Origin of the sequence: Serratia sp. OS31, assembly GCF_014164835.1 — a bacterium.
GTDB classification, from domain to species: domain Bacteria; phylum Pseudomonadota; class Gammaproteobacteria; order Enterobacterales; family Enterobacteriaceae; genus Serratia; species Serratia liquefaciens_A.
Genome location: NZ_JACJFQ010000003.1, coordinates 114220 through 171890, shown reverse-complemented (window position 1 = coordinate 171890; position 57671 = coordinate 114220). Strand labels below are relative to the sequence as shown.

Annotated in this window: 47 protein-coding genes (2 of these 47 only partly in view); 32 read left to right on the top strand and 15 right to left on the bottom strand. The window is 55.2% G+C overall.

The window, feature by feature from the left end:
* On the bottom strand, positions 1 to 161 hold the 5' portion of the coding sequence (locus H5P17_RS04630; RefSeq protein ID WP_182821533.1) for a VirK/YbjX family protein. The gene continues 808 nt to the left of window position 1, outside the view; the window shows 161 of its 969 coding nt (coding positions 1-161); it begins with the start codon at positions 159 to 161; its stop codon lies beyond the left edge, outside the window.
* 192 nt (positions 162 to 353) lie between these two features.
* Here H5P17_RS04630 and macA point away from each other — a divergent pair, with 192 nt between their 5' ends.
* Together macA and macB are read left to right on the top strand one after the other, a co-directional pair.
* On the top strand, positions 354 to 1469 hold the full coding sequence (macA, locus tag H5P17_RS04625; RefSeq protein ID WP_255477859.1) for a macrolide transporter subunit MacA: 1116 nt from the start codon (positions 354 to 356) through the stop codon (positions 1467 to 1469).
* A complete protein-coding gene (gene macB / locus H5P17_RS04620) occupies positions 1469 to 3415 on the top strand; it encodes a macrolide ABC transporter ATP-binding protein/permease MacB (protein WP_182821529.1) in 1947 nt (648 codons plus the stop codon). Before macA ends, macB begins: the two co-directional genes overlap by 1 nt.
* Before the next feature lie 79 nt (positions 3416 to 3494).
* Here the strand turns inward: macB and cspD are convergent, their stop codons facing one another.
* On the bottom strand, positions 3495 to 3716 hold the full coding sequence (gene cspD / locus H5P17_RS04615) for a cold shock-like protein CspD (RefSeq protein WP_004942590.1): 222 nt from the start codon (positions 3714 to 3716) through the stop codon (positions 3495 to 3497).
* A 359-nt stretch (positions 3717 to 4075) separates the two neighbouring features.
* Here cspD and clpS point away from each other — a divergent pair, with 359 nt between their 5' ends.
* Together clpS and clpA are read left to right on the top strand one after the other, a co-directional pair.
* Positions 4076 to 4396 (top strand): ATP-dependent Clp protease adapter ClpS, encoded by a 321-nt coding sequence (gene clpS, locus H5P17_RS04610; RefSeq protein WP_020826105.1) that lies wholly within the window; start codon positions 4076 to 4078, stop codon positions 4394 to 4396.
* Between the two features lie 27 nt (positions 4397 to 4423).
* Positions 4424 to 6703, top strand: a complete 2280-nt coding sequence (gene clpA, locus H5P17_RS04605) for an ATP-dependent Clp protease ATP-binding subunit ClpA (RefSeq protein ID WP_020826106.1) — start codon at positions 4424 to 4426, stop codon at positions 6701 to 6703.
* A gap of 202 nt (positions 6704 to 6905) precedes the next feature.
* Here the strand turns inward: clpA and infA are convergent, their stop codons facing one another.
* The 7 genes from infA to trxB form a co-directional block, all read right to left on the bottom strand.
* Positions 6906 to 7124 carry a translation initiation factor IF-1 gene (infA, locus tag H5P17_RS04600; RefSeq protein WP_002211347.1) on the bottom strand — a complete coding sequence of 73 codons (219 nt, stop codon included), beginning with the start codon at positions 7122 to 7124 and terminating at the stop codon, positions 6906 to 6908.
* 106 nt (positions 7125 to 7230) lie between these two features.
* On the bottom strand, positions 7231 to 7956 hold the full coding sequence (gene aat, locus H5P17_RS04595) for a leucyl/phenylalanyl-tRNA--protein transferase (protein WP_182821527.1): 726 nt from the start codon (positions 7954 to 7956) through the stop codon (positions 7231 to 7233).
* Between the two features lie 30 nt (positions 7957 to 7986).
* Entirely contained in the window at positions 7987 to 9723 is a 1737-nt protein-coding gene (gene cydC, locus H5P17_RS04590; protein ID WP_182821526.1) for a cysteine/glutathione ABC transporter ATP-binding protein/permease CydC, read from the bottom strand.
* Positions 9724 to 9725: 2 nt separating this feature from the next.
* Positions 9726 to 11492: a cysteine/glutathione ABC transporter permease/ATP-binding protein CydD gene (gene cydD / locus H5P17_RS04585; protein WP_182821524.1), complete on the bottom strand. Its 1767-nt coding sequence runs from the start codon at positions 11490 to 11492 to the stop codon at positions 9726 to 9728.
* A gap of 176 nt (positions 11493 to 11668) precedes the next feature.
* Positions 11669 to 12286 (bottom strand): glutathione transferase GstA, encoded by a 618-nt coding sequence (gene gstA, locus H5P17_RS04580; protein WP_182821523.1) that lies wholly within the window; start codon positions 12284 to 12286, stop codon positions 11669 to 11671.
* Positions 12287 to 12384: 98 nt separating this feature from the next.
* Positions 12385 to 13272, bottom strand: a complete 888-nt coding sequence (locus H5P17_RS04575; protein ID WP_182821521.1) for a LysR family transcriptional regulator — start codon at positions 13270 to 13272, stop codon at positions 12385 to 12387.
* Positions 13273 to 13350: 78 nt separating this feature from the next.
* Positions 13351 to 14322 carry a thioredoxin-disulfide reductase gene (gene trxB / locus H5P17_RS04570; protein WP_044549490.1) on the bottom strand — a complete coding sequence of 324 codons (972 nt, stop codon included), beginning with the start codon at positions 14320 to 14322 and terminating at the stop codon, positions 13351 to 13353.
* Positions 14323 to 14982: 660 nt separating this feature from the next.
* On the opposite strand from trxB, the gene lrp reads away from it, so the two are divergent.
* From lrp to H5P17_RS04520, 10 genes are all read left to right on the top strand, one after another.
* Positions 14983 to 15477: a leucine-responsive transcriptional regulator Lrp gene (gene lrp / locus H5P17_RS04565; RefSeq protein WP_004928318.1), complete on the top strand. Its 495-nt coding sequence runs from the start codon at positions 14983 to 14985 to the stop codon at positions 15475 to 15477.
* Between the two features lie 120 nt (positions 15478 to 15597).
* Positions 15598 to 19182, top strand: a complete 3585-nt coding sequence (locus H5P17_RS04560; protein WP_182821519.1) for a DNA translocase FtsK 4TM domain-containing protein — start codon at positions 15598 to 15600, stop codon at positions 19180 to 19182.
* Positions 19183 to 19504: 322 nt separating this feature from the next.
* Entirely contained in the window at positions 19505 to 20116 is a 612-nt protein-coding gene (gene lolA, locus H5P17_RS04555; RefSeq protein WP_044549499.1) for an outer membrane lipoprotein chaperone LolA, read from the top strand.
* Between the two features lie 7 nt (positions 20117 to 20123).
* Positions 20124 to 21467 (top strand): replication-associated recombination protein A, encoded by a 1344-nt coding sequence (locus tag H5P17_RS04550; protein ID WP_182821518.1) that lies wholly within the window; start codon positions 20124 to 20126, stop codon positions 21465 to 21467.
* 109 nt (positions 21468 to 21576) lie between these two features.
* Positions 21577 to 22869: a serine--tRNA ligase gene (serS, locus tag H5P17_RS04545; RefSeq protein ID WP_044549504.1), complete on the top strand. Its 1293-nt coding sequence runs from the start codon at positions 21577 to 21579 to the stop codon at positions 22867 to 22869.
* A 270-nt stretch (positions 22870 to 23139) separates the two neighbouring features.
* Positions 23140 to 25593, top strand: a complete 2454-nt coding sequence (ynfE, locus tag H5P17_RS04540; protein ID WP_182821516.1) for a selenate/tellurate reductase subunit YnfE — start codon at positions 23140 to 23142, stop codon at positions 25591 to 25593.
* A 10-nt stretch (positions 25594 to 25603) separates the two neighbouring features.
* Entirely contained in the window at positions 25604 to 26221 is a 618-nt protein-coding gene (locus H5P17_RS04535; RefSeq protein ID WP_182821514.1) for a DMSO/selenate family reductase complex B subunit, read from the top strand.
* A gap of 1 nt (position 26222) precedes the next feature.
* Positions 26223 to 27083 carry a dimethyl sulfoxide reductase anchor subunit family protein gene (locus tag H5P17_RS04530; protein WP_182821512.1) on the top strand — a complete coding sequence of 287 codons (861 nt, stop codon included), beginning with the start codon at positions 26223 to 26225 and terminating at the stop codon, positions 27081 to 27083.
* Between the two features lie 52 nt (positions 27084 to 27135).
* On the top strand, positions 27136 to 27753 hold the full coding sequence (gene dmsD, locus H5P17_RS04525) for a Tat proofreading chaperone DmsD (RefSeq protein WP_044549517.1): 618 nt from the start codon (positions 27136 to 27138) through the stop codon (positions 27751 to 27753).
* A 172-nt stretch (positions 27754 to 27925) separates the two neighbouring features.
* Positions 27926 to 29071 carry an MFS transporter gene (locus tag H5P17_RS04520; RefSeq protein ID WP_041414385.1) on the top strand — a complete coding sequence of 382 codons (1146 nt, stop codon included), beginning with the start codon at positions 27926 to 27928 and terminating at the stop codon, positions 29069 to 29071.
* A 52-nt stretch (positions 29072 to 29123) separates the two neighbouring features.
* On the opposite strand, the gene pflA is transcribed toward H5P17_RS04520, so the two are convergent.
* The 4 genes from pflA to ycaO all read right to left on the bottom strand — a co-directional run bounded on the left by pflA (position 29124) and on the right by ycaO (position 35586).
* Complete coding sequence (gene pflA, locus H5P17_RS04515; RefSeq protein WP_044549519.1) at positions 29124 to 29864, bottom strand: pyruvate formate lyase 1-activating protein; 741 nt, start codon at positions 29862 to 29864, stop codon at positions 29124 to 29126.
* A gap of 304 nt (positions 29865 to 30168) precedes the next feature.
* Positions 30169 to 32451: a formate C-acetyltransferase gene (pflB, locus tag H5P17_RS04510; protein WP_182821511.1), complete on the bottom strand. Its 2283-nt coding sequence runs from the start codon at positions 32449 to 32451 to the stop codon at positions 30169 to 30171.
* Positions 32452 to 32505: 54 nt separating this feature from the next.
* Complete coding sequence (gene focA, locus H5P17_RS04505; RefSeq protein ID WP_020826123.1) at positions 32506 to 33366, bottom strand: formate transporter FocA; 861 nt, start codon at positions 33364 to 33366, stop codon at positions 32506 to 32508.
* Positions 33367 to 33822: 456 nt separating this feature from the next.
* Positions 33823 to 35586 (bottom strand): 30S ribosomal protein S12 methylthiotransferase accessory factor YcaO, encoded by a 1764-nt coding sequence (gene ycaO, locus H5P17_RS04500; protein WP_182821509.1) that lies wholly within the window; start codon positions 35584 to 35586, stop codon positions 33823 to 33825.
* A gap of 148 nt (positions 35587 to 35734) precedes the next feature.
* On the opposite strand from ycaO, the gene ansB reads away from it, so the two are divergent.
* The 9 genes from ansB (at position 35735) to lpxK (ending at position 48039) form a co-directional block, all read left to right on the top strand.
* Complete coding sequence (gene ansB, locus H5P17_RS04495) at positions 35735 to 36781, top strand: L-asparaginase 2 (protein ID WP_182821507.1); 1047 nt, start codon at positions 35735 to 35737, stop codon at positions 36779 to 36781.
* Between the two features lie 283 nt (positions 36782 to 37064).
* On the top strand, positions 37065 to 38150 hold the full coding sequence (gene serC, locus H5P17_RS04490) for a 3-phosphoserine/phosphohydroxythreonine transaminase (protein ID WP_020826127.1): 1086 nt from the start codon (positions 37065 to 37067) through the stop codon (positions 38148 to 38150).
* Between the two features lie 114 nt (positions 38151 to 38264).
* On the top strand, positions 38265 to 39551 hold the full coding sequence (aroA, locus tag H5P17_RS04485) for a 3-phosphoshikimate 1-carboxyvinyltransferase (protein ID WP_182821505.1): 1287 nt from the start codon (positions 38265 to 38267) through the stop codon (positions 39549 to 39551).
* 277 nt (positions 39552 to 39828) lie between these two features.
* The gene (gene cmk / locus H5P17_RS04480) at positions 39829 to 40518 is read left to right on the top strand and encodes a (d)CMP kinase (RefSeq protein WP_020826129.1); all 690 of its coding nucleotides are present in this window, start codon (positions 39829 to 39831) and stop codon (positions 40516 to 40518) included.
* A gap of 181 nt (positions 40519 to 40699) precedes the next feature.
* A complete protein-coding gene (gene rpsA, locus H5P17_RS04475; RefSeq protein WP_182821503.1) occupies positions 40700 to 42376 on the top strand; it encodes a 30S ribosomal protein S1 in 1677 nt (558 codons plus the stop codon).
* Positions 42377 to 42439: 63 nt separating this feature from the next.
* On the top strand, positions 42440 to 42724 hold the full coding sequence (ihfB, locus tag H5P17_RS04470; protein ID WP_004942652.1) for an integration host factor subunit beta: 285 nt from the start codon (positions 42440 to 42442) through the stop codon (positions 42722 to 42724).
* A 250-nt stretch (positions 42725 to 42974) separates the two neighbouring features.
* On the top strand, positions 42975 to 45275 hold the full coding sequence (locus H5P17_RS04465; RefSeq protein WP_370570026.1) for a ComEC family protein: 2301 nt from the start codon (positions 42975 to 42977) through the stop codon (positions 45273 to 45275).
* A gap of 35 nt (positions 45276 to 45310) precedes the next feature.
* Complete coding sequence (msbA, locus tag H5P17_RS04460) at positions 45311 to 47059, top strand: lipid A ABC transporter ATP-binding protein/permease MsbA (RefSeq protein WP_182821501.1); 1749 nt, start codon at positions 45311 to 45313, stop codon at positions 47057 to 47059.
* Complete coding sequence (lpxK, locus tag H5P17_RS04455; protein ID WP_182821500.1) at positions 47059 to 48039, top strand: tetraacyldisaccharide 4'-kinase; 981 nt, start codon at positions 47059 to 47061, stop codon at positions 48037 to 48039. The genes msbA and lpxK overlap by 1 nt, the downstream gene beginning before the upstream one ends.
* Position 48040: 1 nt before the next feature.
* On the opposite strand, the gene H5P17_RS04450 is transcribed toward lpxK, so the two are convergent.
* Complete coding sequence (locus tag H5P17_RS04450) at positions 48041 to 49447, bottom strand: VOC family protein (RefSeq protein ID WP_182821498.1); 1407 nt, start codon at positions 49445 to 49447, stop codon at positions 48041 to 48043.
* A gap of 527 nt (positions 49448 to 49974) precedes the next feature.
* Here H5P17_RS04450 and H5P17_RS04445 point away from each other — a divergent pair.
* The 6 genes from H5P17_RS04445 (at position 49975) to H5P17_RS04420 (ending at position 54225) form a co-directional block, all read left to right on the top strand.
* Entirely contained in the window at positions 49975 to 50184 is a 210-nt protein-coding gene (locus H5P17_RS04445; protein ID WP_020826136.1) for a cold-shock protein, read from the top strand.
* 220 nt (positions 50185 to 50404) lie between these two features.
* Positions 50405 to 50626, top strand: a complete 222-nt coding sequence (locus tag H5P17_RS04440; RefSeq protein WP_006320799.1) for a cold-shock protein — start codon at positions 50405 to 50407, stop codon at positions 50624 to 50626.
* A 109-nt stretch (positions 50627 to 50735) separates the two neighbouring features.
* A complete protein-coding gene (locus tag H5P17_RS04435) occupies positions 50736 to 51962 on the top strand; it encodes a winged helix-turn-helix domain-containing protein (RefSeq protein WP_182821496.1) in 1227 nt (408 codons plus the stop codon).
* A 288-nt stretch (positions 51963 to 52250) separates the two neighbouring features.
* Positions 52251 to 52433, top strand: coding sequence for a Trm112 family protein (locus tag H5P17_RS04430; RefSeq protein ID WP_006320791.1), 183 nt, complete (start codon positions 52251 to 52253; stop codon positions 52431 to 52433).
* Positions 52430 to 53179: a 3-deoxy-manno-octulosonate cytidylyltransferase gene (kdsB, locus tag H5P17_RS04425; RefSeq protein WP_020826139.1), complete on the top strand. Its 750-nt coding sequence runs from the start codon at positions 52430 to 52432 to the stop codon at positions 53177 to 53179. The genes H5P17_RS04430 and kdsB overlap by 4 nt, the downstream gene beginning before the upstream one ends.
* A 149-nt stretch (positions 53180 to 53328) precedes the next feature.
* Positions 53329 to 54225, top strand: coding sequence for a YcbJ family phosphotransferase (locus tag H5P17_RS04420; protein ID WP_182821495.1), 897 nt, complete (start codon positions 53329 to 53331; stop codon positions 54223 to 54225).
* 6 nt (positions 54226 to 54231) lie between these two features.
* Here the strand turns inward: H5P17_RS04420 and elyC are convergent, their stop codons facing one another.
* Entirely contained in the window at positions 54232 to 55005 is a 774-nt protein-coding gene (gene elyC / locus H5P17_RS04415) for an envelope biogenesis factor ElyC (protein WP_044549551.1), read from the bottom strand.
* Between the two features lie 151 nt (positions 55006 to 55156).
* Between elyC and cmoM the strand changes: the two genes are divergently transcribed.
* The 3 genes in view from cmoM to mukE are tightly spaced (each overlapping or abutting the next) and all read left to right on the top strand, a layout consistent with a single transcriptional unit that may run on beyond the window.
* Positions 55157 to 55942 carry a tRNA uridine 5-oxyacetic acid(34) methyltransferase CmoM gene (gene cmoM / locus H5P17_RS04410; protein ID WP_044549554.1) on the top strand — a complete coding sequence of 262 codons (786 nt, stop codon included), beginning with the start codon at positions 55157 to 55159 and terminating at the stop codon, positions 55940 to 55942.
* Positions 55939 to 57261 (top strand): chromosome partition protein MukF, encoded by a 1323-nt coding sequence (gene mukF / locus H5P17_RS04405; protein ID WP_020826143.1) that lies wholly within the window; start codon positions 55939 to 55941, stop codon positions 57259 to 57261. Before cmoM ends, mukF begins: the two co-directional genes overlap by 4 nt.
* A protein-coding gene (mukE, locus tag H5P17_RS04400; RefSeq protein ID WP_044549558.1) for a chromosome partition protein MukE crosses the window boundary here: on the top strand, positions 57242 to 57671 show its 5' portion. The gene runs 299 nt beyond the window's last position; 430 of the gene's 729 nt are visible here — the first part of the coding sequence; its start codon is at positions 57242 to 57244; the stop codon falls past the right edge of the window. The genes mukF and mukE overlap by 20 nt, the downstream gene beginning before the upstream one ends.

Below are 57671 nucleotides of genomic sequence, written 5' to 3'. Positions count from 1 at the left end.
GTGGTTCGCCAGCAAAATAACGAACGACCGATAAATTTCAAACGGAATGACGTTTTCTTCCAGGCTTTACTCGGCGTCTTTTCGCCATTGATCAGCGCCGTCATCAGTTGCCAGCCGTTTAGCGGGCGTGCAGATACGAGTGGATAGCTGAGCTGTGACATGATGAAATCCTTGACTGTATTGAATGGTGCTATTTCATCAAGGCTTCACTAAACGAGAGGTCAATGCCCAACTGTAACCAAGCGTGTCTCCACATTGTGTTGAGCTAAGGTTTAGTTATTCCGCACCGTGCGTGATAATTTAGCCCCGCTGCCGCTATTGGCAGTATGAATTGCAACAGGCAGGAACCTATTTTGACGTGGTTTAAAGGACACAAGCGACGCTGGATAATGGCGCTGATCGTAGCGGCGGTAATCGCTGTGCCGGCGGCCTGGCACTTCGGTCACCCGACGCCAACTCAGTTTAAAACGGTGAAGGTCGTCAAGGGCGATCTGCAGCAAAACGTCCTGGCGACCGGTCAGCTAGATGCGGTTCGCAAGGTGGATGTGGGTGCACAGGTCAGCGGTCAGTTGGAAAGCCTGTACGTCGAGATTGGTGATCGGGTTAAAAAAGGCCAATTGCTCGGTGTGATTGATCCGCAACAGGCGCAAAACAGCATCCGCGAGGGTGAGGCGACGCTGCGCGAACTGCATGCCCAACTGCAGCAGGCCCAGGCGGAACAACAGCTGGCGGCGGTGACGCTGCAGCGTAATCAGGCGCTGGCCAAGCTGCAGGCGGTTTCACGGCAGGATCTGGATCAGGCGGCCACGCAACTGGCGGTGAAAAAGGCGCAGGTGGGGACCATCCATGCGCAAATCGCCAAAAATCAAGCCAGCCTGGACACGGCAAAAATCAATCTGGCGTTTACCCGTATTGAAGCGCCGATGGACGGTGACGTGGTGCAAATCACCACGCTGCAAGGCCAGACGGTGATTGCGGCGCAACAGGCGCCGAACATTTTGACGCTGGCAGATCTCAGCACCATGCTGGTGAAAGCCCAGGTGTCGGAAGCGGACGTCATCAGCCTGAAGCCGGGGCAGAAAGCCTGGTTCACCGTGCTCGGCGATCCAAATCGGCGCTTTGACGGCGTGCTGAAAGACATTCAACCGACGCCGGAAAAGGTCAATAACGCCATCTTCTATTACGCCCGCTTCGAAGTGCCAAACCCCGAAGGGTTACTGCGTCTGCAAATGACGGCGCAGGTGCATATTCAACTGGCGGGGGTCAATCAGGCGCAAATTATCCCTTTGGCGGCCTTGGGCGATCAAATCGCGGATAATCGCTATCAGGTTTCGATCCTCAAGCAGGGCAAGGAGGAAAAGCGCGAAGTGGCGATCGGCCTGCGTAATAATATTGACGTGCAAATCCTCAGCGGGCTGAATATCGGCGATGAAGTGATCGTCAGCCGCGGCGGCGCGGAGCCTCTCTGATGGCCGCGTTGTTGGAACTGAGTGGCATCAGCCGTAGCTATCAGTCGGGCGATCAGACGGTGGCGGTGCTGAAGAACGTGAGCCTGAGCATCGAGGCCGGTGAAATGGTGGCCATTATGGGCGCCTCCGGCTCCGGTAAATCGACGCTGATGAATATTCTCGGCTGCCTGGATAAGCCCAGCGCCGGCGTGTATCGGGTGGCCGGGCAGGACGTGGCGACGCTCGATAGCGACGCGTTGGCTCGGCTTCGGCGTGAACATTTCGGCTTTATTTTCCAACGGTATCATTTGTTGCCGCATTTGAGCGCGGCGCATAACGTAGAAGTGCCTGCGGTGTATGCCGGTCTGGGCAAGGCGGCACGACGTGAGCGTGCGGTGGCGTTGTTGCAGCGCCTGGGGCTAAGCGAGCGCGTCGGCTACCGGCCGAGTCAGCTTTCCGGTGGCCAGCAACAGCGCGTCAGTATTGCTCGTGCGCTGATGAATGGCGGTCAGGTGATCCTGGCGGATGAACCGACAGGCGCCCTCGACAGCCATTCCGGTGAAGAGGTGATGACCATCCTCAAGCAGCTGCGCGAGCAGGGGCATACGGTGATTATCGTGACCCACGATCCTGCGGTAGCCCAGCAGGCCGAGCGGATCATTGAAATTCGTGACGGCGAAATCATTGCCGATTCACGCCCGGCCGGGCAGAGCAACCCGAACGCCAAACCGCTGGAGATGGTTACGCCGGCGCCGACCTGGCAGCAGACTATCGGGCGTTTCCGTGAAGCTTTGGTGATGGCCTGGCGGGCAATGGCAGCAAGTAAAATGCGCACCGCGTTGACCATGCTCGGCATTATTATCGGCATCGCTTCGGTGGTTTCGATCCTGGTGATTGGCGACGCAGCTAAACAGATGGTGCTGGCAGATATCAAATCCATCGGCACCAACACGGTAGATATCTATCCCGGCAAGGACTTTGGTGACGACGATCCGACTTTCCGCCAGGCATTGAAGTACGACGATCTTGCCGCGTTGCTCGAGCAGCCTTACGTCAGCGCATTGTCACCCAGCATCGCCAGCAGTATGCGGCTGCGTTTGGGTAACGTCGATGTTGCTGCCAACGTTAACGGGGTCAGCGAACAGTTTTTCCGCGTGTACGGCATGACCTTTACTGAGGGCGTCGGCATTGATCAACTGCAGGTGCAATCGCAGTCGCAGACGGTGGTGATTGACGCCAACACCCAGCGCCGCCTGTTTCCGAATCAGAAAGAGGTGGTAGGCCGGGTGATCCTGGTGGGCAATATGCCGGCGACGGTAGTAGGGGTGGCGAAGGAAAAGCAATCTATGTTCGGCAGCAGCAAGACGCTGAACGTCTGGGTGCCCTACAGCACCATGGCCAATCGGCTGATGGGGAACGCCTATTTTGATTCGATTACCGTGCGTATTCGTGATGGTTATAATAGCCAGGAGGCGGAGCAACAGTTGACGCGTTTGCTGACGCTGCGCCACGGCAAGAAAGACGTCTTCACCTATAACATGGACAGCCTGGTGCAGACCGCAGAAAAAACCACGCGTACGCTGCAGCTGTTTTTGACGCTGGTGGCGGTGATTTCACTGGTGGTCGGCGGTATCGGTGTGATGAACATCATGCTGGTGTCGGTGACGGAGCGCACGCGTGAGATCGGTATCCGCATGGCGGTAGGGGCACGCTCCGGCGACGTATTGCAGCAGTTTTTGATTGAAGCGGTGTTGGTGTGTCTGGTCGGTGGTGCCTTGGGGATTACGCTGTCCTTTGCCATCGGCCTGTTGGTGCAGGTGGTGTTGCCGGGTTGGCAAATCAGCTTCCCTCCTGCGGCCTTGTTGAGCGCGTTTGTGTGTTCTACCGCTATCGGCGTGGTATTCGGTTATCTCCCGGCCCGCAGCGCGGCGAGGCTTAACCCGATCGACGCGCTGGCACGCGAATAATCAGCGAATAAAAAATGCCAGTCACACGGCGGCTGGCATTTTTTAGCGGGGTGTTTCAAACTGACTCGGTGGAAGGGCGTTAGGCCAGGGCCTCGCTTTCCAGTGGCACAATAAGACTCGCATGGTTCCCTTTTGGCCCTTGGTGCACATCAAAACTGACCTGCTGGCCAGCCTTTAGCGTCCGGTACCCATCCATCTTAATCGTAGAATAATGGGCGAAGATGTCTTCGCCGCCGCCTTCAGGACAGATAAACCCAAACCCTTTGGCATTGTTGAACCATTTAACAGTACCCGTCTCCATGCTTTTACATCCCTCGCAACGCTATTTTTAGGTGAGATGAATAACTGAATTCGCACCCGCCAGAAGCAGGTAGCAGATGAGCCTGAAAGTGGTTAAAACACCACCAGCTCACGAATTTACACTCTAGAGCAAATGATCATCACGTCAAGGGATCGGCTTTTGTCGGCAGGGAGCAGTTCATCAAAGTTTGAAGCAGGTAACGATCTTGACATTGTTTGGTAACAATTCGTCAGAGATTTTTGCGCACGTTCCAGTGCGGCGGGATGATGGCGAAGATGATAAAATAGTAATGATACCCCACTTTGAATAACCGGAACCTGTCCCCATATTAAAGGACAGAGCAGAGAAGATGAGCAGCGATGGGCAATAACAACGGTTGGCTAAATTTCGAACATTTGGCCGAGGAAAAACAAATCGATGCGGTAAAACCGCCGTCTATGTATAAAGTTATACTTAACAACGACGATTACACACCGATGGAATTTGTGATTGACGTTCTGCAAAAGTTCTTTTCTTATGATATTGAACGCGCAACGCAACTGATGCTCACGGTCCACTATCAAGGCAAGGCGATCTGCGGTGTTTTTACCGCCGAGGTGGCGGAAACCAAAGTCGTCCATGTGAACCGTTATGCGAGGGAGAACGAGCATCCGTTGCTTTGTACGCTAGAAAAAGCCTAGATTTAGGCAACTATTGGGGAGGTGCTTATGCTCAATCAAGAACTGGAACTCAGTCTCAACATGGCTTTCGCCAGAGCGCGTGAGCACAGACACGAGTTTATGACCGTGGAGCACCTGTTGCTGGCGTTACTCAGCAACCCTGCCGCGCGAGAAGCGCTAGAGGCATGTACGGTGGATCTGGCTGCGTTACGCCAGGAGCTGGAAGCCTTTATTGAACAAACCACGCCGACGCTGCCCGCCAGCGAAGAAGAGCGCGATACTCAGCCGACGCTCAGCTTCCAGCGCGTACTGCAGCGTGCGGTATTCCATGTGCAATCTTCCGGCCGCAGCGAAGTCAGCGGCGCCAACGTGCTGGTGGCGATTTTCAGCGAGCAGGAGTCGCAGGCGGCTTACCTGCTGCGCAAACACGACGTCAGCCGTCTCGACGTAGTGAACTTCATTTCACATGGCACACGTAAAGACGAGCCGGGCCAAGCGCCGAATGCGGAAAACCCGGTGAATGAAGAGCAGTCCGGAGGGGAAGACCGTATGGAAAACTTCACCACCAACCTCAACCAGTTGGCACGGGTAGGCGGCATCGATCCTTTGATTGGCCGTGACCCTGAGCTGGAGCGTGCCATTCAGGTGCTGTGCCGTCGTCGCAAAAACAACCCGCTGCTGGTGGGGGAATCCGGCGTGGGAAAAACGGCGATCGCCGAAGGCCTGGCCTGGCGCATTGTGCAGGGCGACGTTCCGGAAGTGATGGCGGACTGCACGCTGTATTCATTGGATATAGGTTCATTGCTGGCCGGTACCAAATACCGTGGCGACTTCGAAAAACGTTTTAAAGCGCTGCTGAAACAGTTGGAACAGGATAAGAACAGTATTCTGTTTATCGATGAGATCCACACCATCATCGGCGCCGGTGCGGCTTCCGGTGGGCAGGTAGACGCCGCCAACCTGATCAAACCGCTGCTCTCCAGCGGCAAGATCCGGGTTATCGGTTCGACCACCTACCAGGAATTCAGCAACATTTTTGAAAAAGACCGCGCATTGGCCCGTCGTTTCCAGAAAATCGACATCACCGAGCCGACGCCGGAAGAGACCATTCAGATCATCAATGGCCTGAAGACCAAGTACGAAGCGCACCATGACGTGCGTTATACCGCCAAAGCGGTGCGCGCGGCGGTCGAGCTGTCGGTGAAATACATCAACGACCGTCATTTGCCGGACAAGGCTATCGACGTGATTGACGAGGCGGGCGCCCGCAGCCGGTTAATGCCGGTAAGCAAGCGCAAGAAAACCGTCAACGTTGCCGACATCGAATCCGTGGTGGCGCGTATTGCGCGTATCCCGGAGAAAACCGTGTCGGCGAGCGATCGCGACGTGCTGAGAAGTCTGGGCGATCGTCTGAAAATGCTGGTATTCGGGCAGGATCAGGCCATTGAAGCGCTGACTGAGGCGATCAAGATGAGCCGTGCCGGGCTGGGCCACGATCGCAAGCCGGTCGGTTCCTTCCTGTTTGCCGGGCCAACCGGCGTCGGGAAAACCGAGGTGACGGTGCAGCTGGCGAAGGCGATGGATATTCAGCTGCTGCGTTTTGATATGTCCGAGTATATGGAACGTCATACCGTCAGCCGTCTGATTGGCGCGCCTCCGGGCTACGTCGGTTACGATCAGGGCGGTCTGCTGACCGACGCGGTGCTCAAGCATCCGCACTCGGTGGTGCTGTTGGATGAAATCGAGAAGGCGCATCCGGACGTGTTCAACCTGTTGTTGCAGGTTATGGACAACGGCACCCTGACCGATAACAACGGCCGCAAGGCGGACTTCCGCAACGTGATCCTGGTGATGACCACCAACGCCGGGGTACGTGAAACCGAACGTAAATCGATCGGTCTGGTGCAGCAGGACAACAGCACCGATGCGATGGAAGAGATCAAGAAAGTGTTCACGCCGGAATTCCGTAACCGTCTGGACAACATTCTTTGGTTCAACCATCTGTCGACCGAGGTGATCCAGCAGGTTGTCGATAAGTTTATCGTCGAACTGCAGGCACAGCTGGACGCGAAGGGCGTGTCGTTGGAAGTGAGCGATGAAGCGCGTGACTGGCTGTCGGTGAAAGGCTATGACCGTGCAATGGGCGCTCGCCCGATGGCGCGTGTGATGCAGGAAAACCTGAAAAAACCGCTGGCCAACGAGTTGCTGTTTGGTTCACTGGTTGACGGTGGTTCGGTGAAAGTCGAGCTGGACAAGGACAATCAGAAACTGACTTACCACTTCCTCAGCGCGTCGATGCGTAAAGCGGATGAAGGTGCGGTGCACTAAGGCCGGGTCAGATAAAGAAAAAGCGATGCTTCGGCATCGCTTTTTTTATGGGTGAATTTCACCACAACAGAAATGATTGAGCCCTCTCAGTTTACCTGCGCTCTCGCAACTCGATGTTGAACGTTGCTACGGGGGTAAACGGAAAGGGCTCCGGAGGCATTACATCCTCGGTGCCGCCATCGGCTGGCGACGAGTGAGCCGATTAACGGCTACGGAAGACAATGCGGCCTTTGCTCAGGTCGTACGGGGTCAGCTCTACAGTGACTTTGTCGCCCGTCAGGATGCGGATGTAGTTCTTACGCATTTTACCGGAGATATGTGCGGTTACCACGTGCCCGTTTTCCAATTCAACGCGGAACATGGTGTTCGGCAGCGTATCAAGAACGGTGCCCTGCATTTCAATATTGTCTTCTTTGGCCATCGAATCCTCTAGGTCTAACTACCTTAGTTTTTAACCGGCAAGATAATGCCGAAAAACCCACATTATGTAAAGAAGTGTCGGCGAACATTGCACCGTTTCCGCAAAATTAGTTTGTTGGGGAGGGTGGTTCAACCTGCTGTGGGGGTAACACTTGCGGTGCCCAACACTCTGGCGCTAATGGCTTGCGCTGAAGTTGGCTGAGCTGCTGCAAAAATTGTCTTCGGGGGATCTCTTTCGCTCCCAGCGTGGCAGTGTGAGCGTTAAGCACCTGACAGTCAATCAATTCTCCGCCATAAGCGGCAAAATGACGGCAAAAAGCCATCAAAGCGCATTTGGATGCGTTGGGGGTACGGCTAAACATCGATTCGCCGCAGAACAGGGCGCCCTGAGCCACGCCGTACATGCCCCCCACCAGCTTGTCATCCTGCCACACCTCTATCGAATGGGCGAAACCGAGGCGGTGCAGATGCAGATAAGCGCGCTGCACCTCCGGGCCAATCCAGGTGCCTTCGTCCGGCCGATCGGCACAGGCGGCGATCACGGCCGCAAAGTCGTGGTTTAGCGTGATGCGGAAGGGGTTGTTGCGCAAAAAACGTTTCAGACTGCGGCTGACATGGCGTTCGGCCGGGAACAACACCGCTCGCGGGTCGGGCGACCACCACAAAATGGCTTCCCCTGGCGAAAACCAGGGAAAGATCCCGCGCTCATAGGCAGCCAAGAGGCGAGGTGCCGTCAAATCACCGCCGATAGCCAGCAAACCGTTAGGATCGCGCAGCGCGCCCTCAGGAGAGGGGAACGCCAGCGACTGCGATGACAGCTTAACAATGCGCATATAAGGTCTCAGCGTCCTCTACAGGCTCTTTTACAGCGGTATCCCGCTGATACGTTGACGGAACTGGGCATAACGCCCCTGCTGGCGCATCAGAGAGAGGTGGTCGCCTTGCTCAACGATGTGCCCACCGTCCATCACGCAAATCCGGTCAAGGTGTTCCAATCCATACAGGCGGTGAGTCACCAGGATCAGCGTTTTTCCCCGGCAATGTCGGCGCAGCAGCGCCAGGATCTGCTGTTCGGTTTCGGCGTCCAGGCCTTCGGTCGGCTCATCGAGCAACAGCAGCGGTGCCTGATGCAGCAATGCACGAGCAATGCCCAGACGGCGCTGTTCTCCGCCGGAAAGCTGCCGGCCGCCGTCTCCCAGCCAGGCGTTGAGCCCCTCGTTTTCCAGCAGCTTGTCTAAACCGACCTGCTGCAACACTTCGCGCAGTTGTTCATCGGTCGCCGTTGGCGCGGCGATACGCAAGTTTTCGCGCAGCGTATCGCTAAAGATATGCACTCGCTGACTGACGACGGTGGTCATCTGACGCAGCGTGGTTTCATCATAAGCAGCCAGGGGATGGCCGTTGAGCAGCATCTGCCCGCTGTCGGCGTTCCAGGCGCGGGTGAGCAACTGCAGCAGGGTCGATTTACCGCATCCGGTGCGGCCGAGCAATGCAATGTGTTCACCGGCGGCAATCTCCAGCGTGACGTCCTGCAGCACCGGCTGCGGCTGGCCGGGATAGGTAAAGGTGACCTGTTGCAGGCTTAGCATGGCGCCGTTTTCGGCGGCCGGGCCATCGGTAGGGAAGGTCACTTCTGGTTGCCGATCGATAACCTGCTTCACCCGAGTGGCGGAAGCGATCACCTGACCCATATGCTGGAAGGCGCTGGCTACCGGCATCAAGGCTTCAAACGAAGCCAGGGCGGCAAACACGAACAGCGCAATCAGTGCGCCGGGTTGGCTGTCGCCACCGATACCGGCAGCGGTGAGCCACAACATCAACGTTACCGTCAGGCCGCTGGCCAGGATCATCAAAGCCTGTGCCATGCCGCCCAACGAAGCTTGCTGCCACTGACGGCGCTGCCACTGTTTTTCAGTGGTATCCAGAGCCGCGCGGAAGTGATCCACGGCACCGAATACCACCAGCTCGGCCTGACCTTGCAGCCAGGCGGTCAGATCGGTGCGGTACTGGCCGCGCAGGGCGGTCAACTGGCTGCCAATCGGCTTGCCGGCACCATAAAATACCGGTGGCACCAGCAGCAACAGCAACAGCAGGATGCCCCCCAGCGTCAGGGCCAGTGAAGCGTCCAGCCAGCTAAGGCCGTAAGTGACCACGACAATCACCACGGCGGCGCTGACCAGCGGTGAAATTACCCGCAGATACAGATGATCCAGCGTATCGACATCCGCTACGAGTCGATTCAGCAGGTCGGCCTGGCGGAAGCGAGCGATGCCCCCCGGCGACAGCGGCAGGATCTTTTTAAAGGTGAAGACCCGCAGATGAGACAGCACGCGGAAGGTGGCATCGTGGCTGACGACCCGTTCGGCATAGCGGCCGGCGGTACGGAAAATGGCGGCACCACGCACGCCGGCTGCCGGCAGCATGTAGTTGAAGGTGAACAGGCCTGCCAGCCCGGCGAGGGCGGAGGCGGCGAGGAACCAACCGGACAGTGCCAGCAGGCCGATACTGGCCAGCAGCGTGATGATGGCCAGCAGAATGCCCAGACAAATCAGCAGGCTGTGGCGACGGTACAGCGCCAGGAACGGCAGTAAAACGCGCATGATTATAGGTCCCCGCGGCGGTGAGCGATCAGATTGGCAAACAGGCCCGGTTGGGCGCTCAGCGTGGCGTAATCGCCTTGCTGGACGATGTGCCCGCCTTCCATCACCCAAATCTGGTCGTAACCTTCAGTATCTTCCAATTGGTGGGTCACCAGCAGGGTGGTTTGTTGATGTGAAGCCGCGTTCAGCGCCAGCATGACTTGCCGTTCACTGTGGGCGTCCAGGCTGGCGGCCGGTTCATCTAACAGCAGCAAACGGCGCGGGCTGATCAACGCCCGGGCGACGGCCACGCGCTGAGCTTGCCCGACGGACAGGCGCGCGGCGTTGTCGCCGACTTCGGTATCCAGGCCCTGCGGCAGATACGGCAGGATCTCGCCGACATAGGCGTCCTCCACGGCCTGTTGCAGTTGGGCCTCGCTGGCCTGTGGATTGCCCAACAGAATGTTGGCCCGCAGCGTTTGCGCCGGCAGATGCGGATTCTGTCCTACCCAGCCAAGTTGCCGGCGCCAGCCTTCGGCCGCCAGTTCGCGCAGTTCGATACCATTAACTTTCAGCGAACCGCGATAGGGTAAAAACCCGAGCAGCAGGTTCAGCAACGAACTTTTTCCGGCACCACTTAACCCGACCAGGGCAATGCGCTGGTTGGCGGGCAGGGTGAAGCTCAGCGGCCCGGCCAGCAGCACGCCATTGGGCGACAGGATCTCCAGATCCTGCGCTTGCAGCTCCAGCGGCGCATGGGTATCCAGGGTTTGTGTGCCATTGCCCATTTGTTCGCCCTCGGCGCTGAGAAAGGTTTCCAGCGCTTCGGCGGCACCCACGGCTTGCGCCTTGGCGTGATAGAAGGTGCCCAGATCGCGCAACGGCTGGAAGAACTCCGGTGACAGGATCAGCACCAGGAAGCCGGCAAACAGCGTGACGCCGGTGCCATAGCTGCCAAAATTAAGTTCGCCAAGGAACGAGAAGCCAAAATAGACCGCCACCACGGCGATAGAAATGGAGGCAAAGAACTCCAGCACCGCCGATGACAGGAAAGCCAGACGTAGCACTTCCATGGTGCGGCTACGGAAGTCTTCGGAAGATTTGGCTATCTGCTCGGTTTCCGCCTGCGCCCGATTGAACAAGCGCAGCGTGTCTAGCCCACGCAGGCGGTCGAGGAAATTACCGCTCAGGCGTGCCAGCGCTACGAAATTGCGTCGGTTAGCATCGGCGGCGCCCATGCCGACCAGAGCCATAAACATGGGGATCAGCGGTGCGGTGGTCAATAGAATCAGACCGGCGGCCCAGTTGATCGGGAATACGGTGATCAGGATCAGCAGCGGAATAAATACCGCCAGATACATCTGCGGTAAATAACGGGAATAGTAGTCCTGCATATCCTCGATCTGTTCGACGATGATGCTGGCCCAACTGCCGGCCGGTTTTCCCTGGATCCAGGCGGGGCCGAGTTGTTGCAGTTTATCCAGCACCTGCTGACGCATGCGCTGGCGGATCATTTGTCCGCAGATAAAGCCGACGCGTTCACGCAGCCAGCTCAGCACGGCCCGCAGTGCGAAGGTGGCAGCCAACCAGATAAACGACGGGATCAACTGTTCACGTGGCGCCTGTTCGATAATCAGGGCGTGGAGCAGGGCGGCCAACAGCCATGCCTGAGCGACAATAAGCATGCCGCTGATTAGCCCCAACAACATGGAAAGGCGCAACCAACGCTGCGCCAGGGTGCTCTGAGTTTTGAGCCAACGGGTTAACTGCTGCTGTCTGGTTTTTTTCATCAGATATGAGTCTGCGTCGCCGGTGCCTGTTGTTACAGGCAAGGTTAACGTACTGTTAAAAAAAGTGTTTGCCCCAACCTGAAGCGAACAAGTGAAGGCCAATGTTACCTCTTCACCCGGCAGACTGAAAATAATAAAGCGGTCAAATATCGCTATAACAGACCGCAATAGCAGGATTAGGCTACCGCTTGACTGGTTGCTTCCGCCGCCAGGGCGGCTTGCACGGATCTGCGCTGGCTAATCAGCGACATATAGCGGGTTATCGCTGGCCAGTATTTTAGGTCGATGGAAAACTGATCCATCCAGCGCAGTACGGTAAACAGATAGGCGTCCGCGACGCTGAAAGCTTCTCCCAGTAGAAACGACTGTTCGTCCAGCGTCTGAGCAACAAAATCGAGGCGACGTCGCAGCTTGTCGCGAAACAGCATTTTGACTTCTTCCGGCAGGGTTGAGTTGAACAGCGGGCTGGATCCCGCGTGGATCTCGCCGGTAATGAAATTCAGCCACTCCTGCAAGCGCACCCGTTCGAAGGTCGCGTTTGGTGGGGCCAGCCCGGCCTCAGGGCGCAAATCCGCCAGATACTGCACGATGGCAGTGCCTTCGGTGATCACCTGACCGTCGTCCAGCATCAACGCGGCGACGTAACCTTTGGGATTAATTCGATAAAAGTCTCCGCCGTCGGCGCTGCGCTTGGTGCGGTTATTGACGCGGATCAGTTCGAACGGCAAATCCAATTCCCGCAGAACGATATGTGGCGAGAGGGAGCAGGTATCGGGCGCAAAATAGAGTTTCATCGGCATATTCCTGAGGCACAAAGCGACATCGCTTGGTCGTCAGAATGCCGTCGGCGCCGCCAACAGAAAAATTAGAATCTCAGAAACCCGGTATCAGCTCAGCTACTGACGGGCAACGGCAGATGATCCTGTAGATAGTGCAGCAGAGTTTGCACTGGCGCGGAGCCTGCACCGGCGAAAGAACAAACCAGGCCAAAATGGCGATAAAGTGGCGTGCTCAGCGGCAGGGCGCAAATGCCTGGCGTATCTGCAGGTATGACCGATGCGGGCACCAGCGATACGCCGATCCCTTCACGTACCAGCGTCAGTGCGGTGTTCCAGTCACTGACGGTGACGCGGACATCCATCAGCGCCAAACCTGCCTGTTGCGCCAGCAACTGAGCATTGAGCCGGCAACCTCCGGTGGCCAAGACAAACGGCTGTTTGACCAGTTCGCTAAAATCTATCGGCCGGCGATTTCTGGCAAACTGATGAGCAGCGGCCGTCACGGCAAGCCATAGGTCTTTTCCCAGTGGGTGGCTTTGCCGTTCCGGTTCCGGATTCAACACTATGCCCACGTCGGCAGCTTCCAATGCCAGCCAGTTTTCGACCTCCAGATCGGTGCCTTCCAACTGAACCAGTTCAATGGCGGGAAAACGGCGGTGAAATTTGCGCAGCAACGGGGGCAACAGCAGAGCAAATGCCGAAGGGAAACTGGCCAGGCGTATTTTGCCGGCGTGCGAACTTTGCGCCTGCTGCGCGCAGCGTTGGATTGCATTGAGTTCGGCCAGCATGGTGCGGGCATGGGCGACGATTTGTTCACCACTTTGCGTTAGCGTAACGCTGTGCGGTAGGCGAACCAACAACGGAGTGTTCAACGCCTCTTCCAACTGAGCGATGGCCTGGCTGGCGCCGGACTGAGTCATGCCGCATTGACTTGCCGCCAGGGTGATCTTGCCGCTGTCGGCTACGGCAACCAACAGACGCCAGTGGAGAAGATTCTGCATCGAAGGCCCGCCCGGTGTTGTTTGAGAGACAAAAAAAAGCGGCTGAGTAGCCGCTTTTCAGGATGACAATCTGTGCCGTTACAGAACTTCTGCGTCGGCAATACCGTCCAGATAACGTTCTGCGTCCAGCGCCGCCATACAACCGGTGCCGGCGGAGGTGATCGCCTGGCGGTAGATGTGGTCCATCACGTCGCCGGCGGCGAATACGCCGGGGATGGTGGTTTGGGTGGCATTGCCGTGAATGCCGGACTGCACCTTGATATAGCCGTTTTCCAGTTCCAACTGACCACCGAAAATGCTGGTGTTCGGGCTGTGGCCGATGGCGATAAACACGCCGGCCAGCGCCAGTTCACGCGTTTCATTTTCCGCTTTGGTGCTGCGAATGCGTACGCCGGTCACGCCCATTTCGTCGCCCAGCACTTCGTCCAGGGTGTGGTCGGTGTGCAGCACGATATTGCCGTTTTTCACTTTTTCCATCAGGCGGTTGATCAGGATCTTCTCTGAACGGAAGCTGTCGCGACGGTGGATCAGGTGAACTTCGGCCGCGATGTTGGACAGATACAGCGCTTCTTCTACCGCCGTATTGCCACCGCCAACAACGGCGACTTTCTGATTACGGTAGAAGAAACCGTCGCAGGTAGCGCAGGCGGAAACGCCTTTGCCTTTGAAGGCTTCTTCTGTCGGCAGGCCAAGATAGCGGGCTGATGCGCCGGTGGCGATAATCAGCGCATCACAGGTGTATTCGCCATTGTCGCCAAACAGACGGAATGGACGATTCTGCAGATCAACGCTGGTGATATGGTCAAACACGATCTCGGTCTGGAATTTCTCTGCATGCTCGCGCATACGCTCCATCAGCGCCGGACCGGTCAGGTCTTCGGCATCACCCGGCCAGTTTTCCACTTCGGTGGTGGTGGTCAGCTGACCCCCTTGTTCCATACCGGTAATCAACACCGGGCTCAGGTTGGCGCGCGCTGCGTAAACCGCGGCGGTGTAGCCAGCCGGGCCGGAGCCCAGAATCAATAATTTGCTGTGTTTAGCCGTGCCCATGAATAACCTCTTTTCCCACAATGGCGGACAATGGGTTCGATTGTAGGGAAAATGCGGCATTAAAAAAAGCGTCAGGGGATGTTGTTAACGATTTGTTTGATAGTCATTGCCTATTAATTATTGTTTTGCTGCTAAAGCGAGCGCAAAACGCAGCAATTTAACTTATGGAAGCCGCTGGCGGGCGTTGGGGCCTCAAGTGACCGGAAACAGCACATTAAGCGGGTTTAAGTGCCTTACCCACGGCGTTTTTAAGCCAGCGATTCATAACTAAAAACGGGGTGCTAACTTTTCATGACGGTACGTTCTTCTGATTTTGCTTCTTTTACTTTGACAATCCGCTGCGCATTTGCGAAAACATCATAGGAAGAAGAAATTATCCTCCCACCTGCAGTAAATCGTACGTATTTGCGGCGTTGGCGCAGGATTTTGCGCCGTTGCCGGATCCGCGTGCGGCAGGGGAGGAACATCGCGCAAGCGAATGGCACCTTTCTTCTTGCTTAAAACGCCTTGTGCAGAGTTTGACAGACAGGCTGCACAGCGGTGAATGATGGTAGTGAAGCATATGACAGGCATCGGGTCTTCGCTTGGAACGAGCCCTTACACATTGACGTTGGCTAGGGTGTGGCAAGTGCAGGGAAGAAAATAAGAGAGACAATAATAATGGCAGACAATAAGAAACGCCCGGGTAAAGATCTCGACCGTATCGACCGCAACATCCTCAATGAACTGCAAAAGGATGGGCGTATTTCGAACGTTGAACTTTCGAAGCGCGTGGGGTTATCCCCAACCCCGTGTTTAGAACGTGTGCGCCGCCTCGAGCGCCAGGGTTTTATTCATGGTTATACCGCATTGCTCAACCCGCATTATCTGGATGCGTCCCTGTTGGTCTTCGTGGAAATCACGCTGAACCGCGGTGCGCCGGATGTGTTTGAGCAATTCAACTCAGCAGTTCAGAAGCTTGAAGAAATTCAGGAGTGTCATCTGGTGTCCGGTGATTTCGACTATCTGTTGAAAACCCGCGTGCCGGATATGTCCGCTTACCGTAAGTTGCTTGGCGAAACCTTGCTGCGTCTGCCGGGGGTTAACGACACCCGTACGTACGTGGTAATGGAAGAAGTGAAACAGAGCAACCGTCTGGTTATCAAAACACGGTAGGGTGCAGGTGCAAAACCTGATTAAATTGGTTACACTCCTGTTTATCCATACAGTTTCAGCGCCGGGGATGCTTCTCGGCGCTGTTGCTATGTCAGCTAACAGGAACCTGGAGAGCCTTTCTTGAGCCAGGAATATACAGAAGATAAAGAAGTTACCTTGAGAAAACTCAGCAGCGGTCGCCGTTTGCTCGAAGCTGTGTTGATTGTGGTAGCCATATTTGCCATTTACCTCATGGCTGCCTTGGTCAGTTTCAATCCCTCTGACCCAAGCTGGTCGCAGACCGCGTGGCATGAGCCGATTCATAATCTGGGCGGTGGCGTCGGGGCCTGGATGGCCGACACGCTGTTCTTCACCTTCGGGGTACTCGCCTATGCGATACCGCCGATCATGCTGGTGTTGTGCTGGGCGGCTTATCGTCAGCGCGGCAGCGGCGAATACATCGACTATTTTGCGCTTTCCCTGCGCCTGATCGGCACTTTGGCGCTGGTGCTCACTTCGTGTGGCCTGGCGGCACTGAATGTCGACGATCTCTATTACTTTGCCTCCGGCGGCGTTATCGGCAGCTTGCTGAGCAACGCCATGCTCCCCTGGTTCAACGGCATTGGTGCAACTTTGGCGCTGCTGTGCGTTTGGGCTGCGGGCCTTACGCTGTTTACCGGCTGGTCATGGCTGGTGATTGCCGAGAGGATCGGCGGCGTGGTGCTGGGGACGGCCACCTTTATGACCAACCGCTCGCGCCGTGATGATCGTTATCACGACGATGACGACCGTTACGTCGAAGATCAACCCGAATCGGTAGAGAAAGGGGCAGCGATTGCTGCGGCCTCGAACGCGGCTGCGGCCAATGCGGCGGAAGACGACGTCTTGTTCTCAGCGCCTTCGGTGACGGAAACCGCCAAAATGGCGGCGGAAGAGGTTGAGGATCCGTTGCTCAGCGGCCTGCGGGCGAATGACGACGAAGATGCCGATGCCGCGCCTGTCGTGCCAGCGGTGGCTCGTGAACCTGTCACCGCAGCCCCGGTTGTGGCACAGGCTCCGTCGGTTACGGTAGCCCCAACGGCGCCGGCTTCGGTGAACCAGAGCCCGATGAGCGCGCCAGCGGAAAACAGTGCTCCACCACTGTATTCGTTTGAAATTCCTGAAGAGACGCCGACGCCGAAGGTAACGCGTCCGGCCGATCCTTACCAGGACGATGACGAACCGCGCATGGGGAACTGGGACGCGCCGGCAGCATCTCCGTCGCACGATCGTTCTCCCTTTGATTTCTCCGCCGCTCAACGCGATAGCGCTGACGTCAGTGCTCCGGCCGGTTTCAGTGCCGGTGAGCCTGCGGTGCCATCGTTCGGCAGCGTGAAACCTCAGGCGCAGGCTGCAGCAACGGCAGCTGCCGGCGCTGTTGCCGCCAATACCTTTATGCCGGCCTTTACGGCCACCAGCGACGCTAACTCGCAGGTCAAACAAGGGCTCGGTCCTGAGTTGCCGCGTCCGAATCCGGTGCGCATCCCAACCCGGCGTGAACTGGCTTCTTACGGCATCAAGCTGCCTTCGCAGCGCATGGCCGAACAGGAACAGCGTAACCGTGGGGACGACGAGCCATTGCCGAATGCGAATGCTCTTCCGTCAGATCAAGACGATGAAGCCTTGCAGGAGGCGGCGCTGCGTCAGGCGTTTGCCGAGCAGCAAAACCAACGTTATGGCGAGGAGTACGCGCAGGAGAGCCAGGACGACGAGGCTGCTTTGCAGGAAGCCGCACTGCGTCAGGCATTTGCCGAACAGCAAAATCAGCGTTATGGGCAGCAAGACGCTGCGCCATCGGTGCAGCGAACCACGCCGGTAGATACTCGCAATGCGTTTGGTTTCTCGCCGATGGATGATTTGGTTGACGATGGCCCGGTTGAGCCGCTGTTCACCCTGTCGCCACAGCTTGAAGAACGCATCGAGCAGCAAAGCGAACGTGAGGATGATGTGCCATTCGGCCAGTTTGAGCCAGCCGCGCCGGCTTATGCGCCGCAAACGCAACCTCAAACTCCGCCGGTACAATCCTACCAGTCTGCGCCGCCTGCTTATCAGCCGCAGCAACAACCGCCTGCGCAACAGCAACCACCGGCCTATCAGCAACCTGTGGCGCAACCGGCGCCGACCGCTCCGCAGCAGCCGGCAATGGACAGCCTGATCCACCCGTTCCTGATGCGCAACGATATGCCGCTGCAAAAACCGACTACGCCGTTGCCGACGCTTGATCTGCTGACCGAAGCACCGAAAGAGGTTGAACCGGTGGATTCCTTCGCGCTGGAACAGAAGGCGCGTTTGGTGGAAGCCAGCCTGGCCGATTATCGGGTGAAAGCCGACGTGGTAGACATTTTGCCAGGCCCGGTCATCACCCGTTTCGAACTGGATTTGGCGCCGGGCGTTAAAGCGGCGCGTATTTCCAATCTGTCGCGCGACCTGGCGCGTTCACTGTCAACTTCCGCGGTGCGTGTGGTTGAGGTGATCCCCGGCAAGCCCTACGTCGGCCTGGAGTTGCCTAACGTTAAGCGTCAGACAGTCTATCTGCGAGAAGTGCTGGATTGCCCGGCATTCCGCGACAACCCGTCGCCGCTGGCTATCGTCTTGGGTAAAGACATCTCCGGCGAGCCGGTGGTGGCCGACTTGGCGAAAATGCCGCACCTGCTGGTCGCGGGGACCACCGGTTCCGGTAAATCGGTTGGGGTCAATGCCATGATCCTGAGCATTCTGTATAAGGCCACGCCGAAAGAAGTGCGCTTTATCATGATTGACCCGAAAATGCTGGAGCTGTCGGTCTATGAAGGTATTCCGCACCTGCTGACGGACGTGGTTACCGACATGAAAGACGCCGCCAATGCCTTGCGTTGGTGCGTCGCCGAGATGGAACGACGCTATAAGCTGATGTCTGCGCTCGGCGTGCGTAACCTGGCTGGTTACAACGAACGTGTCGATCAGGCCGAGGCGATGGGACGTCCAATCCCGGATCCGTTCTGGAAACCGACCGACAGCATGGACATCACGCCGCCGGTTCTGGAGAAAGAGCCTTACATCGTGGTGATGGTCGACGAGTTCGCTGACCTGATCATGACGGTCGGCAAAAAGGTTGAAGAGCTGATTGCGCGTCTGGCGCAGAAAGCGCGTGCGGCGGGTATCCATCTGGTACTGGCAACTCAGCGTCCTTCGGTGGATGTGATCACCGGCCTGATCAAGGCCAACATCCCGACCCGTATCGCCTTTACCGTGTCGAGCAAGATTGACTCGCGAACTATCCTCGATCAGGGCGGTGCTGAATCGCTGCTGGGGATGGGCGACATGTTGTATCTGGCCCCTAACTCCTCCATTCCGGTTCGTGTGCATGGTGCATTTGTGCGCGATCAGGAAGTGCATGCGGTAGTTAAGGATTGGAAAGCGCGTGAGCGACCTCAATATAAAGAGGGTATCCTCAACGGCGGTGACGACGGTGAGGGCGGTGCTGGTGGCGGTCTGGAAGGTGATGAAGAGCTGGATCCGCTGTTTGACCAGGCGGTGGAGTTTGTGGTGGATAAACGCCGCGCCTCCATTTCCGGCGTACAGCGTCAGTTCCGTATCGGCTATAACCGCGCCGCGCGCATCATCGAACAGATGGAAGCGCAGGGCATCGTCAGCGAGCAGGGGCACAACGGCAACCGCGAGGTGCTGGCGCCGCCACGGCATGACTGACGAAGCTTTAATCGTTGTTATTTAATAATAAAGGGCCGCTTAGCGGCCCTTTAGACTGATGACAAACACCCGAAAAACGGGGTTTCGGATGTTTGGTGTAAACCTGAAACGTAATCCTTTGTTTTTATTAGTACACAAAACCTAACTTTTAAGTACAGAGGACTTTGGCAGCCCTTGTGCAAAGAAGCGTAAACCACCGGCTTCTCGGAACATTGACCTATCTGCCTGCGAATAGCTTCGGGTAGAGTAAGGGTGTTAAGGGTTAATTTGACCCGCACGGCACCGCCTTGCGGTAAACGCATTTCATAAGGTATCTGGAATAATGAAAAAACTGTTAGTTGCCTGTTGTCTGCTTTCGGGATTCGCGTCCACCTCTGTGCTGGCCGACGCCGCGCAGGATTTGCAAAGTCGTCTGGCGAAAGTGAACAGTTTCCACGCCAGCTTCTCCCAGACCGTGACCAGCAGCGATGGTGCTGCGGTGCAGCAGGGGGAAGGTGAACTTTGGGTGAAACGCCCGAACCTGTTTAATTGGCATATGACCTCGCCGGACGAGAGTGTGCTGGTGTCGGATGGCCAAACCTTATGGTTCTACAATCCTTTTGTTGAGCAAGTCACCGCGACCTGGTTGAAAAATGCGACCGGCAATACGCCATTTATGCTGATCACCCGCAACAACGCCAACGACTGGAAACAGTACAACGTTAAGCAGAAAGGCGATGATTTTGAGCTGACGCCAAAATCCAGCAGCGGCAACCTGAAGCAGTTTGCCATTACCGTGACCAACAGCGGCACCATCCGCAGTTTTGCTGCGGTTGAGCAGGATGGCCAGCGCAGTTCTTACGCGCTGAAAAGTCAGCAGAACGTTGCTGCTGATGCCAGCAAATTCAAATTTACCCCGCCGAAGGGGGTGACGCTGGACGACCAGCGCCAGTGAGGTCTGCGTGAGTAATATGTCGCTCGATTTTTCCCAGAATGAGTTCCAGCCATTGGCCGCGCGGATGCGGCCAACCACGCTGGCGCAATACATCGGCCAGCAGCACCTGCTGGCTGCCGGTAAGCCTTTGCCGCGTGCCATTGAGGCGGGGCAACTGCATTCGATGATTCTGTGGGGGCCGCCCGGCACCGGGAAAACCACGCTGGCGGAGTTGATCGGCCGCTACGGCCAGGCGGACGTCGAGCGAATTTCCGCAGTAACATCGGGCATCAAAGAAATCCGTGAGGCGATTGAGCGGGCACGACAGAATCGTGACGCCGGTCGTCGCACCATTTTGTTTGTCGATGAGGTACACCGTTTCAATAAAAGCCAGCAGGATGCCTTCCTGCCGCACATCGAAGACGGCACCATTACCTTTATCGGGGCGACAACCGAAAACCCGTCCTTTGAGCTTAACTCGGCGCTGTTGTCTCGCGCCCGTGTGTATTTGCTGAAAGCGCTGACTGCAGAAGATATCAGCCAGGTGCTGGATCAGGCGATGCAGGACAACAGCCGGGGGTTTGGCGGCCAGAATATCGAGCTGCCGGAAGAGACCCGTCGCATGCTGTCGGAACTGGTGGGCGGCGATGCGCGCCGGGCGTTGAACAGCCTGGAGATGATGGCGGACATGGCGGAGATCGACGCCAAAGGCATTCGCGTGCTGACGCCGCAGTTGCTCAAAGAAGTCTCCGGCGAACGCAGTGCGCGCTTCGACAATAAAGGCGATCGTTTTTACGATCTTATTTCGGCGTTGCATAAATCGGTGCGCGGCTCAGCCCCGGACGCCGCGCTGTACTGGTATGCCCGCATTATTACCGCCGGAGGCGATCCGCTGTATGTGGCGCGCCGGTTGCTGGCCATTGCTTCGGAAGATGTCGGCAATGCCGATCCCCGCGGTATGCGGGTGGCGATCGCCGCCTGGGACTGCTTTACGCGCGTTGGTCCGGCCGAAGGTGAGCGTGCGATTGCTCAAGCGATCGTTTACCTGGCCTGCGCGCCAAAAAGCAACGCCGTTTATACCGCCTTCAAAGCGGCCATGCGCGATGCTAAAGAGCAAGCCGATTACGATGTGCCCGAGCATTTGCGCAATGCGCCAACCAAGCTGATGAAGGAAATGGGGTTAGGCGCGGAGTACCGTTACGCTCACGACGAACCCAATGCCTATGCTGCCGGCGAGGACTATTTTCCGGCCGAAATGGCCAGGACGCGTTACTATCATCCAACCGCACGCGGGTTGGAAGGTAAAATCGGCGAAAAGCTGGCATGGCTGGCTGAGCAGGATCAAAATAGCCAGACAAAACGCTACCGCTAGCGTTGCCGTTGCGGTAAGGTTAGCGGGTACCACTCTTCCTTTATGCGGCTTTTAAACAGCCGAATAAAACAACAAATTTTCTTTCAATAACAATAAGCACAGGATTAGCATGCTCGATCCCAATCTGCTGCGTAATGAGCTAGACGCAGTCGCCGTCAAACTGGCTCGCCGAGGCTTTAAACTCGATCTGGATCTGCTGCGTTCTCAAGAAGAGCGTCGCAAAGTTCTGCAGGTAGAAACTGAAATGCTGCAGGCAGAACGTAACTCCCGATCGAAATCCATCGGCGCGGCTAAAGCGCGCGGGGAAGACATTGAGCCGCTGCGTCGCGAAGTCAACGAGCTGGGTGACAAGCTGGATATTGCCAAGGCCGCACTGGATCAGCTGCAGACTGAAATCCGCGATTATGCGTTGGCGATCCCGAACCTGCCGGATGATTCAGTTCCTGATGGCAAAGACGACGGCGATAACCAGGAAGTTAGCCGCTGGGGCGAGCCGCGCCAGTATGATTTCCAGGTACGCGATCACGTTGATCTGGGCGAAATGGCTGGTGGCCTGGACTTCGCTGCCGCCGTAAAACTGACCGGTTCACGCTTTGTGGTGATGAAGGGGCAAATCGCCCGTATGCACCGCGCGTTATCCCAGTTCATGCTGGATCTGCATACCGAACAGCATGGCTATCAGGAAACCTACGTGCCTTACCTGGTCAACCATGCCACGTTGTACGGTACCGGCCAGTTGCCGAAGTTTGGTGAAGATCTGTTCCACACCAAACCGCTGGAAGAGGAATCCGACAGCAGCAACTATGCGCTGATCCCAACGGCAGAAGTGCCGTTGACCAACCTGGTGCGCGACGAGATCCTGGAAGAGGAATCGCTGCCGCTGAAGATGACCGCGCATACGCCATGTTTCCGTGCCGAAGCCGGTTCTTATGGTCGCGATACCCGCGGTCTGATCCGCATGCACCAGTTCGACAAGGTCGAGATGGTTCAAATTGTCCGTCCGGAAGACTCCATGGCGACGCTGGAAGAGCTGACCGGTCATGCGGAGAAAGTGCTGCAACTGCTGAACCTGCCGTACCGTAAAATGTTGCTGTGTACCGGCGACATGGGGGCAGGCTCGTGCAAGACCTACGATCTGGAAGTGTGGCTGCCGGCGCAGAACACGTACCGCGAGATCTCATCTTGTTCCAACATGTGGGATTACCAGGCCCGCCGCATGCAGGCTCGCTGCCGTAGCAAAACCGAGAAGAAGCCGCGCCTGGTGCATACGCTGAACGGTTCTGGTCTGGCAGTCGGTCGTACGCTGGTTGCCGTGCTGGAAAACTACCAGTTGGCCGATGGCCGTATTCAGGTGCCGGAAGTATTACGACCGTATATGGGCGGCCTGGAATATATCGGCTAAATTATTGCCTGTTCTATGAAAAGCGCCTGCGGGCGCTTTTTTTATAAGAAAACTATTATCCTTTTGTTCGAAAGGACTTTTTCTTTCATCTCCTTCCCCCGCTTTATTGATAGCAGACAAAGTTCACTACCCACTTCTGAGTAATATCCCTCTATAGAGGAGGGTTTTTACTCAAGCTCATCAGCAGACATCAGTTCTGCCTCCTCTGCTCGCCGCCTTGAGTCAAAGGCATGACGTTTATCAATACCAGGGTAAAACGTGGAGTGAGTTATGTCGGAAAAAAAAGAAAATAGCCAAGTGTCTGCAGGCGTCAGCCGCCGCGCCTTGGTAAAGTCCGGCGGTATCGTTGGACTGGCTATGGCCGTGGGTGGCATAGCCTTGCCGTTTAGCCGCCGGGCATTGGCGGATTCAATCAGCGAAAGTGTGCAAAAAGCCACGCAAGATAAAGTGGTTTGGGGGGCTTGCTCGGTCAACTGCGGCAGCCGCTGCGGCTTGCGCTTGCACGTGCGTGATAACGAAGTCTATTGGGTCGAAACCGATAACACCGGACTGGACGCATATGGCGACCATCAGGTACGAGCCTGTTTGCGTGGCCGTTCGATTCGCCGCCGCATGAATCATCCCGATCGTCTGAATTACCCGATGAAACGCGTTGGCAAGCGGGGGGAAGGCAAGTTCAAGCGTATCAGTTGGGAGGAAGCTTTTGATGCCATTGCCGACAACCTGAAACGCATCGTCGGACAGTACGGTAACGAAGCGGTATATATCAATTACACCTCGGGCATCGTTGGCGGCAACATTACCCGTTCGTCGCCGAATGCGTCGCTGGTCGCTCGACTGATGAACTGCTATGGCGGTTACCTCAGCCAGTACGGCACTTACAGCACTGCGCAAATCGCCTGCGCCATGCCCTATACCTATGGCAGCAACGAAGGTAACAGCACGTCTGACATCGAAAACAGCAAGCTGGTGGTGATGTTCGGTAACAATCCGGCGGAAACGCGAATGAGCGGTGGCGGCATTACCTATTATCTGGAGCAGGCGCGTGAACGTTCTCATGCGCGCATGATCGTTATCGATCCGCGTTATACCGATACGGCTGCCGGGCGTGAGGATGAATGGATCCCTATTCGTCCCGGTACGGACGCGGCATTGGTTGCCGGGCTGGCGCATGTTTTGATCAGCGAAGAGTTGGTCGACCAACCCTTTCTGGATCGGTATTGCATCGGCTATGACGAAAAAACCTTGCCTGCCGATGCGCCGGTAAATGGGCACTATAAGGCTTACATTCTTGGGCAAGGTGAAGACGGCGTTGAAAAGACGCCGCAGTGGGCGGCGAAGATTACCGGCATTCCGGCCAATCGTATTATCAAACTGGCCCGGGAAATAGGCACGGCGAAACCGGCCTATATCTGCCAGGGATGGGGGCCACAGCGACAGGCCAATGGCGAACTGACCTCGCGTGCAATCGCCATGCTGCCCATCCTGACCGGCAATGTTGGCATCAATGGCGGCAACAGTGGGGCGCGTGAATCGACCTACACCATTACCATTGAGCGAATGCCGGTTCTGGCTAATCCGGTCAAAGCGCAGATCTCCTGCTTTAGCTGGACCGATGCCATAGTGCGTGGCCCGGAGATGACCGCCAAACGTGACGGGGTACGCGGGCAAGACAAACTGACCGTGCCGATCAAGTTCATTTGGAACTATGCCGGTAACACCATCACCAACCAGCATTCTGACATCAACAAAACCCACGATATTTTGCAGGACGAATCCCAGTGCGAAATGATCGTGGTGCTCGAAAACTTTATGACCTCTTCGGCCAAATATGCCGACATTTTACTGCCCGACCTGATGACCGTCGAACAGGAAGACATTATTCCCAACGACTATGCCGGTAACATGGGGTATCTGATCTTTATCCAACCTGCGACCCCTGCGAAATTTGAACGCAAGGGCATCTATGAGGTGCTGAGTGAAGTGGCGCGCCGGCTGGGGCCAGAGGTGCATCAGAAGTTTACCGAAGGGCGTACCCAGGCACAGTGGTTGCAACATTTGTACGCCAAAATGCAGGCCAGGGATCCGCTGCTGCCGGGTTATGAAGAGTTACGCAGTATGGGGATTTATAAGCGCAAAGATCCCAATGGGCATTTCGTGGCGTACAAAAAATTCCGCCAGGATCCCGAAGCGAATCCATTAAAAACGCCGTCCGGCAAGATAGAAATCTATTCCTCCAGGCTGGCCGACATCGCCGGCAGTTGGCAGTTGGAAAAAGACGAAACCATCAGCCCGTTGCCAATTTACGCCTCTACCTTTGAAGGCTGGGACGATCCTCTGCGCCACACTTACCCATTGCAAATGTTTGGCTTCCATTACAAGGCCCGTACCCACTCTAGCTACGGCAACATCGATGTGTTGCAGGCGGCCTGTCGCCAGGAGGTGTGGATCAACCCCCTGGACGCCCAGTCACGCGGCATTATCGGCGGCGACCAGGTGCGGGTATTCAATGGGCGTGGCGAAGTGCGTGTCGAAGCCAAAGTGACGCCGCGGATCATGCCTGGCGTTGTCGCTATGGGGCAGGGAGCCTGGCATCAGGCCGACATGCGCGGTGACCGTGTCGACCATGGTGCCTGCATGAATACCCTGACCACCCACCGGCCTTCGCCGTTGGCTAAGGGCAATCCGCAGCATACCAACCTGATTCAAATCGAAAAGGTATAAGGGGTAGCCAATGACTCAGCAATATGGATTCTTTATCGATTCAAGTCGTTGCACTGGCTGCAAAACCTGCGAACTGGCCTGCAAAGACTATAAAAATTTGACGCCGGACGTCAGCTTCCGCCGCATCTATGAATATGCCGGTGGAGATTGGTTCCAGGATGGCGACGGCTGGCAACAAAACGTATTCGCCTATTATTTGTCGATTGCCTGCAACCACTGTGAAGATCCCGCCTGTACCAAAGTGTGTCCGACCGGCGCAATGCACAAGCGGGAAGACGGCTTTGTGGTGGTGAATGAAGAGGTGTGTATCGGCTGTCGCTACTGCCATATGGCCTGTCCATACGGCGCACCTCAGTACAATGCGACCAAGGGCCACATGACCAAGTGCGATGGCTGTTATGAGCGGGTAGCCGAAGGCCATAAACCTATCTGCGTGGAATCTTGTCCACTGCGGGCTCTGGATTTTGGCCCGATTGAGCAACTGCGGCAGCAGCATGGCTCTCTGGCGCAGGTTGCTCCTCTGCCGGCGACGCATTTTACCCGACCGTGCATGGTGGTAAAACCCAATGCCAACAGCCGCCCAAGTGGCGACACCACTGGCTATTTGGCCAATCCAAAGGAGGTTTGATATGGGCATGGGATGGCAAGAATGGCCGCTGATGTTGTTTACCGTATTGGGACAATGCGTGGTGGGGGCGGTTATCGTCATGGGGCTCGCCATAATTGGCGGTAACTTGAACGAACAGCAGCGTCGGGCCGTTCATCGCGCGATGTTTTTCCTGTGGTTGCTGATGGGCATCGCTTTCGTGGCTTCCACGCTGCACCTCGGTTCGCCGTGGCGGGCGTTTAACTCGTTGAACCGCATTGGCGCTTCGGCATTGAGTAACGAAATAGCCGCTGGCGCCTTGTTCTTCGCCGTCGGCGGTTGTTATTGGCTGTTGGCGGTATTGGGCAAAATACCGCCGTTATTGGGTCGCGTGTGGTTGTGGGTGACCATGGCATTGGGCCTGGTCTTTGTTTACATGATGACGCGGGTATATCAAATCGATACGGTGCCAACCTGGCATAACGGTTACACTACGCTGAGCTTTTTCCTGACGGTACCGATCGGGGGGCCAATGCTGGGCGTTTTGTTGCTGCGTTTTGCGGGGCTGGACGTTACAACCCGGCATTCACTGGCTACCCTGAGCGTGGTGGCGCTGTTGGTCAGTCTGGGGACTGTAATGATGCAAGGCTACGAACTGGCCAGCATCAGCAGCTCGGTACAGCAGGCATCAGCGCTAATCCCGCAGTACGGCCAATTAATGGTTGGGCGTTTGGTGCTGGTGGTGCTGGGGTTGGGCTGCTGGATCTGCCCGCTGCTGCGCCGTGGTAACGCCAGAGTGATGGGAATGGCTTTAGGTTTGATTCTGGTTATCGCCGGTGAGCTGGTGGGGCGGGGCGTGTTCTACGGCCTGCATATGACCGTCGGCATGGCGGTGGCCGGTTAATATTGTAGTGAGGCGCAGTGATAAACTGCGCCCTTAAAAGGATCCTTGATTTATGACGCTTGAAAATATCGCTTTAACGGGGCGGGTGCTGGGTGTGTTGCTGTACGCGCCGCCAGAAAGTGAAGACGGCCAACAGCTGTTGGCAACCCTGTCTGAATCTGAGTGGGTCAAAGAGTGGCCGTACGGCGATGCTGAGCAGCTACAGACGGCGGCCGCGCTGATTGCGACCGGTATTGAAGATCAACAGGATGAATCCCTGGCGGAAGCTTACCAACGTCTGTTTGTGGGGCCTGATACCTTACCGGCGCCATTATGGGGGTCGGTGTATCTGGATAAAGAGAACGTGCTGTTTGGTCATTCGACCCTGCGGCTGCGCAAGTGGTTACGGGCCAACGGCATTGAAGCTCAGCACGATCGCAATGAGCCGGAAGATCATATTGGCACTTTGCTGATGATGGTGGCGTGGCTGGCCGAAGAACGTCAGGGCGGGTTGGTCGAGCAACTGCTGACAAAACATTTGCTGCCATGGGCGCCACGCTATCTGGAACTCTTGGAAGCCAATGCGCAGCATCCTTTCTATCAGGGATTGGCGCAGTTGGCGCAAATTACCCTGGGCGCCTGGGGCGCGGAATGCACTGCTGAAGTTGAATCTTTAGAACTGTATTTCTGATAAAAAATGAATGGCCGTCAGCTGCGCAAAACGCAGGCAATGACGGCCATTTAGCAGCTGAATAGGCCGCGTAATACAAATTGTGCGGTATACATATAAGAGCTGATTGACTTTTTTATCGCCAGTGGCATGATGCGCGCACTCCCATTGCGCGTTCGGTTTCAATCTCACTATGTCCGCATATTCCCGCCCAGTGCTCCTGCTGCTCTGTGGCCTGTTGTTGCTCACGGTCTCTATTGCCGTATTGAATACGTTAGTCCCTCTTTGGTTAACCCATGCTCAGTTGTCAACCTGGCAGGTAGGAATGGTAAGTTCCTCTTACTTTACCGGCAACTTGGTCGGCACGCTGATTGCGGGCAAACTCATCCAGCGCATTGGTTTTACCCGCAGCTATCATCTTGCCTGCGTGGTGTTCGCTGTGGCGACTGCCGGTATGGCATTGTCGCTCGATTTTTGGAGTTGGATGGGCTGGCGTTTCTTTGCCGGCATCGGCTGTGCCTGGATTTGGGTGATCGTCGAGAGCGCCTTGCTGCGTAGCGGCAATCTGTCTAACCGCGGCCAATTGCTGGCGGCTTATATGATGGTTTATTACCTGGGTACGGTCGTCGGCCAACTGTTGTTGAGCATGGTATCGACCGAACTGTTGAATGTGGTGCCATGGGTCACGGCCATCGTGCTCAGTGCCACGCTGCCGATGCTGTTTGCCCGGGTTAACAGTCGGCACGACGAACCCCAACAGGCTGCGGTTTGGCCAATGTTGAAGCGCCGTAGCGCGCGGTTGGGGATTAATGGCTGTATCATTTCCGGCATTGTACTCGGCTCGCTATATGGCCTGATGCCGCTGTACCTGTCCCATCAGGGCATGAGTGACGCCAACGTGGGTTACTGGATGGCGTTGCTGGTCAGCTCCGGCATTGTCGGACAATGGCCGGTCGGGCGTCTGGCAGACCGCTATGGTCGTTTGCTGGTGCTACGTATTCAGGTGTTTGTGGTGATCCTTGCCAGTATCGCCATGCTTGGCAACTATGCAATGGCACCCGCGTTGTTCATTCTCGGTTGTGCCGGGTTCACCCTATATCCGGTGGCGATGTCCTGGGCCTGTGAGAAGGCGTTGCCGCATGAGCTGGTGGCGATGAACCAGGCGCTGTTGATGAGCTATACCATCGGCAGCCTGCTCGGGCCTTCGATGACGGCGCTGCTGATGCAAAATTATTCCGACCGCCTGCTGTTTGTGATGATTGCCGCCGTTGCGTTGGTGTATCTGATGATGTTGCTGAGAAAGCCGGATCGTCACCACACCCCGTTGGCTGCCGCCTGAGCATAAAAAACCCGGCCATTGCGTGCCGGGTTTTTTGTTATCGCTAACGGGCTCAGTAAATCACTTTATGGCCGTAGCTTTCCAGAATGCTTTTCACGCGATCCATGGTTTCCGCTTTCGGCGGATGGACGCCGTCCAGCTTGTACTCTTCACCCATCGCCACCCATTTGTGCTTACCCAGTTCGTGATAGGGCAGCAGTTCGATTTTCTCGATGTTGGTCATGTCTTTGGTGAACTCGCCCAGCAGGTGCGTTGACTTGTCATCATCGGACCAGCCCGGCACTACCACATAGCGGATCCAGGTGCGTTGATTGCGCTTCGCCAGATAGCGGGCGAATTCTAGCGTGCGGTGGTTGGAAACGCCGACCAGATTCTGGTGAATGTCGTCGTTCATCTGTTTGAGATCCAGCATCACCAAATCGGTGGCATCCAGCAGTTCGTCTATCACCGGATCGTAACGGCGCACAAAGCCGTTGGTGTCCAGACAGGTATTGATCCCTTCTTCATGGCAGGCGCGGAACCAATCGCGGACGAATTCTGCCTGCAGTATGGCTTCACCGCCGGAGGCCGTTACGCCACCGCCGGAAGCATTCATAAAGTGACGATAAGAGACGGCGTCTTTCATCAACTCTTCTACGGTCACCTCTTTCCCGCCGTGGGTATCCCAGGTGTCACGGTTATGGCAATACAGGCAGCGCATCAGGCAGCCCTGGAAGAAGACGATAAAGCGGATCCCCGGACCGTCTACGGTGCCACAGGATTCGAAGGAGTGGATGCGACCTTTCACTGACATTGCGGGGTTTTCTCCAATATTGACTGTCAAACGCAGTCTAAAAGTAGGCTCATAACCGCCAGCCAGGGATCAGCGATGCAGCAACCGGGCAAGGCCCGACGACTGGGGTGAAACGATGCCTGTTGGCCGGTTATTACGCCGGATAACTGTTTTGCCGGATATCCACCAATTCCATTCAGTATAGCTATCTGGCAAAACAGACTCTGGGTGAGTCAGGGTAGTGCATTTGCTAAAAAGGCCGGAAAGATCCGGCCCCGAATTTCAGCTTGACTACCGGGCGGGAAACCCCGCCCGGATGGGGCTATTACATCGACTGAGTGAAAGTACGAGTAATGACGTCTTGCTGTTGTTCTTTGGTCAGCGAGTTGAAGCGAACGGCATAACCGGATACGCGGATGGTCAGCTGAGGGTATTTCTCAGGGTTTTCCATCGCGTCCAGCAGCATTTCACGGTTCATCACGTTAACGTTCAGGTGCTGGCCACCTTCGATAGAAGCTTCGTGGTGGAAGTAACCGTCCATCAGACCCGCCAGGTTGGCTTTACGCACGTCGTCGTCTTTACCCAACGCGTTTGGCACGATGGAGAAGGTGTAGGAGATCCCGTCCTTCGCGTAAGCAAACGGCAGTTTGGCTACGGAGGTCAGGGAGGCTACAGCACCTTTCTGGTCGCGACCGTGCATTGGGTTAGCACCTGGACCGAATGGCGCGCCAGCGCGGCGACCGTCTGGGGTGTTACCGGTTTTCTTGCCGTAGACCACGTTAGAAGTGATGGTCAGTACGGATTGAGTCGGTACCGCATTACGGTAAGTACGCAGTTTCTGAATTTTCTTCATGAAACGTTCTACCAGGTCACAGGCGATGTCATCAACGCGAGCATCGTTGTTACCGAACTGCGGGTATTCACCTTCGATTTTGAAGTCTACGGCCAGGCCGTCTTCGTCACGGATGGTGGACACTTTAGCGTACTTGATGGCGGACAGGGAGTCAGCCGCAACCGACAGACCGGCGATGCCGCAGGCCATGGTGCGATAAACGTCACGGTCGTGCAGCGCCATCAGCGCAGCTTCATAGCTGTACTTGTCGTGCATGTAGTGAATGATGTTCAGCGCGGTCACGTACTGTTTGGCCAGCCAATCCATAAAGTGGTCCATACGTTCCATGACTTTGTCATAGTCCAGTACGGTGTCCATCATTGGTGCTTCTTTCGGACCAACCTGCATTTTCAGTTTTTCATCAACGCCGCCGTTGATAGCGTACAACATGGTTTTCGCCAGGTTGGCACGGGCACCGAAGAACTGCATTTGTTTACCGACAATCATCGGGCTAACGCAACAGGCGATGGCATAGTCATCGTTGTTGAAGTCAGGACGCATCAGATCATCGTTTTCATACTGTACGGAGGAGGTGTCGATAGACACTTTAGCCGCGTACTTTTTGAAGTTCAGAGGCAGTTTTTCAGACCACAGGATGGTCATGTTTGGTTCCGGAGACGGCCCCATGGTGTACAGGGTGTTCAGGAAGCGGAAGCTGTTTTTGGTTACCAGAGTACGGCCGTCAACGCCCATACCTGCCAGGGATTCGGTCGCCCAGATTGGGTCACCGGAGAACAGCTCATCATACTCAGGGGTACGCAGGAAGCGCACCATACGCAGTTTCATTACCAGATGGTCAATCAGTTCCTGCGCTTGTTCTTCGTTCAGCTTGCCTGCATCGATGTCGCGTTGGATGAACACGTCAAGGAAGGTAGACACGCGGCCGAAGGACATGGCTGCGCCGTTCTGAGATTTAACCGCGGCCAGGTAGCCGAAGTAAGTCCACTGTACAGCTTCTTGTGCGGTAGTAGCAGGACCAGAGATGTCGCAGCCGTATTTGGCAGCCATTTCTTTGATCTGACCCAGAGCGCGGTGCTGTTCAGCAATTTCTTCACGCAGCTGGATGGTCATTTCCAGATCTTCGCCGTTTTCCAGCTTGGTCTGCAGAGACTTGAACTGGTTCAGTTTGTCGGCCATCAGGAAATCGATGCCGTACAGCGCTACGCGGCGGTAGTCACCGATGATACGACCACGGCCGTATGCATCTGGCAGACCGGTCAGCACGCCGGATTTGCGGCAGTTCAGGATGTCTTTGGTGTAAACATCGAATACGCCCTGGTTGTGGGTTTTGCGGTATTCGGTGAACACTTTTTTCAGCTGTGGATCCAGTTCGCGGCCATAGACCTTACAAGAACCTTCGACCATTTTGATGCCGCCGAATGGGATCAGCGCGCGTTTCAGAGGGGCGTCAGTCTGCAGACCTACGATGGTTTCCAGTTCTTTGGCGATGTAGCCGGCGTCGTGGGAAGTGATGGTCGCGGCAACGTTGGTGTCGAAATCAACTGGCGCATGGGTGCGGTTTTCCAGTTTGATCCCTTCCATAACCTTTTCCCACAGGGTGGAGGTGGCCTGAGTTGCGCCTGCCAGGAAGGATTCATCACCCTCGTAAGGAGTGTAGTTTTTCTGGATGAAGTCACGAACGTTGACTTCGTTCTGCCAGTCACCTTTGCTGAAACCTTCCCAAGCTTTGGCTAACTTCTCGTTAAGTTCGGTCATTATACACCTACCTTTAATTGTGGAGTTCTAACTCGGCGCGCGATAACTAACAGCTTAGTGCTGTTGTTCACCACCGCGCAGATAAATTACCCAGTAAGTCAACCCAACCAGCAGGCCGCCGCCAATGATGTTGCCAATGGTGACTGGGATCAGATTGTCGATGATAAAGTTGCTTACGGTCAGATGAGCAAACTGCTCGGGTGCTGCCCCTATGGCTTGCCAGAATTCCGGCGTGGCGAAGTTTTTAACCACGATACCCATAGGGATCATAAACATGTTGGCGATGCTGTGTTCGAAACCGCTGGCGACGAACATGCCGACCGGCAGGATCATGGCGAACATTTTGTCCATCAGGCTGCGGCCTGAGTAGCTCATCCACACGGCCAGGCAGACCATCAGGTTAGCCAGGATGCCGAGGCAGACGGCCTCAACAAAGGTGTGATGCAGCTTGTGGTCAGCGGTTTGCAGGACGTTCAGGCCCCATTGGCCGTTGGCCACCATGTGTTCGCCGGAGAACCAGATGAGCGCGACGAAGAACAGGGCGCCGATCAGGTTGCCGATATAGACATTCAGCCAGTTGGCTGCCAGCTGGTACCAGCTGATGCGGCCGCTGGCCTTGGCAATGACAATCAGCACGGTGGAAGTGAACAGGTCGGCGCCTGAAACCACGACCAGCATTAACCCCAGAGAGAAGCAGATGCCGCCGACCAGTTTTGCCAGGCCGAAAGGCACACCGGCAGTGCCGGTAGTCGCAGTGATATAAAATACGAATGCGATTGAAATAAAGACGCCGGCAGTAATCGCCAAATAAAACGTTTTCAGCGGGTGCTTGGTGGCTTTATACACACCTGCATCTTCAGCGATTTTCGCCGTTGCTGCAGGTAATATCAGATCGAAGGGGTTGTCAGCTTTCACACTAACTCTCGCTTTTAAGGGTTAAAACAACGCAATGAGATACTAGCAAAGCAGTATAGGGTAAAAATTGATTTGGATCATAAGGCGGGAAACTAAAACGGTCAAAAGCCAGATAAATCGCAAGGTTTATTTGGTTAATTCATTGATTTTTAATCAAAAACATTTTTTTAATGTTTGCAAATAATTTTGAATTTACGACCGTACCAACCCCGGCCAGGTTAAAATTTAACGCATTTTGTCACTTTCTGAGCGGCAAGGTTTAATTATCGGTTAATTATTATTTTACCGACCCGTAACAACTGCTGTTTTATTTCTCTTGTTTGCCGTTAAGTGCGTAATTAGGCGAAAAAATAAAAGCAGAAAACAGGTTATTTAACCGCCAAAATAAAATTTTAATATTGTTATGGGACAAGGATGTGGCGCCGGCAGAAGGTCACCGGCGCACAGATACTGAGATTATGCCTGCGCCCAATGGCGACGCTTGGCGGTCTGCAGTTTTTCATAGGCCGCTAGCAGCGCCTGATGTGCCGGTAAGGCTTTCAGATCGCTATCGACAGCGAACAGGCCGTTAAAGCGTTCTTCACCGCTGATGGCTGCAGAGGCTGCATCCACCGTTTCCTGACCGTACATCTTCACGAAGGCGGAGTAGTATTGCGCCGGATCGCGTTCAGGCTCCTGCGTCAGCAGCAACAGGGTTTGCAAACAACGGTAGTAGTTGCTGCGCGCCGGGCTCAAAACGGAGGAGTTGAAGTCCTGCGTCCATTCGGCCCAGATCAGCGCCTGATCCAGATCGCCGCCGGCCAGCGCCAGCATCGACTTCAACTCGCCTATGCGCAGGGTAGACCAGGCGTTGTCTTTGCCGGAAGCAATCCCCAGCAGCTCGCGCACGCGGGTGAAGTCGTCCAGGCCTTCGTCGTCCATGCGTTCAATCAGAGCCAGATACTCCTGCGGTTCCCACTCGCTGCCCGGCAGCGCCAGCAGCGTATCACGCAGGTGCGCCCCCATGCTGTTGTTGGCCAGCAGCAGGTCTTCCGCCGGGTAGATATCGGACATGCCCGGCACGATGATGCGACAGGCGTACACATCCAAGTGCTCATAGTCGGCGATGTACACTTCAGCGTCTTCTTTGTCGAAGATGCTCATCAGCGTCGCGAATTCTTCCTGCGTGCTGCCGCTGAAGCTCCAGTCGACAAACGGGTAGTCTGCATCCTGCTTGAACATATCCCAGGAGATCAAACCGCTGGAATCGATAAAGTGGGTTTCCAGGTTAGTGTGCTCCGCCACTTCTTCGTCGTCGAAGGTCGGCGCGGTGAACACGTCCAGATCTTTCAGGCTACGGCCTTGCAGCAGTTCAGTCACGGTACGCTCAAGCGCCACGCCGAAATCAGGGTGAGCGCCGAACGAAGCAAAACAGGTGCCGTTAGCCGGGTTGAACAGCACCACGCAGATCACCGGATAGTTGCCGCCCAGCGACGCGTCGTAAGACAGGATCGGGAAGCCTTCTTCCTCAAGCTTGGCGATGGCTTCTACCACGCCAGGGTAGCGGTTCAGTACCTCGGCCGGGATCTCCGGCAGGCTGATCGCTTCTGCGATGATGCGGTTTTTTACATAACGCTCGAAGACTTCGGACAGGCCTTGCACACGCGCTTCATTGGCGGTATTACCGGCGGACATGCCGTTGGACACGTACAGGTTACCGATGATGTTCATCGGAATGTAAACGGTCTGCTGGTCAGACTGGCGAGAGAACGGCAGGGCGCAAATGCCACGATCGCCATTACCGGACTGCAGATCGATCAGATCGCTCGCATTGACTTCCTGATCCGGATTGTAGAAAGCATGGAGACGCTCATCGAGAATACCGGCCGGCAGCGAGTCATCTGCCGGGATCGGGAACCATTTCTCGTTCGGGTAATGCACGAAGTCGCCTTCGGCAATCTGTTTACCCAGATAGAAATCGGCAAAGAAATAGTTGGTGGAGAGACGCTCGAAGTATTCGCCCAAAGCGGAGGCCAGCGCAGCTTTTTTGCTGGCGCCTTTGCCGTTGGTGAAGCACAGCGGGCAATCGCGATCGCGGATATGAACCGACCATACATGAGGAACCGGGTTCAGCCAGGAGGCCTCTTCGATATTAAAACCCAGGTCGCTTAATTTCTGTTGGAAACGGGCGATAGAGTCTTCCAGCGCAGCGTCTTTGCCAGGGATAAAAGTTTGCGTCATTGTCTTCACTTTTTGAGCGTACTAAAAACGCGCAATGATACGGGGTTTTACGCCCAAGCTCCATGTATTCCTAAAGCGGTGGTAAAGTCACAGTTTTTTTAGGGATAAGGGCCATAATTCAGCGGGTTATCTATCATGGAGAAACTCAATGAAATCAGTGAAACTCAGCGCCGTGGCGCTACTGTTGGCGGGGGCGAGCGGTTCTGCGCTGGCCTTGCCTACCATTACCTTGTTGGCGACCGGCGGCACCATTGCCGGCGGTGGCGAATCGGCGACGAAATCCAACTACACGGCGGGCAAGTTGGGCGTTGACGCTCTGGTGAACGCCGTACCTGAACTGAAAAACCTCGCCAACATTCAGGGCGAGCAGGTGGTGAACATCGGGTCGCAGGACATGAACGATGAGGTGTGGCTGAAGCTGGCGAAGAAAATCAACGCCGACTGCGCCAAAACGGACGGCTTTGTCGTTACCCACGGCACCGACACGCTGGAGGAGACCGCCTATTTTCTGGATCTCACCGTCAAATGCGACAAACCGGTGGTGATCGTCGGGGCAATGCGCCCGGCAACCGCGATGAGCGCTGATGGTCCGTTCAATCTGTATAACGCAGTGGTGACGGCGGCGGATCCGCAATCGGCGAAACGCGGAGTGTTGGTGGCGATGAACGACAGCGTGTTGGATGCACGCGATGTGACAAAAACCAATACTACGTCGGTGCAGACTTTCCAGTCGGCCAATTTCGGCCCGCTTGGCTACATCCACAACGGCAAGGTTGATTACCAGCGTGCGCCGCAGCGCAAGCACACCACCGAGACTCCGTTTGACGTGTCCAGCCTGACAGCGTTGCCGAAGGTGGGCATTATCTACAATTACGCCAATGCATCCGATGCTCCTGCGAAGGCTTTGATCGCCGAAGGGTATCAAGGCATCGTCAGCGCTGGGGTCGGTAACGGCAACCTGTATAAAACGGTGTTCGATACGCTGGCGACGGCCGCACATAACGGTGTCGCCGTGGTGCGTTCTTCCAGAGTGCCCACTGGCTCCACCACCGAAGACGCTGAAGTGGATGACGCGAAGTTCGGCTTTGTCGCTGCTGGCACGCTGAACCCGCAGAAGGCGCGGATCCTGCTTCAACTGGCGTTGACGCAGACCAAGGACGCCAAACAGATCCAGCAGATGTTCAATCAATACTGAGTGTCTTTTCTTCATTTCGGGGGCCGCCGCGCCCCCTAGCCATGTTGGCTGAATACAGCATAAAAAACCGTGTTAACCCACTGAATTGGCCGCCTTCACAGCGTTTTATTGCAGAAAATACCGGTGATTTGGCAGAGCCTGTTATCGTCACGTTCAAGGCTTTCCCGGCGTCGGGCGAATAACCATTGCAGGCGGGGGGCGTGAGTGATAAAACCGATGGGTTACTTCGGGCGTATTTCGGTAGGCCAGTATCATTGGCGAATAGTGAATGTGGTGAGGGGAAATGACTCAGGTTTATAATTTTAGCTCTGGTCCGGCAATGCTGCCGGTTGAAGTGTTGCGTCGTGCGGAACAGGAGCTGTGCAACTGGCACGGCCTCGGTACCTCGGTGATGGAAATCAGCCATCGCAGTAAAGAGTTTATCGAAGTTGCCCAGCAGTCCGAGCAGGATCTGCGCGATCTGCTGAAGATCCCCTCCAATTATAAAGTGCTGTTCTGCCACGGTGGCGCTCGCGCGCAGTTTGCCGCGTTGCCGCTGAACCTGCTGGGTGACAAAACCACCGCGGACTATATCGACGGCGGTTACTGGGCGCACAGCGCCATCACCGAAGCGCAAAAATACTGTTCGCCAAACACCATTGACGTGAAAACCAACGTCGACGGCCTGCTCGGCATCAAGCCGATGAAAGAGTGGCAGTTAAGCGATGACGCGGCCTATGTGCACTATTGCCCGAATGAAACCATCGATGGCGTAGCTATCGATGAGCTACCCGACTTTGGCGATAAAGTGGTGATTGGCGATTACTCCTCCACCATTCTGTCGGGGCCGCTGGACGTCAGCCGTTTCGGCGTGATTTACGCCGGGGCACAGAAAAACATTGGGCCGGCCGGCCTGACCCTGGTGATTGTACGTGAAGATCTGCTGGGCAAAGCCCGTCGCGAAGTCCCGTCCATCCTCGATTACACCGTGCTGGCCGAAAACGATTCCATGTTCAACACGCCGCCGACCTTTGCCTGGTACCTGTCCGGTCTGGTGTTCAAATGGCTGAAAGAGCAGGGCGGCCTGGTAGAGATGCACAAACGCAATCAGGCCAAGGCCGAATTGCTGTATGCGACCATCGACAGCTCTGACTTCTATCGCAGCCGGGTGGCGCATGCCAACCGTTCCTGGATGAACGTGCCGTTCCAACTGGCAGATTCTGCGCTGGATAAAGTCTTCCTCAGCGAAGCAGAGGCCATTGGCCTGCAGGCGTTAAAAGGCCACCGGGTAGTTGGCGGCATGCGTGCTTCTATTTACAATGCAATGCCATTGGCTGGCGTGAAGACATTAACCGACTTTATGGTCGACTTCGAACGTCGTCACGGTTAAGCCCGGTTGCCTGCCGTGAGCAGGCAGCCTTCGCTGTTGTCCTTTTGCGTTAAAGCGGCTCCGGCATTATCCCGGGGCCGTTTCGTTTATCAGATTTTGGAGATTTTTGTTCACATGGTGGATTCCCTGACGTTACAACCGGTTGCCTTGGTCAATGGCACCGTCAACTTACCTGGCTCCAAGAGCGTGTCCAACCGTGCTCTGCTGCTGGCTGCGCTGGCGGAAGGAACGACAACGCTGACCAACCTGCTGGACAGCGATGACGTGCGTCATATGCTGAACGCGTTACAGGCGTTAGGGGTGAGTTACCAGCTGTCAGACGATCGCACCACCTGTAAAGTCGAAGGCGTTGCCGGCCCGCTGGTAGCCAGTCAACCGCTTGAGCTGTTCCTCGGCAATGCAGGCACCGCGATGCGTCCCTTGGCGGCGGCGCTGTGCCTGGGCAGCAATGATGTGGTGTTGACCGGCGAACCGCGTATGAAAGAGCGCCCAATCGGTCATCTGGTGGATGCCCTGCGTCAGGGCGGCGCTCAGATTGATTATCTGGAGCAGACCGATTACCCGCCATTGCGCCTGCGCGGTGGTTTCCAGGGCGGTGATGTGACCGTGGACGGCAGCGTATCCAGTCAGTTTCTGACCGCATTGCTGATGACGGCACCGCTGGCCGAACAGGACACCCATATTCATATCAAGGGCGAGCTGGTTTCCAAGCCGTACATTGATATTACCCTGCATCTGATGCGCACCTTCGGCGTTGAAGTCAGCCACGACAACTATCGCGTGTTCCATATTAGCGGTGGCCAAACCTACCGTTCACCGGGTGATTATCTGGTGGAAGGGGACGCTTCTTCCGCTTCTTATTTCCTGGCGGCGGCGGCGATTAAAGGCGGTACTGTGCGCGTCACCGGCATTGGTAAAAAAAGCGTTCAGGGCGACACCAAGTTTGCCGACGTGCTGGAAAAAATGGGTGCGCGTATTACCTGGGGCGATGACTATATCGAATGCAGCCGCGGTGAACTACGCGGTATCGACATGGACATGAACCATATTCCCGATGCGGCGATGACCATTGCAACCGCGGCTCTGTTTGCCGAAGGCCCGACCACCATCCGCAATATCTACAACTGGCGGGTAAAAGAGACCGATCGCTTGGCGGCGATGGCGACGGAGCTGCGTAAAGTGGGGGCTGAGGTGGATGAAGGGGAAGACTACATTCACGTGGTGCCGCCGGCTAAGCTGAAATTTGCCGATATCGGCACCTATAATGACCACCGTATGGCAATGTGCTTCTCGCTGGTGGCGTTATCGGATACCCCAGTGACCATTCTCGATCCGAAATGTACCGCGAAAACCTTCCCGGATTACTTCGAACAGCTGGCGCGTATCAGTCAATTGGCATAATTCCACAGTCAGATGCTTTTTTTTAAGGCCCTTAATTGGGCCTTTATCGTTTTTAACGCCCGCAGGCTGGGGGCGTCCACTATACTTTTGCGCGGAGATACGCTTATTTTCAACAACCAGACAGTTCCAGGGTAACAGTTAATCGTTTGGCAGCGTATAATGCGCCACCGTGACTGCCCCGACCGGGCAGGCGGCAGGGACGCTTTTAATTATGCTTTCGCATTGTGCTGACGGCAGGTTATGTCCCTGTGAGGTTTTCTACCTGAAGGAGAGAGAAATGACGGCTACAGCTCCGGTGATAACCGTTGATGGACCAAGTGGCGCAGGCAAAGGTACTTTGTGTAAAGCGCTGGCCGAATCCCTTGGTTGGCGTTTGCTGGATTCCGGTGCGATTTATCGCGTACTGGCACTGGCGGCACTGCATCATCAGGTTGATATCACTTCTGAGGAGGCGCTGGTTCCCCTGGCCGCACATCTCGATGTTCGCTTTGTTGCCGAAGGTGGCAAACTGCAGGTGATTTTGGAGGGTGAGGATGTCAGCAACGAGATCCGCACTGAAACCGTCGGCAATACCGCTTCGCAGGCAGCGGCTTTTCCGCGCGTGCGTGAAGCCTTGTTGCGCCGCCAGCGTGCATTCCGCGAGGCCCCGGGTCTGATTGCCGATGGGCGCGACATGGGCACCGTGGTATTCCCCGATGCACCGGTAAAAATTTTCCTGGATGCCAGTTCTGAAGAGCGCGCGCACCGCCGCATGCTACAGTTGCAGGAAAAGGGCTTTAATGTTAACTTTGAACGTCTTTTAGCCGAGATAAAGGAACGGGACGACCGTGACCGTAATCGGCCTATTGCGCCACTGGTGCCGGCCTCCGACGCCCTCGTGCTGGATTCAACCAGCATGTCGATCGACGAAGTCATCCAGCGTGCGCTGACATATGCACATGAAGTTTTAGCGTTGCCGCAGCAGTAAGCGCGGCGGCGTTATTGGCTTTTTGTCATATTTGTCATGGCAGTATCGAACTATATCGGGTAAAATTTTACCCCTGTAACCTAAACCCTGTCGGCATGGAGCCAATGGCGGGGTATGTGAAACAACCCCATTCGGCGGGATGCTAAATGGACGTTAAACTATAGAACCCTGAAGATTAAACATGACTGAATCTTTCGCTCAACTCTTTGAAGAATCCCTGAAAACAATCGAAACCCGTCCGGGTTCCATCGTTCGTGGCGTTGTAGTTGCTATCGACAAAGACGTAGTACTGGTTGACGCCGGTCTGAAATCTGAGTCTGCCATCCCGGCTGAGCAATTCAAAAACGCACAGGGCGAGCTGGAAATCCAGGTAGGCGACGAAGTTGATGTTGCGCTGGACGCTGTTGAAGATGGCTTCGGTGAAACTCTGCTGTCCCGTGAGAAAGCTAAGCGTCACGAAGCTTGGATCACGCTGGAAAAAGCTTACGAAGAAGCTGAAACTGTCGTCGGTGTTATCAACGGCAAAGTTAAGGGTGGCTTCACTGTAGAGCTGAACGGTATTCGTGCGTTCCTGCCAGGTTCCCTGGTTGACGTGCGTCCAGTACGTGACACTCTGCACCTGGAAGGCAAAGAGCTTGAGTTCAAAGTCATCAAGCTGGACCAGAAACGCAACAACGTTGTAGTTTCTCGCCGTGCGGTTATCGAATCAGAGAACAGCGCAGAACGTGATCAACTGCTGGAAAACCTGCAGGAAGGCATGGAAGTTAAAGGTATCGTTAAGAACCTCACTGACTACGGTGCATTCGTTGATCTGGGCGGCGTAGACGGCCTGCTGCACATCACTGATATGGCTTGGAAACGCGTTAAGCATCCGAGCGAAATCGTCAACGTTGGCGACGAAATCACTGTTAAAGTGCTGAAGTTCGACCGCGAGCGTACTCGTGTTTCCCTGGGCCTGAAGCAACTGGGCGAAGATCCATGGGTCGCTATCGCGAAACGTTACCCAGAAGGCACCAAGCTGACTGGTCGTGTTACCAACCTGACTGATTACGGCTGCTTCGTAGAAATCGAAGAAGGCGTTGAAGGTCTGGTACACGTTTCTGAAATGGATTGGACCAACAAAAACATCCATCCGTCCAAAGTTGTTAACGTGGGCGATGTAGTGGAAGTTATGGTTCTGGACATCGATGAAGAGCGTCGTCGTATCTCCCTGGGTCTGAAGCAGTGCAAAAACAACCCATGGCAGCAGTTTGCAGAAACCCACAACAAGGGCGACCGCGTTGAAGGTAAAATCAAGTCTATCACTGACTTCGGTATCTTCATCGGCCTGGACGGCGGCATCGACGGCCTGGTTCACCTGTCTGACATCTCCTGGAACGTTGCAGGCGAAGAAGCAGTTCGTGAATACAAGAAAGGCGACGAAATCGCAGCGGTTGTTCTGCAAGTTGACGCAGAGCGCGAGCGTATCTCCCTGGGCGTGAAGCAACTGGCTGAAGACCCGTTCAATAACTACCTGTCTATGAACAAGAAAGGTACTATTGTTACTGGTAAAGTCACTGCAGTTGACGCCAAAGGTGCTACAGTTGAATTAGCAGGCGGCGTAGAAGGTTACCTGCGTGCATCTGAAGCCTCTCGCGACCGCATTGAAGATGCAACTCTGGTTCTGAATGTGGGTGACGACGTTGAAGCTAAATTCACCGGCGTTGACCGTAAGAACCGCGTAGTAAGCCTGTCCGTACGTGCTAAGGACGAAGCTGACGAGAAAGACGCAATCGCTACTGTTAACAGCAACAAACAGGAAGAGAGCAACTTCTCTAACGCTATGGCTGAAGCTTTCAAAGCGGCTAAAGGCGAGTAATGACGGGGGGCGGTTTTTTAACCGCCCCGATACGGTAGTTTAGCTGCAAAGCTTGGAGGAACTATGACCAAGTCTGAACTTATTGAAAGACTTGCTGGCCAGCAATCTCATGTACCGGCGAAAGCCGTTGAGGATGCAGTGAAAGAGATGCTAGAACATATGGCTGCTACGTTAGCCGATGGTGAACGCATTGAGATCCGCGGATTCGGCAGTTTTTCTCTTCACTACCGTGCTCCGCGTGTGGGTCGCAACCCGAAAACTGGTGATAAAGTTGAGTTGGACGGCAAGTACGTTCCTCACTTCAAACCAGGTAAAGAGCTGCGTGACCGCGCCAATATCTATGGTTAGTCACTGACTTCCATAGAGTTGTTGCTTGTACTGAAATATAAAACGGCGCCCCCAGGGCGCCGTTTTTTTTGGCCTGAACGCTGAGATTGACAGGTTGTTTCTGCGCTTTCCTGCTTGCTTCATCGCAACATGTTGCCCCTGAAGGTAACGGTCGTCGTTATTATGCGGCGCCCCTCGCACGTCGTTTGATTATGGCTGGTGGAACCTGGCCTCGATGTGAACAATCCCGTGATACTGGCGGCTTGAACAGCTGCTCCGGACCGGGAGAAAGCCTATCAAGACCTCGCTGGATTTGGTGATAATCGCGACTATCTGCGGCACACTGCCCCTGCTTTTTATGCCGCACCTGCCTGACGCACGAATAGTGCTATGCGTCATTCTGCCCATTTGTTGTTACCTGTGGCGCAGGGGCACCCTATGTCGGTTTATGGCATGGGGGGCTTTGGGTTTTCTGTGGGCGGTATTCACTGCCGGAAACCTGGTCGATCAAATCAACCGCCTGAGCCAGGGGCCTGTAGTGCATGCCGTGGTCCAGGTTAGCAGCATTGCGCTTGCGGCTACGCCACGCAAGCAGACGGTAATGCATATAGAACAGATTAATGGCAGGTGGTTGGTGCCATCTATTGCCTTTTCCACACTGTGGCAACCCAAGGAGCAACCTTTGTGCGCCGGGCAGCGCTGGCAGATGCAATTACGCTTGCGGCCGATACACGGCAATTTAAATGAAGGGGGTTTTGACAGCCAACGTTGGGCGATGTCGCAGCGTCAACCGCTGACGGCGCAGGTAAAGAGCGCCACACTCCTGGATCCCGCCTGTAGCTGGCGACAGCGTATTATCCGCCATGCCGAAAACAATATTGGCACGGTTCGTTATCAGGCCGTTTTACTGGCTTTGGCCTTTGGTGAAAGGGGAGCGCTGGAGCCTTCACTGCGCTCACTGATGTTAAAAACCGGTATTGCTCACCTTATGGCCATTTCAGGGTTGCACGTGGCGATGGTGGCCATTTTGATCTGGGCTTTGCTGCGGGCAATGCAGTTTTGTTTACCTGCCCATCGAATTGGTTACCGTTTCCCTCTGATTGTCAGTTGGCTCGGGGCGTTAGGTTATATCTGGTTGGCGGGCGCGCACCCACCCGCGGTAAGAACAGGCCTGGCACTGACGCTCTGGATGCTGTTGCGCATACGGGGTATTCATTGTTCCTCATGGCAAGTCTGGCTGTGGTGTATCGGCTTGATACTGATCTGCGATCCGCTGGCGGTGTTGTCCGACAGCTTTTGGCTCTCGGCAACGGCGGTGTTATGCCTGATATTTTGGTTTGAATGGGTCCCTCTCAGCCCCCGGTTCCGCGTAGGGTGGTATTGGGCACCGCTACGTTGGTTGCATATTCAGTTCGGCATCACGTTGTTGCTGGTGCCGATGCAAGCAGGCTTGTTTCTTGGTCTCAGCATGACCTCAATACCGGCCAATCTTTGGGCCGTACCCTTGGTTTCCCTGGTGACGGTTCCGCTGATCCTTCTCGCCGTGGTACTGGGGATTTTCCCTCCGTTGAGTACCGGGTTGTGGTGGGCAGCGGACCTCACGCTAACTTGGGTTTTCACCCCATTATATTACCTGCAGGAGGGGTGGCTTGACCTTGGCGAGACATCGCTGGTTGTCAGCATTGTGGGCTGGTTGATGGTGATTTTCTGGCGTTTTCACTGGTGGCTGCGTTATGTCTCGGTACTGGTAACGCTGGCGATGTGCTGCGTGCTGTGGCGGGAGAAAGCTCCGTCATACCGTTGGCGCGTAGATATGCTCGATATTGGTCATGGCTTGGCCATGGTGGTTGAAAAGAATGGCCGCGCGATATTGTACGATACTGGACCCCGTTGGGGGACGGGCAGTGCGGCCACGCGTAACATTGTCCCCTTTCTTAACTGGCGTGGGCTGCCGGTGGATCAAATCATCATCAGCCACGATCATTTGGACCATATTGGTGGTCTTGAGGATATGCAGCAGGCATTCCCGCTGGCGACAGTGAGGAGTCCGCGGCTTGGCGCTGGCCACTTACCCTGTGTCGCGGGGGAAAGCTGGCAATGGCAATCGCTGCAGTTCCAGGTGCTGTGGCCACCGAAGGCAGTAAAAACAGCGGGAAATGACGACTCGTGCGTCATCCGTATCGATGATGGCAAATACAGCCTGTTGCTGACCGGTGATGCAGAGAAAAGGTCGGAAGCACAGCTGGTGCGGCATCAGCGAGATTTGTTGGGCGCTACGATATTACAGGTTCCCCATCATGGCAGTAAAACCTCATCTACTCCGCCATTTTTGCGTGCCGTAGCGCCAAAGGCGGCAATTGCTTCAGCTTCGCGTTACAATAAATGGCGATTACCGGCGGTTAAAGTCGTCGCCAGATATCGGGAAAATGGCATCATATGGCGCGATACATCGCGCTCCGGTCAGTTATCCGTTCTTTTTTTCGACAACGATTGGCAAATTAAAGGCTTTCGTGAACAAATAATGCCCCGTTGGTACCATCAGCGGTTTGGCGTAGAGGGTGATAATGAGTAAAATGGGCCGCTATTTCTTCCGATGCTGGTATTTGCATGATGAATGATAAAGATCTCTCCACCTGGCAGACTTTCCGTCGCCTCTGGCCGATGATCACACCTTTTAAGACCGGGCTAATCGTGGCCGCCATTGCGTTGGTAATGAACGCAGCCAGCGACGCCTTTATGCTGTCTTTGCTTAAACCTTTATTGGATGACGGTTTTGGGAAAACGGAAAGCAGTATCCTGCTGTGGATGCCATTGGCCGTTATTGGTCTGATGGTGGTTCGCGGGGCGACGGGCTTCGTTTCCAGCTATTGTATTTCATGGGTCTCCGGCATGGTGGTGATGCACATGCGTCGTCGTCTGTTTGGCCACATGATGAGAATGCCGGTGTCTTTCTTTGACCAGCAATCCACCGGTACATTACTGTCTCGCATCACTTATGATTCCGAGCAGGTCGCTTCATCCTCGTCCAGCGCGCTGGTGACCGTGGTGCGTGAAGGGGCGTCGATCATCGCGCTGTTCACCATGATGTTCTATTACAGCTGGCAGCTTTCGGTGATCCTGATCGTACTGGCCCCGATTGTCTCTATTGCGATCCGCATAGTTTCCAAGCGCTTCCGTAATATCAGTAAAAATATGCAGAACACCATGGGACAGGTGACTACCAGCGCCGAGCAGATGCTGAAGGGCCACAAGGAAGTTCTGATTTTTGGCGGCCAGCAGGTTGAAACCGATCGCTTCAATTCGGTCAGCAACCGCATGCGTCAACAGGGCATGAAGCTGGTGTCTGCTTCATCCATTTCTGACCCTATCATTCAGTTGATCGCTTCGTTGGCGTTGGCCTTTGTGCTGTATGCCGCCAGCTTCCCAAGCGTGATGGCTACCCTGACTGCCGGTACCATCACCGTAGTGTTCTCTTCGATGATCGCCCTGATGCGCCCGTTGAAGTCCCTGACTAACGTCAACGCTCAGTTCCAACGTGGGATGGCCGCGTGCCAGACCCTGTTCTCGATTCTGGACATGGAGCAGGAAAAAGACACCGGTACCCGCGAAGTGACTCGCGCGAAAGGCGACATCGAATTCCGCAATGTCACTTTCTACTACCCAGGCAAAGAAACGCCAGCGCTGCGCGATATCAATCTGAGCATTTCAGAAGGTAAAACAGTGGCGTTGGTGGGCCGTTCCGGATCGGGCAAATCAACCATCGCCAATCTGCTGACCCGTTTTTATGACGTTCAGGAAGGCGAGATCCTGATGGATGGTCACGATCTGCGCGAATATACGCTTGCGTCGTTGCGCGATCAGGTAGCCCTGGTTTCGCAAAATGTGCATTTGTTCAATGACACTATCGCCAATAACATCGCTTACGCGCGTGAAGAACGCTATACCCGCGAAGAGATAGAGAAGGCCGCGCGCATGGCCTACGCCATGGATTTCATTGAGAAAATGGAAAATGGCCTGGATACGGTGATAGGGGAGAATGGCGTAATGCTGTCCGGTGGTCAGCGCCAGCGTATCGCCATCGCCCGTGCCTTGTTGCGCGATTGTCCTATTCTGATCCTCGATGAAGCCACCTCAGCACTGGACACTGAATCAGAGCGTGCTATTCAAGCCGCGTTGGATGAATTGCAGAAAAACCGTACATCATTAGTGATTGCGCACCGTCTGTCGACGATTGAGAAAGCCGATGAAATCCTGGTGGTTGAGGATGGCCGTATCGTTGAACGTGGTGAGCATACTGTCTTGATCGAAAAGCAAGGGGCCTACGCCCAACTGCATCGCATGCAGTTTGGTCAATAATGATTGAGCGCATTTGGTCAGGCAGCTCGCTGATTTATCTGCTGCTGTTACCGCTGTCCTGGCTGTATGGCCTGGTCAGCGGCCTGATTCGGCTCAGCTACCGTTGCGGCCTGCGTAAAAGCTGGCGCGCGCCGGTACCGGTAGTGGTGGTGGGAAATCTCACCGCCGGTGGCAATGGCAAAACCCCGATGGTGATCTGGCTGGTGGAGCAGTTGCAGCAGCGTGGCTACCGGGTCGGTGTCGTTTCTCGCGGTTATGGTGGTAAAGCAGAGGCTTATCCTCTGTTGCTCAATGCGAGTACCACCACCCAACAGGCAGGGGATGAACCGGTCCTGATTTATCAACGTACCGCCGCGCCAGTCGCCATCTCACCGAACCGTGCCGAAGCGGTTCAGGCGCTGCTTAAGCAGCACCGACTTGATGTCGTGATTACCGATGACGGTTTGCAGCATTACGCCTTGCAACGCGATTTTGAATTGGTCGTGATCGACGGCGTACGCCGCTTCGGGAACGGTTGGTGGTTGCCTGCTGGCCCGATGCGAGAACGCGTTTCGCGTTTGAACAGCGTTGATGCATTGATTACCAACGGTGGCGTGGCCCAACCGGGTGAAATTGCCATGCGGTTGCAGGCACGCGAAGCGGTGAACGTTGCCAGTGGCGAACGCCGGCCCGTGGTTGAATTGCCGCATGTGGTGGCGATGGCCGGTATTGGCCATCCGCCGCGCTTCTTCGCCACGTTGGAAAAACTGGGTGTGGACGTTGAAAGAGAAGTGGCGTTTGCCGATCATCAGGAATACCAACATGACCCGCTGGCGGCGCTGGTAACCCCAAGGCAAACGCTGTTGATGACTGAAAAAGATGCGGTCAAATGCCGGGCTTTTGCCCAGCCCAACTGGTGGTATTTACCGGTTGATGCGGTACTTCCCCCCGAGCAGGCCGAGCAACTGCTGCAAGACATCGAAGTCTTGCTGAAGCAATAATTCAAACCGCCAGCGCGTGCAGCCCCAAAGCTTGCGCGCAGGCGTCTATCGAGCGTTGCTGTGTTTGCTGATACAGCGATAGTTCATCGATCACCTCTGATCCCAAAGCCAGTTCAAATGCTGTTTTGCTTGATGTCGCGTTGTATTGCGCATGGCTGGTATCGCCGAGATTCGACTGGAAAATACCGGCGGCGCTGACCGGCAAGAAATCTTCATACACCAATGGCTGGAAGCGGATATATTCCTTGGCGATCAACTGTTCCAGCGTGCTGTGCTGATCCAATGAGTCTTTGGCTGCCAGCCCGCACTCGGTCGGAAAATAGCGGAACCAGGCCAATTTCTGCTCACGCAGGGTGGCATAATCATCCGGAAACGCCTGAAAATTTTGCGCCAGCAGTTGATTGTAGCGGTCTGCGTTTTTCTCGTTGGGTGGTGCCTGCAGTGCATCGTTGGTCGCCTGCAGCAGACGATCGTAGAGTGCGCGGCCTTTCGTCGTCAGCGCAACGCCGCGCTGTTCTATTTCGCCGAAGCGGGCAGTATGGTGCCCGTGAACGGCGCTGCCGTCATGCTCAACGAAATCGACGTTTTCCTCCAGCGCTTTAAAGCTGGTTTGGCGCAGCAGGATAGGGCGACGACGCGGCGGTGGCCCTTCAATCACCGCTTTGGGGGTAATGCCCCGGCCAGGCATGGCCTGTTGAACCAGGTCGATATTAAGGGTGCGCGGCGTCAGATGGTTGATGTGCGGGCCTTTGAACGCGACCACGTCAGCAATCAAACGGTGCTGGTCGTGTAACTGCTTATATTCGGCTGCGCTGACCGTCGCCCGGCTGTGCCAACGGAAGGTTTCCAGCGCTTGCTCGACAAATTCATCCGCTTGACTCTCGTCCAGCCCCCCCTGGGCTTCTTGCAACACGATCAGTTCCAGCGCTCGTTCGGTAAAGATCTTGCGGCGCGCCAGCAGCTGTTGTGCCAGCTGGCGCAGTTCAGGGTTATCAATCAGCTCTAACCGCAATAGTGAGGTGAAGACCCGAAAGGGGCTGATTTGCAACGCGTCTTCATGCACCGCACGAAACGCGGTGGAGTGGACCGGAACGCCTGCTACTGCCAGATCATAATAACCGACCGGCGACATACCCATAACGTTAAACAACCGCCGCAGGGTCGCCAATTCTTGCGCAGTGCCCACCCGGATAGCCCCGTGGCGCTCCATGGCCAGCCGTTCGATTTCGCCGGTAATTTGTAGTTGATGAGCCAATGCGGCATCTTCGCGCAGAACCTGTCGGTTGGTTTCCGCCACCAGTTCGAGCAAATCACCGTACAGAGGGACCTCTTTTTGGTACATCTCTGACATGGCGTGGGAGAATCTGGCGCGGATTTCATTCGGTGAGATGAACTGCTGGGCGGTCATGCGCATAGCTCCTTGATTCAGTATAATCTGAAAAATATTGTTTTTGACGGCAAAAGTGCTGACCGAAAGGCCATCCGCCTTGTTTTCACCTCAAGTTTAGCCATGTCGATTGGGTTTTGTTATAGCTTGGGCAAGCATATTAGATTTTTATGCGTTAGCTCTCATTTGAACCGAGAATAGCGAGAGAACTGGCCGTCCAGAAGGCAACAATGCCAAGAGTTTTACATAAAAAAAGATAAATTAATTCACGCATAATCATAGACATAAAAACAAAATCTCAGGAAAGATAAAAATAAGGAAATAAACCCCTTGTGCAAAAGACAGATTTATGAGTAAATGCAATCCGGCCTGTGATTCAGACCTATTTATGTTCGAGTATAGAGTTAAGCAGTTCCTCCAAAAACGTTATCATCTGATTCCGCTTCAAAGACGAACCTTCTAAGTACCTCCCATAAGTAATGTTTCTAAAAACGGCCTAAATTGCCTTATGGCAGGTTTTGTATATATATTTAAAAGGTAAATGTGTAATGTCTAAGAAGACTGGTCAGGTGAAGTGGTTCAACGAAAGCAAAGGTTTTGGTTTTATTGAACAGAACGACGGTGGAAAAGATGTATTCGTACATTTCTCTGCAATCGCGACCGACGGTTTCAAAACTCTGGCTGAAGGCCAGCGTGTTGAGTATACCATCCAGGACAGCCCGCGCGGGCCGGCTGCCGCCAACGTTGTTGCTCTGTAAGTAAACAGGGAATAACGTAAACGATCTTAATACAACCATGATGATGCGTTAATGCTGATTCATTGCGGAAGATATTAAGTTCAACAAGCCCGCCATAGTGCGGGTTTTTTATTTTTTGCTCACGAGAGGTTTGTTACGAAAAACTTTAGGATGGGCTGGTAGCGTCCAACAATAATAAAAATGACGTTGTTAAGGATGCTCAAGTAAAAGGATATAAGTTATGTTTAAAAATACTGTGTTACAAATGGGCCGTGTGAAATGGTTTGATCAAGCAGCAGGCTATGGTTTTATTTCACCGGTAGACGGTAGCGACGAAATTTATGTAAGCCGTCGTTCTATCGCCAATACTAAAAATAAATCATTGAACGAAGGTCAGAACGTTGAGTTCTCGATCTATCGCAGCTCCCACGGGCTGTCAGCGGCAGACGTTATCGCGTTCTGACCCACCCCTTCCTCGCCAGTGCCGGTGCCGCCACCCCAAGCACTGGCGAAGATAAATTCCCCGATATCCACTATTATCAAGCGATTGTTCAATCACTTCGGATATCAGGATGAACACCCCGGTTATTTCTCTTACTGCCGCCCGTGCGCTCCACCTTGCCGCACAGGGGCTGTTAACCCCGATAAAACGTAAAGCCAAGCCCGACGATGTGGTTGCCGCCATTCAGCGTATGGGTCTCCTGCAAATCGATACCATCAGCGTTGTCGCGCGCAGCCCTTATCTGGTGCTGTTCAGCCGCTTGGGCGATTATCAGCCCGAATGGCTGGAACAGGCACTGGCTGGCCGCCGGCTGTTTGAGTACTGGGCACATGAAGCCTGCTTTTTACCCATCGAAGATTTTGGCCTGCTGCGTCATCGCATGCTGCAGCCTCAGGGCATGGGCTGGAAGTATTCCGAAGAGTGGATGCAGGAACACCGCACGGCAATCGACGCATTGCTGCAACATATAGAAGCCTGCGGGCCGGTACGTTCGGCTGATTTTAGCGCCGAGAAGAAGGGGAACAGCGGTTGGTGGGATTGGAAACCGGAAAAGCGGCATCTTGAGATCCTGTTTACCGCCGGCAAACTTATGGTGGCCGAGCGACGCAATTTCCACCGCGTTTATGATCTAACGGAAAGGCTAATGCCCCATTGGGATGATAGCAGGCACGTGTTGGCGGCCGATCATGCGCGGCATGAGATGCTGACGCGCACCTGTCGCTTCCTTGGGATATTCAAGGCTGAATGGCTGGCCGATTACTACCGACTGAAGCGAGTGGCTCCGAAGGCACTCCTGGCCGGGTTACAGCAGCAGGGGGAAGTGCTGCCGGTGTTGATCGACGGATTGGACGGGGAGTTTTACGTACACCATTCGCTGGCCGAAGAACTGCACCTGGCGGAGCAAGGTAAGCTGAAATCAAGCGTAACCACTTTGCTTTCTCCTTTCGACCCGGTGGTTTGGGATCGTCGCCGTGCGCTGGAGTTGTTCGATTTTGATTATCGTCTGGAATGCTACACGCCGAGAGAAAAGCGACAGTATGGGTATTTCACGCTGCCTGTACTGCACCGGGGTGAACTGATTGGTCGCATTGATGCAAAAATGCATCGCCGGCAGGGGATCTTTGAAATCATCAGTTTTCATCCGCAAACCAAAGTTCGCTTTGGTACACAGCGCACGCAGGATATTCGGCAAGCCATCACCCGCAGTGCAAAATGGCACGGCGCGAACCAGGTCATTCTGGGGGATGTTCCGGCAGCGCTGGCTACCCTATGGGGCGAGGGTTGGGATGTGGAATAACGAACGGCGTTGTTGGCGTGGGTAAAACGAATTCCAGCGCCGCTCGTTACAAGGGGGGCCTCAGTTGCTGAAGTTGGCAAACAGGGCGATGATCTTGTGAATACGCTTGATCATGTTAAATGTCTTTTTGTGATCTGAATCACAAAATTCTACGCCTGCGCCGCAGCCAGTTCAATCCCTGCAGCGGATTAAAACGCGATGGCAAGGCAGCCGGTGATTAACCTGACGCATAGCGTTATGCTATCCTCACCCACTTTCCTTACGTAAGATCTCCATCCTGGAGGATGCATGGACCACCGTTTACTCGAAATCGTTGCCTGTCCGGTCTGCAACGGTAAGCTCTATTTCAATAAAGAAAATCAGGAACTGGTGTGCAAAGTGGATGGCCTGGCCTACCCGCTGCGTGATGGCATCCCGGTTCTGCTGGAAAATGAGGCACGGGCGCTGTCATTGGATGAGAAACACGCATGAGTTTCATCGCTATTATTCCAGCTCGTTATGCTTCTACCCGTTTGCCTGGCAAACCGCTGGCCGATATTCACGGTAAGCCGATGGTGGTGCACGTCATGGAACGTGCGCGCGAGTCCGGCGCCAGCCGCGTCATTGTAGCGACCGACCATCCTGCGGTGGCTGAGGCGGTTAAAGCGGCTGGCGGTGAGGTTTGCATGACGCGGGCCGATCATAATTCCGGTACTGAGCGTTTGGCTGAGGTGATTGAGCATTATGGCTTTAATGATGACGAAATCATCGTTAACGTCCAGGGTGATGAACCTCTTATTCCTCCGGTCATTGTGCGGCAGGTGGCTGAAAACCTGGCGGGAAGCCAGGCCGGCATGGCTACTCTGGCGGTGCCGATTGACAGCGCGGAAGAAGCTTTCAACCCCAATGCGGTCAAGGTGGTGATGGATGCGCAGGGCTATGCGCTCTACTTCTCACGCGCCACCATTCCGTGGGATCGTGAACGTTTCGCGCAATCCAAAGAGAGCATCGGCGACAGCCTGTTGCGGCATATCGGTATTTACGCCTATCGCGCCGGCTTTGTACGCCGTTATGTCACCTGGGCGCCAAGCCAGCTGGAACAAATTGAGCTGCTGGAGCAGTTGCGGGTGCTGTGGTACGGCGAAAAAATCCACGTGGCGGTTGCCAAGGCAATGCCGAGCGTGGGGGTTGATACGCCGGAAGACTTGCAGCGTGTCCGTGACAGCATGAAAAGCTGATCATTGAACGCCGGTGCGCCACACGGCGCGCCGGCGGCATTATTATTTCCCTTCTTATATCCCCATTTTGTTGATCTGCGTTGAAGAATTTATCCGCTTAGCGTTCGATGATAGTTGCGTCTCTTCCTATCTCTTGAGGCTATTTCTTTATGGAGCAGTTACGCGCTGAACTGAGTATTGTGCTGGGTGAGTCTATCAGCCGACTGGAACGCGTCAGCGAGCAGCCTTATGCGCACATGTATTCACTGTACGACCAACAGGGGCATGCTATTCCGCTGATGGCGAAAAGCTTTGTCTGCCAGGGGATTGCCCAGCAGGAGGCTTATAAGTTGTCGATGCTGGCGCGCGAAGGCGATATTCGTTTGCCGACGGTGTATGGCGTGGTCTATACCCAGCAGTCACCCTATAAAGAGATCTTGCTGATAGAGCGTTTGCGGGGCGTATCCGCAGAAGCGCCGACGCGCACGCCGGATCGCTGGAATTCGTTGATGGAGCAGGTGGTCGACGGCGTGTTGGCCTGGCACCGTATCGACAGTCACGGTTGCGTCGGCACGGTCGACAGCACTCAGGAAAACGACTGGTTCTGTTGGTATCAACAGCGGGTTGAGGTGCTGTGGTCGACGATCGGCAACCTCAATTCGACGCTGTTGACGATGGCCGATCGTCGCTTGCTGTATCGCACACGTGAAGCATTGACCCATTTCTTTGTCGGATTCGACGATCCCTGCGTGCTGGTGCACGGCAACTTGTCGTTACGCAGCATGTTAAAAGATCCCAAAAGCGATCAATTACTGGCGATGTTGAACCCTGGAATGATGCTGTGGGCGCCGCGGGAATATGAGCTTTTCAGGCTGTGTGAAGCGGGCATGCCCAGTCAGCTGCTGTTTTATTATTTGCAACGTGCGCCGGTAGCGGAATCTTTCCTAGTGCGGCGCTGGTTGTATGTGGTGTGGGAGGCGGTGGGGCGGTTGATTCATACCGGCAAGCTGGATCGGCAACCGTTTGATTATGCATCCAAACAGCTGCTGCCCTGGCTTGCCGGTTAACGCTATTCAGTCGACAGAAACGTCATCGGCACCTTTCAGCCATTGCCACAGGCTGCCGAGCGTTTCATACCAGGCGCGTTCGCTGTGGCCAAGGAACATCGCCGACGGCACCACGCGATCCCAGATATTCAGGCGTGAACTGATGGCCAACTGATTGGCTGGCGCCGGGATGGGGTGCAGCCCTTTGGCTTCAAAAAAGCGCATCGCCCTTGGTAAATGGTTAGCCGAGGTCACCAGAATAAAGGGCTGCTGCCCAACCAGTTTCGACACCTGCAACGCCTCTTGCTCGGTATCCATCGGGCGATCCAGCAGCACCATGTCGCTGCCTGGCACTCCCAGGCTTTCCGCTACCTTCGCCGCCGTCGCCGCGTTACTCAGAGTATTCGGGCCTCCGGCGCCGGTGAACACCATTTTCGCCCCGGGATGCGTGAGATACAGGCGTACGCCTTCCGTGACGCGCGGCAGGCTGTTGCCGATCAGATTGGAACTGGGGGCCCAATCGGGATTAAAGGTATAACCGCCCCCCAGCACCACGATATACTTTACCGGGTCAGTGCCGCGATAGGTGACATACTCCGATTCGATTGGGCGCAGCAGCCTGTCGGCCACCGGCTGCAGGCTGAAAAGCAGTAAAAACAGCCAGCTCAACGTCAAAATGACCCTGCCGCTTTTTTGCCAACGGGTGAACCACAGCAACAACAGCGCCAGTCCCATTAACAGCAGCAGCGCAGGTAACGGCATTAAAATGGCGCCAATGAACTTTTTCAGGTTAAACAGCATCAAAAATCAGGTCCTTTTGGGCGAAAAAACGACATCCGGGCACATTCAGGCCGCAAGAAGATTCATTCTAAGCCAGTCTGTGCCAAAATAGCAGGTTTGAATGGGCTGGCGCTTTGCCCCCAACAGAATAAGATCAGCGGAGCCGTTGTCCATGCAGGATCGCAATTTTGACGATATTGCTGAAAAGTTTGCGCGTAATATTTACGGCACCACCAAAGGGAAAATTCGTCAGGCGGTAGTCTGGCAGGATCTGACCACGCTGTTGGCCCAGTTGCCGCAGCGGCCGCTGCGCATTCTGGATGCCGGCGGCGGCGAAGGCCATATGGCCTGCCAATTGGCAGAATTAGGACATCAGGTGTTGTTGTGCGATCTTTCTGGTGAGATGATCCAACGCGCCGCGTTACTGGCTGAGCAGAAAGGTGTGAGCCAGAACATGCAATTCATACAAAGTTCAGCACAGGATATTGGCCAACATTTGGAACAGCCGGTTGATCTGGTATTGTTTCATGCTGTGCTTGAATGGATTGCCGAACCAGAAGCGGCATTGCGGGCGTTGTTCGACTGCCTGCGACCGGGCGGCGCACTGTCATTGATGTTCTTTAACGCCAATGGCCTCTTGATGCGTAACGTGGTGTTGGGTAATTTCCAACTGGTGAATCCCGAGGTCAGAAGACGCAGAAAGCGTTCGTTGTCACCGCAATATCCGCACAGCCCGCCGCAGGTATACGGCTGGCTGGAACAATTGGGCATGCGCATCAGCGGGAAAACCGGCGTGCGGGTGTTCCACGATTACCTGCAGAGCAGACAGTTACAGACGCAAAAATTTGAAGAGTTACTGGCGCTTGAACAGCACTATTGCCGGCAGGAGCCGTACGTGAGTTTGGGGCGCTATATTCACGTCATGGCGCATAAACCAAACCTGAAGGACGAACTATGAGTGAATTTTCCCAGACAGTACCCGAACTGGTCGCCTGGGCACGGAAAAATGATTTCTCTATTTCGCTCCCTACGGAGCGTCTCGCGTTTTTGCTTGCTATTGCCACATTGAACGGCGAGCGGCTGGACGGCGAGATGAGCGAAGGTGAGCTGGTTGATGCATTTCGCCATGTCAGCAAGGGTTTCGAACAGACGCATGAAACGGTGGCGGTCCGCGCCAACAATGCGATTAACGACATGGTGCGCCAGCGCCTGTTAAACCGCTTCACCAGCGAACTGGCGGACGGTAATGCAATTTACCGTTTGACGCCGCTGGGGATCGGCATTACCGATTACTATATTCGTCAGCGCGAATTCTCCACGCTGCGTCTGTCGATGCAGCTGTCGATCGTGGCGCAGGAGCTGAAACGCGCCGCCGACGCCGCCGAAGAGGGCGGTGATGATTTCCACTGGCACCGCAACGTGTTTGCCCCGCTGAAATATTCGGTAGCGGAAATCTTCGACAGCATTGACATGACCCAACGGGTGATGGATGAACAGCAGCAGGGCGTAAAAGATGACATCGCCGCGTTGCTGAATCAGGACTGGCGGGCGGCCATTTCCAGCTGTGAGATGCTGCTGTCCGAAACTTCAGGCACCCTGCGTGAACTGCAGGATACGCTGGAAGCGGCAGGCGACAAGCTGCAGGCCAACCTGCTGCGCATTCAGGATGCTACGCTGGGCGGTGCGGAACTGGGCTTTGTCGATAAGCTGGTGTTCGACTTGCAAAGCAAGCTCGACCGCATCATCAGTTGGGGCCAGCAGGCAATCGACCTGTGGATTGGCTACGACCGCCACGTGCACAAATTTATCCGTACCGCGATCGACATGGACAAGAACCGGGTGTTCGCCCAGCGTTTGCGCCAGTCGGTACAGAACTATTTCGACAACCCATGGACACTGACCCATGCCAATGCCGACCGTCTGCTGGATATGCGTGACGAAGAACTGGCGCTGCGCAGCGAGGAAGTGACCGGAGAGCTGCCGCCGGATCTGGAGTTCGAAGAGTTCAGCGAAATCCGTGAGCAACTGGCGGCCATGATCGAACAGGCATTGAAGATTTATCAAGAGCAACAGATGCCGCTCAATTTAGGGGCGGTGATGCGCGATTATCTGGCGCAATATCCGCGTGCTCGTCATTTCGACGTGGCACGTATAGTGGTCGACCAGGCAGTGCGCCTCGGTGTGGCTGAAGCAGATTTTTCAGGGTTGCCGGCACAATGGCAGGCAATCAATGATTACGGAGCCAAGGTCCAGGCCCATGTCATCGACAAATATTGAACAAGTAATGCCAGTCAAGCTGGCCAAGGCATTGTCTAACGCATTGTTCCCTGCGCTGGACAGCCACCTGCGTGCGGGTCGTCACATCGGTATCGATGAGCTGGACAACCACGCCTTCTTAATGGATTTCCAGGATGAACTGGAAGAGTTTTACGCCCGTTACAGCGTGGAGCTGATCCGCGCCCCGGAAGGATTCTTCTATCTTCGTCCGCGCTCTACCACCCTGATCCCACGTTCGGTGTTATCCGAACTGGACATGATGGTGGGGAAAATCCTGTGCTATCTCTACCTCAGCCCGGAGCGTCTGGCGCACGAGGGGATTTTCAGCCATCAGGAACTGTACGACGAGTTGCTTAGCCTGGCGGACGAAACCAAATTGCTGAAGTTCGTTAATCAGCGCTCTACCGGTT

Excerpts from the sequence above, each read along its gene's own strand:
- ycaO (WP_182821509.1), bottom strand. The coding sequence starts at position 35,586 with ATGACGCAAACTTTTATCCCTGGCAAAGACGCTGCGCTGGAAGACTCT.
- H5P17_RS04430 (WP_006320791.1), top strand. The coding sequence starts at position 52,251 with ATGGACCACCGTTTACTCGAAATCGTTGCCTGTCCGGTCTGCAACGGT.
- lolA (WP_044549499.1), top strand. The coding sequence starts at position 19,505 with ATGAAAAAACTGTTAGTTGCCTGTTGTCTGCTTTCGGGATTCGCGTCC.
- H5P17_RS04450 (WP_182821498.1), bottom strand. The coding sequence starts at position 49,447 with ATGACCGCCCAGCAGTTCATCTCACCGAATGAAATCCGCGCCAGATTC.
- H5P17_RS04520 (WP_041414385.1), top strand. The coding sequence starts at position 27,926 with ATGTCCGCATATTCCCGCCCAGTGCTCCTGCTGCTCTGTGGCCTGTTG.
- trxB (WP_044549490.1), bottom strand. The coding sequence starts at position 14,322 with ATGGGCACGGCTAAACACAGCAAATTATTGATTCTGGGCTCCGGCCCG.
- elyC (WP_044549551.1), bottom strand. The coding sequence starts at position 55,005 with ATGCTGTTTAACCTGAAAAAGTTCATTGGCGCCATTTTAATGCCGTTA.
- cspD (WP_004942590.1), bottom strand. The coding sequence starts at position 3,716 with ATGGAGACGGGTACTGTTAAATGGTTCAACAATGCCAAAGGGTTTGGG.
- H5P17_RS04435 (WP_182821496.1), top strand. The coding sequence starts at position 50,736 with ATGAACACCCCGGTTATTTCTCTTACTGCCGCCCGTGCGCTCCACCTT.
- H5P17_RS04445 (WP_020826136.1), top strand. The coding sequence starts at position 49,975 with ATGTCTAAGAAGACTGGTCAGGTGAAGTGGTTCAACGAAAGCAAAGGT.
- serC (WP_020826127.1), top strand. The coding sequence starts at position 37,065 with ATGACTCAGGTTTATAATTTTAGCTCTGGTCCGGCAATGCTGCCGGTT.
- ynfE (WP_182821516.1), top strand. The coding sequence starts at position 23,140 with ATGTCGGAAAAAAAAGAAAATAGCCAAGTGTCTGCAGGCGTCAGCCGC.
- kdsB (WP_020826139.1), top strand. The coding sequence starts at position 52,430 with ATGAGTTTCATCGCTATTATTCCAGCTCGTTATGCTTCTACCCGTTTG.
- H5P17_RS04535 (WP_182821514.1), top strand. The coding sequence starts at position 25,604 with ATGACTCAGCAATATGGATTCTTTATCGATTCAAGTCGTTGCACTGGC.
- H5P17_RS04530 (WP_182821512.1), top strand. The coding sequence starts at position 26,223 with ATGGGCATGGGATGGCAAGAATGGCCGCTGATGTTGTTTACCGTATTG.
- gstA (WP_182821523.1), bottom strand. The coding sequence starts at position 12,286 with ATGAAACTCTATTTTGCGCCCGATACCTGCTCCCTCTCGCCACATATC.
- clpS (WP_020826105.1), top strand. The coding sequence starts at position 4,076 with ATGGGCAATAACAACGGTTGGCTAAATTTCGAACATTTGGCCGAGGAA.
- serS (WP_044549504.1), top strand. The coding sequence starts at position 21,577 with ATGCTCGATCCCAATCTGCTGCGTAATGAGCTAGACGCAGTCGCCGTC.
- H5P17_RS04440 (WP_006320799.1), top strand. The coding sequence starts at position 50,405 with ATGTTTAAAAATACTGTGTTACAAATGGGCCGTGTGAAATGGTTTGAT.
- lrp (WP_004928318.1), top strand. The coding sequence starts at position 14,983 with ATGGCAGACAATAAGAAACGCCCGGGTAAAGATCTCGACCGTATCGAC.
- lpxK (WP_182821500.1), top strand. The coding sequence starts at position 47,059 with ATGATTGAGCGCATTTGGTCAGGCAGCTCGCTGATTTATCTGCTGCTG.
- pflB (WP_182821511.1), bottom strand. The coding sequence starts at position 32,451 with ATGACCGAACTTAACGAGAAGTTAGCCAAAGCTTGGGAAGGTTTCAGC.
- dmsD (WP_044549517.1), top strand. The coding sequence starts at position 27,136 with ATGACGCTTGAAAATATCGCTTTAACGGGGCGGGTGCTGGGTGTGTTG.
- msbA (WP_182821501.1), top strand. The coding sequence starts at position 45,311 with ATGATGAATGATAAAGATCTCTCCACCTGGCAGACTTTCCGTCGCCTC.
- H5P17_RS04420 (WP_182821495.1), top strand. The coding sequence starts at position 53,329 with ATGGAGCAGTTACGCGCTGAACTGAGTATTGTGCTGGGTGAGTCTATC.
- clpA (WP_020826106.1), top strand. The coding sequence starts at position 4,424 with ATGCTCAATCAAGAACTGGAACTCAGTCTCAACATGGCTTTCGCCAGA.
- pflA (WP_044549519.1), bottom strand. The coding sequence starts at position 29,864 with ATGTCAGTGAAAGGTCGCATCCACTCCTTCGAATCCTGTGGCACCGTA.
- mukF (WP_020826143.1), top strand. The coding sequence starts at position 55,939 with ATGAGTGAATTTTCCCAGACAGTACCCGAACTGGTCGCCTGGGCACGG.
- rpsA (WP_182821503.1), top strand. The coding sequence starts at position 40,700 with ATGACTGAATCTTTCGCTCAACTCTTTGAAGAATCCCTGAAAACAATC.
- infA (WP_002211347.1), bottom strand. The coding sequence starts at position 7,124 with ATGGCCAAAGAAGACAATATTGAAATGCAGGGCACCGTTCTTGATACG.
- H5P17_RS04575 (WP_182821521.1), bottom strand. The coding sequence starts at position 13,272 with ATGCAGAATCTTCTCCACTGGCGTCTGTTGGTTGCCGTAGCCGACAGC.
- cydD (WP_182821524.1), bottom strand. The coding sequence starts at position 11,492 with ATGAAAAAAACCAGACAGCAGCAGTTAACCCGTTGGCTCAAAACTCAG.
- cmoM (WP_044549554.1), top strand. The coding sequence starts at position 55,157 with ATGCAGGATCGCAATTTTGACGATATTGCTGAAAAGTTTGCGCGTAAT.
- ihfB (WP_004942652.1), top strand. The coding sequence starts at position 42,440 with ATGACCAAGTCTGAACTTATTGAAAGACTTGCTGGCCAGCAATCTCAT.
- aroA (WP_182821505.1), top strand. The coding sequence starts at position 38,265 with ATGGTGGATTCCCTGACGTTACAACCGGTTGCCTTGGTCAATGGCACC.
- ansB (WP_182821507.1), top strand. The coding sequence starts at position 35,735 with ATGAAATCAGTGAAACTCAGCGCCGTGGCGCTACTGTTGGCGGGGGCG.
- macB (WP_182821529.1), top strand. The coding sequence starts at position 1,469 with ATGGCCGCGTTGTTGGAACTGAGTGGCATCAGCCGTAGCTATCAGTCG.
- cydC (WP_182821526.1), bottom strand. The coding sequence starts at position 9,723 with ATGCGCGTTTTACTGCCGTTCCTGGCGCTGTACCGTCGCCACAGCCTG.
- aat (WP_182821527.1), bottom strand. The coding sequence starts at position 7,956 with ATGCGCATTGTTAAGCTGTCATCGCAGTCGCTGGCGTTCCCCTCTCCT.
- cmk (WP_020826129.1), top strand. The coding sequence starts at position 39,829 with ATGACGGCTACAGCTCCGGTGATAACCGTTGATGGACCAAGTGGCGCA.